This is a genomic window from Shewanella sp. 433, from assembly GCF_059338565.1.
Map to the genome: position 1 here is coordinate 749,727 of NZ_CM181703.1, position 57,671 is coordinate 807,397.

General features: G+C 48.5%; 33 protein-coding genes, 3 tRNA genes and 7 rRNA genes (2 of these 43 cut by a window edge). 32 read left to right on the top strand and 11 right to left on the bottom strand.

From position 1 onward, the window contains the following. The 12 genes from AC5YB1_RS03480 to lpxC all read left to right on the top strand — a co-directional run. Positions 1-976: the 3' portion of a peptidoglycan D,D-transpeptidase FtsI family protein gene (locus AC5YB1_RS03480; RefSeq protein WP_494520738.1), read on the top strand. It extends 761 nt beyond the left edge of the window; only the last 976 of its 1,737 coding nucleotides appear in the window; its start codon lies off the left edge, out of view; its stop codon occupies positions 974-976. Further along, positions 973-2,442, top strand: coding sequence for a UDP-N-acetylmuramoyl-L-alanyl-D-glutamate--2,6-diaminopimelate ligase (gene murE, locus AC5YB1_RS03485; protein WP_494521570.1), 1,470 nt, complete (start codon positions 973-975; stop codon positions 2,440-2,442). The genes AC5YB1_RS03480 and murE overlap by 4 nt, the downstream gene beginning before the upstream one ends. Next, positions 2,439-3,836, top strand: a complete 1,398-nt coding sequence (locus tag AC5YB1_RS03490; RefSeq protein WP_494520739.1) for a UDP-N-acetylmuramoyl-tripeptide--D-alanyl-D-alanine ligase — start codon at positions 2,439-2,441, stop codon at positions 3,834-3,836. Before murE ends, AC5YB1_RS03490 begins: the two co-directional genes overlap by 4 nt. Then, positions 3,836-4,918, top strand: a complete 1,083-nt coding sequence (gene mraY, locus AC5YB1_RS03495) for a phospho-N-acetylmuramoyl-pentapeptide-transferase (RefSeq protein WP_494520740.1) — start codon at positions 3,836-3,838, stop codon at positions 4,916-4,918. The genes AC5YB1_RS03490 and mraY overlap by 1 nt, the downstream gene beginning before the upstream one ends. Before the next feature lie 6 nt (positions 4,919-4,924). After that, positions 4,925-6,256 carry a UDP-N-acetylmuramoyl-L-alanine--D-glutamate ligase gene (murD, locus tag AC5YB1_RS03500; protein WP_494520741.1) on the top strand — a complete coding sequence of 444 codons (1,332 nt, stop codon included), beginning with the start codon at positions 4,925-4,927 and terminating at the stop codon, positions 6,254-6,256. Then, the gene (gene ftsW, locus AC5YB1_RS03505; RefSeq protein ID WP_494520742.1) at positions 6,249-7,463 is read left to right on the top strand and encodes a cell division protein FtsW; all 1,215 of its coding nucleotides are present in this window, start codon (positions 6,249-6,251) and stop codon (positions 7,461-7,463) included. Before murD ends, ftsW begins: the two co-directional genes overlap by 8 nt. Beyond that, positions 7,463-8,554, top strand: a complete 1,092-nt coding sequence (gene murG, locus AC5YB1_RS03510) for an undecaprenyldiphospho-muramoylpentapeptide beta-N-acetylglucosaminyltransferase (protein ID WP_494520743.1) — start codon at positions 7,463-7,465, stop codon at positions 8,552-8,554. The genes ftsW and murG overlap by 1 nt, the downstream gene beginning before the upstream one ends. Next, a complete protein-coding gene (murC, locus tag AC5YB1_RS03515) occupies positions 8,547-10,001 on the top strand; it encodes a UDP-N-acetylmuramate--L-alanine ligase (protein WP_494520744.1) in 1,455 nt (484 codons plus the stop codon). Before murG ends, murC begins: the two co-directional genes overlap by 8 nt. 146 nt (positions 10,002-10,147) lie before the next feature. Next, entirely contained in the window at positions 10,148-10,912 is a 765-nt protein-coding gene (locus AC5YB1_RS03520) for a cell division protein FtsQ/DivIB (RefSeq protein WP_494520745.1), read from the top strand. 3 nt (positions 10,913-10,915) lie between these two features. Further along, positions 10,916-12,151 (top strand): cell division protein FtsA, encoded by a 1,236-nt coding sequence (gene ftsA / locus AC5YB1_RS03525; RefSeq protein WP_110457551.1) that lies wholly within the window; start codon positions 10,916-10,918, stop codon positions 12,149-12,151. A gap of 32 nt (positions 12,152-12,183) precedes the next feature. Next, a complete protein-coding gene (gene ftsZ / locus AC5YB1_RS03530) occupies positions 12,184-13,356 on the top strand; it encodes a cell division protein FtsZ (protein WP_494520746.1) in 1,173 nt (390 codons plus the stop codon). A gap of 179 nt (positions 13,357-13,535) precedes the next feature. After that, positions 13,536-14,456 carry a UDP-3-O-acyl-N-acetylglucosamine deacetylase gene (lpxC, locus tag AC5YB1_RS03535; RefSeq protein ID WP_494520747.1) on the top strand — a complete coding sequence of 307 codons (921 nt, stop codon included), beginning with the start codon at positions 13,536-13,538 and terminating at the stop codon, positions 14,454-14,456. A gap of 7 nt (positions 14,457-14,463) precedes the next feature. On the opposite strand, the gene AC5YB1_RS03540 is transcribed toward lpxC, so the two are convergent. Continuing rightward, positions 14,464-14,916: a DUF721 domain-containing protein gene (locus AC5YB1_RS03540; RefSeq protein ID WP_494520748.1), complete on the bottom strand. Its 453-nt coding sequence runs from the start codon at positions 14,914-14,916 to the stop codon at positions 14,464-14,466. A gap of 32 nt (positions 14,917-14,948) precedes the next feature. Here AC5YB1_RS03540 and AC5YB1_RS03545 point away from each other — a divergent pair, with 32 nt between their 5' ends. The 9 genes from AC5YB1_RS03545 (at position 14,949) to rrf (AC5YB1_RS03585) (ending at position 25,257) form a co-directional block, all read left to right on the top strand. Next, on the top strand, positions 14,949-15,848 hold the full coding sequence (locus tag AC5YB1_RS03545) for a peptidoglycan DD-metalloendopeptidase family protein (protein ID WP_494520749.1): 900 nt from the start codon (positions 14,949-14,951) through the stop codon (positions 15,846-15,848). Positions 15,849-15,907: 59 nt separating this feature from the next. Beyond that, positions 15,908-18,631: a preprotein translocase subunit SecA gene (gene secA, locus AC5YB1_RS03550; protein WP_494520750.1), complete on the top strand. Its 2,724-nt coding sequence runs from the start codon at positions 15,908-15,910 to the stop codon at positions 18,629-18,631. Between the two features lie 902 nt (positions 18,632-19,533). Next, a 16S ribosomal RNA gene (locus AC5YB1_RS03555) occupies positions 19,534-21,078 on the top strand. A 126-nt stretch (positions 21,079-21,204) separates the two neighbouring features. After that, positions 21,205-21,281, top strand: a tRNA-Ile gene (locus AC5YB1_RS03560). Between the two features lie 135 nt (positions 21,282-21,416). Beyond that, positions 21,417-21,492, top strand: a tRNA-Ala gene (locus AC5YB1_RS03565). 329 nt (positions 21,493-21,821) lie between these two features. After that, positions 21,822-24,715 (top strand): 23S ribosomal RNA (locus AC5YB1_RS03570). 104 nt (positions 24,716-24,819) lie between these two features. Then, positions 24,820-24,935, top strand: a 5S ribosomal RNA gene (rrf, locus tag AC5YB1_RS03575). Positions 24,936-25,021: 86 nt separating this feature from the next. Beyond that, positions 25,022-25,097: transfer RNA gene (locus AC5YB1_RS03580), tRNA-Thr, on the top strand. Positions 25,098-25,141: 44 nt separating this feature from the next. Then, a 5S ribosomal RNA gene (rrf, locus tag AC5YB1_RS03585) occupies positions 25,142-25,257 on the top strand. The 16S, 23S and 5S rRNA genes sit together here with 3 tRNA genes alongside, the layout of an rRNA operon. Before the next feature lie 374 nt (positions 25,258-25,631). On the opposite strand, the gene AC5YB1_RS03590 is transcribed toward rrf (AC5YB1_RS03585), so the two are convergent. Continuing rightward, a protein-coding gene (locus AC5YB1_RS03590; protein ID WP_494518896.1) for an IS630 family transposase occupies positions 25,632-26,667 on the bottom strand; the annotation gives its coding sequence in 2 pieces (ribosomal slippage) (positions 25,632-26,207 and positions 26,209-26,667; 1,035 coding nt in all). Positions 26,668-28,184: 1,517 nt separating this feature from the next. On the opposite strand from AC5YB1_RS03590, the gene AC5YB1_RS03595 reads away from it, so the two are divergent. The 3 genes from AC5YB1_RS03595 (at position 28,185) to rrf (AC5YB1_RS03605) (ending at position 33,185) form a co-directional block, all read left to right on the top strand. Next, positions 28,185-29,731: ribosomal RNA gene (locus tag AC5YB1_RS03595) — 16S ribosomal RNA — on the top strand. A gap of 339 nt (positions 29,732-30,070) precedes the next feature. Beyond that, a 23S ribosomal RNA gene (locus AC5YB1_RS03600) occupies positions 30,071-32,964 on the top strand. A 105-nt stretch (positions 32,965-33,069) separates the two neighbouring features. Further along, positions 33,070-33,185, top strand: a 5S ribosomal RNA gene (gene rrf / locus AC5YB1_RS03605). Positions 33,186-33,616: 431 nt separating this feature from the next. Here rrf (AC5YB1_RS03605) and mutT read toward each other — a convergent pair. From mutT to nadC, 9 genes are all read right to left on the bottom strand, one after another. After that, complete coding sequence (gene mutT / locus AC5YB1_RS03610) at positions 33,617-34,006, bottom strand: 8-oxo-dGTP diphosphatase MutT (RefSeq protein ID WP_494520751.1); 390 nt, start codon at positions 34,004-34,006, stop codon at positions 33,617-33,619. Positions 34,007-34,009: 3 nt separating this feature from the next. Next, positions 34,010-34,222, bottom strand: a complete 213-nt coding sequence (gene yacG, locus AC5YB1_RS03615; RefSeq protein ID WP_494520752.1) for a DNA gyrase inhibitor YacG — start codon at positions 34,220-34,222, stop codon at positions 34,010-34,012. Positions 34,223-34,300: 78 nt separating this feature from the next. Next, positions 34,301-35,035: a cell division protein ZapD gene (zapD, locus tag AC5YB1_RS03620; protein ID WP_494520753.1), complete on the bottom strand. Its 735-nt coding sequence runs from the start codon at positions 35,033-35,035 to the stop codon at positions 34,301-34,303. Between the two features lie 7 nt (positions 35,036-35,042). Next, positions 35,043-35,648 (bottom strand): dephospho-CoA kinase, encoded by a 606-nt coding sequence (gene coaE / locus AC5YB1_RS03625; protein WP_494520754.1) that lies wholly within the window; start codon positions 35,646-35,648, stop codon positions 35,043-35,045. Positions 35,649-35,691: 43 nt separating this feature from the next. Continuing rightward, on the bottom strand, positions 35,692-36,603 hold the full coding sequence (locus AC5YB1_RS03630; protein WP_494520755.1) for a prepilin peptidase: 912 nt from the start codon (positions 36,601-36,603) through the stop codon (positions 35,692-35,694). Positions 36,604-36,703: 100 nt separating this feature from the next. Continuing rightward, positions 36,704-37,981 (bottom strand): type II secretion system F family protein, encoded by a 1,278-nt coding sequence (locus tag AC5YB1_RS03635; protein WP_494520756.1) that lies wholly within the window; start codon positions 37,979-37,981, stop codon positions 36,704-36,706. Positions 37,982-38,027: 46 nt separating this feature from the next. Continuing rightward, on the bottom strand, positions 38,028-39,737 hold the full coding sequence (pilB, locus tag AC5YB1_RS03640) for a type IV-A pilus assembly ATPase PilB (RefSeq protein WP_494520757.1): 1,710 nt from the start codon (positions 39,735-39,737) through the stop codon (positions 38,028-38,030). 77 nt (positions 39,738-39,814) lie between these two features. Continuing rightward, positions 39,815-40,231, bottom strand: coding sequence for a prepilin-type N-terminal cleavage/methylation domain-containing protein (locus tag AC5YB1_RS03645; RefSeq protein WP_494521571.1), 417 nt, complete (start codon positions 40,229-40,231; stop codon positions 39,815-39,817). A 759-nt stretch (positions 40,232-40,990) separates the two neighbouring features. Then, positions 40,991-41,872 (bottom strand): carboxylating nicotinate-nucleotide diphosphorylase, encoded by an 882-nt coding sequence (gene nadC / locus AC5YB1_RS03650; RefSeq protein WP_494520758.1) that lies wholly within the window; start codon positions 41,870-41,872, stop codon positions 40,991-40,993. A gap of 607 nt (positions 41,873-42,479) precedes the next feature. Between nadC and ampD the strand changes: the two genes are divergently transcribed. The 8 genes from ampD to AC5YB1_RS03690 form a co-directional block, all read left to right on the top strand. Beyond that, the gene (gene ampD, locus AC5YB1_RS03655) at positions 42,480-43,034 is read left to right on the top strand and encodes a 1,6-anhydro-N-acetylmuramyl-L-alanine amidase AmpD (protein ID WP_494520759.1); all 555 of its coding nucleotides are present in this window, start codon (positions 42,480-42,482) and stop codon (positions 43,032-43,034) included. Positions 43,035-43,191: 157 nt separating this feature from the next. Continuing rightward, positions 43,192-44,043, top strand: coding sequence for a beta-lactamase regulator AmpE (gene ampE, locus AC5YB1_RS03660; RefSeq protein ID WP_494520760.1), 852 nt, complete (start codon positions 43,192-43,194; stop codon positions 44,041-44,043). 202 nt (positions 44,044-44,245) lie between these two features. Continuing rightward, entirely contained in the window at positions 44,246-44,998 is a 753-nt protein-coding gene (pdhR, locus tag AC5YB1_RS03665) for a pyruvate dehydrogenase complex transcriptional repressor PdhR (RefSeq protein ID WP_494520761.1), read from the top strand. 70 nt (positions 44,999-45,068) lie between these two features. Beyond that, positions 45,069-47,735: a pyruvate dehydrogenase (acetyl-transferring), homodimeric type gene (aceE, locus tag AC5YB1_RS03670; RefSeq protein WP_494520762.1), complete on the top strand. Its 2,667-nt coding sequence runs from the start codon at positions 45,069-45,071 to the stop codon at positions 47,733-47,735. An 11-nt stretch (positions 47,736-47,746) separates the two neighbouring features. Beyond that, entirely contained in the window at positions 47,747-49,705 is a 1,959-nt protein-coding gene (gene aceF, locus AC5YB1_RS03675) for a pyruvate dehydrogenase complex dihydrolipoyllysine-residue acetyltransferase (RefSeq protein WP_494520763.1), read from the top strand. A gap of 152 nt (positions 49,706-49,857) precedes the next feature. After that, positions 49,858-51,285: a dihydrolipoyl dehydrogenase gene (gene lpdA, locus AC5YB1_RS03680; protein ID WP_494520764.1), complete on the top strand. Its 1,428-nt coding sequence runs from the start codon at positions 49,858-49,860 to the stop codon at positions 51,283-51,285. A 151-nt stretch (positions 51,286-51,436) separates the two neighbouring features. Continuing rightward, positions 51,437-55,924: an EAL domain-containing protein gene (locus tag AC5YB1_RS03685; RefSeq protein ID WP_494520765.1), complete on the top strand. Its 4,488-nt coding sequence runs from the start codon at positions 51,437-51,439 to the stop codon at positions 55,922-55,924. Positions 55,925-56,014: 90 nt separating this feature from the next. Beyond that, on the top strand, positions 56,015-57,671 hold the 5' portion of the coding sequence (locus AC5YB1_RS03690) for a patatin-like phospholipase family protein (RefSeq protein ID WP_494520766.1). 557 nt of this gene lie beyond the right edge of the window; only the first 1,657 of its 2,214 coding nucleotides appear in the window; its start codon is at positions 56,015-56,017; its stop codon lies off the right edge, out of view.

Below are 57,671 nucleotides of genomic sequence, written 5' to 3' on the forward strand. Positions count from 1 at the left end.
TGCATCGATTGTGGTGCTCGATGTGCATACCGGTGAAGTGCTAGCGATGGCGAATACACCCTCTTACAACCCTAACTCTCGCGAAAATTTGCAGAGTTACCGCATGCGTAATCGTGCCCTTACTGATGCCTATGAACCGGGCTCAACCATTAAGCCGTTTGTGGTCGCGGCGGCATTGGAAGCGGGCACCATTGAAGCCAATCAGATTTTTAAGACTCATCCGGGGCGCATTCGCATCGGCGGCAAAATTGTGCGTGATGGACGTAACTACGGTGACATGAGCCTTGCCGATGTATTGGTGCATTCAAGCAACGTGGGCATGACCCAAATTGCGCTCTCTATGCCGGTGCAAGAGCTATTAGGTTATTACCAAGCGATGGGGCTGGGCAGCTATTCAGGCATTAACCTTCCGGGTGAAAGCGCCGGGCTCATTCATGATCGCCGCCGCTGGTCTGATTTTGAACGTGCGACCCTCTCTTTTGGTTATGCCTTAACAGTAACGCCGCTGCAGATAGCCAGAATGTACGCCATGCTCGGCAGTGGTGGCATCTTGTATCCTTCATCCATTCTTAAATTAAATCAGCCACCTGAAGGGCAGCGCGTGGTATCGACCGAGGTGGCCGAAAACGTAATGCAGATGCTGATCGGGGTGACCGAGCCCGGTGGCACCGCCAAGAAAGCCCATATTGATGGTTACCCGGTTGCGGGTAAAACGGGCACAGCACGTAAGGCGGTAGCTGGTGGCTATGGTGACGACTACGTGGCGTTATTCGCTGGTGTGGCTCCGGTACATAATCCTAAGTTGGCGATTGTCGTTGTGGTCAACGAACCCAAAGGCGATCGTTATTATGGCGGTGATATTGCAGCTCCAGTGTTTGCCAAAGTGATGTCAGGGGCGTTACAGATGTTGAATGTTGAGCCTATTAGTGCTCCAGAAAAAGTGAGATTAGCCGGTAATGTTAGGAGAGGTGAATAATGTTACTGCGTGATGTACTGGCGCCCTGGTTTCATTATGCGGGCCCAGAAGCGATGACACATTTAAGTTTAGATAGCCGCGATATTTCGCCTGGCTGTGTCTTTATTGCCGTGCCTGGCCACCAGGTCGATGGTCGGCAATATATTGCAACCGCCTTTGCAAATGGTGCGAATGCCGCCATTGTGCATACCGACTCGCCAGAGTTGCATGGGCAAGTGAGCCATGAAGGTGGCTTACAGATTTTTTTCTTTCAGCTATCACGTCAGTTGTCAGCCTTATCGGCGCAAGTTTATCACTTGGGCGTCGAGCGTTGTAAAATCATCGGCGTGACTGGCACTAACGGCAAAACGTCGGTTACCCAATTAATTGCCCAGTTGTGTGAGAGCATGGCATGTCGCAGTGCGGTTATGGGCACCCTAGGTAATGGGATTTGGGGGCAGTTAGTCGATAGCGGTAATACCACTGCCGATCCTATTACTGTGATGCGTCAGCTGCATGAGTTTAATCACCAAGGCGCGCAGGTGTGTGCCATGGAAGTATCGAGTCATGGGCTGGTACAGGGGCGTGTCGATGCGGTGCCCTTTGATGTGGCGATATTTACTAATTTAAGCCGTGATCACCTCGATTATCACGGCACGATGGACGCCTATGGCGCTGCAAAGCAGCGGTTATTTCGTTTTGCCTCCTTGTCTCATGGGCTACTTAATATCGACGATCCTGTTGGTGAGCAGTGGCTCGATGATAGCCATGGCCAACCCCTTGTCGGTTACAGCGTTAACGCTCATCCTCGTGCTGCCATTTACACCACAGAGGTAAAGCAACATGCTAATGGCGTCAGTGCCACATTAGTTTGGCCAGAGGGACAAGCCCAAGTGGATAGCCCATTATTGGGCATATTTAACCTGGCCAATTTGGTCGCCGCATTAGGAGCTTTGTATCTGTGTGGTTACTCCATGGCAGAGCTGCTTAAGCATGTGGCAAGGTTACAACCTGTCGCTGGGCGCATGGAGCGTTTTACGACCCAAAATGGCGTGACGTTAGTGGTGGATTATGCCCACACGCCAGATGCACTCGCCCAAGCATTAACGGCGCTTAGAGGCCATTGTCAAGGGCAGCTGTGGTGTTTGTTTGGCTGTGGTGGCGATAGGGATAAAGGCAAACGCCCATTGATGGCACGAGCTGGCGAGGCGCATGCCGATCGTCTAATGGTCACCAGTGATAATGCCCGTAGCGAAATTCCCGAAGCTATTATTGCCGATATTATCGCCGGACTTGCTCAACCTGAGATGGCGCTGACAAGTGTTGACCGTCAGCAAGCGATTGAGCAAGTGGTGGCCAATGCAGCCCCAGGCGATCTAATTTTACTGGCAGGTAAAGGCCATGAGGCTTATCAAGAGATAGCTGGGCGCCGTATCGATTATGATGAACGCGCCTTAGCTGCCGCGATTGCTGGGAGAGCCGTATGATCCCCTTAACCTTAACGCAGTTAGCCACTCAACTCGGTGGCAGATTAGTCGGTGATGACTTAACGGTAAGCAAAGTGGCTAGCGATAGCCGCGCCGTCGATGCGCAGACCTTATTTGTCGCCCTAAAAGGGGAGCGTTTCGACGGCCATGACTTTGCCGCCACAGCGGTTGATAACGGAGCCGTGGCCTTGTTAGTCGAGCGTGTGTTGCCATTACCCGTACCGCAGTTGGTCGTAGGCAATAGTCAGCTGGCGATGGGCCAAATAGGTGCCTTTGTAAAACAACAAGTTGCGCCTAAGTCGCTGGCGCTGACCGGCTCTAATGGCAAGACCAGTGTTAAAGAGATGGTCGCGACGATTTTGTCTCAGCGGCATCAGGTACTTTACACCGCGGGTAACTTCAATAATGAGATTGGCGTGCCCTTAACCCTGCTGCGTGTAGAGCCGCAACATCAATTTGGCGTGTTCGAATTAGGCGCTAATCATATCGGCGAGATTAATTACACTTCATCTTTAGTGCAACCGGATGTGGCTCTGGTTAATAATGTCGCCTCGGCGCACCTAGAGGGTTTTGGTTCACTGGACGGTGTGGCTAAGGCCAAGTCTGAAATTTTCAACCATCTGGCAAAAGCAGGCGTTGCGGTGATCAATGCCGATGACGCTTTTGCCGATGTGATGCATGCTGCGGCCGCAGGCATTGCACAGCTGACCTTTTCGATACAAGAGAGCACTGAAGCTGAGCCAGAGCTTGCTAAGCGGGCCGATGTCGTCGCTTGCGACTTACAGGCCGATGTAGTGGGACGCTATCGCTTTAACCTGCACTATCAGCAGCAGTGCTATCCGGTGAGTTTGCCGTTGTCGGGGCGCCATCAGGTGAGTAATGCCTTAGCAGCCACCGCATGTTGTTTAGCCTTAGGGCTGTCGCTGCACGAGATTGTCGATGGCTTACACAAATTGATGCCGGTAAAAGGCCGTATGTTGCCCACACAGCTGGGACGAATTTTGTTAGTCGATGACAGTTACAACGCCAATCCTGCCTCGGTAGGGGCGGCAATTGACTGGCTTCAAGAAATTAACGGAAATCGCTGTTTAGTGCTGGGCGATTTAGGCGAATTAGGTGACAATGCGTCCCTTTTACATTGGCAGCTCGGTGAAAAGGCCAAGTTGCAAGGGATCGATGCCCTGTTCTCACTCGGAGAGCTTAGCCGAAACAGCAGTGACGCATTTTCGGGGCAACACTTTACCCATTTAGATGAGTTAGTAGTCGATTTAATTAATTATTTTAACCAGTTAGATGGAGATGTGACTGTGTTAGTCAAAGGCTCTCGCAGTGCCAAAATGGAGCGCGTGGTCGAAGCCCTAATTGCCGCCTTCGAGCGCAAGGAGTTGTGTTAATGCTGGTTTATCTGGCTGAGTATTTAACCCAGTATTATTCAGGGTTTAACGTTTTTTCTTATGTGACATTTAGGGCGATCCTTGGTCTGTTAACTGCCATGCTATTTAGCCTGTGGTGGGGGCCTAAGATGATTGAACGTTTGCAGTTATTGCAAATTGGCCAAGTGGTGCGTAACGATGGCCCTGAATCACACTTTAGTAAGCGCGGAACCCCTACCATGGGGGGATTGCTGATCTTAGCCGGCGTGTTTATTAGTGTGCTGCTGTGGGGAGATTTGGGCAGCCGTTATGTGTGGGTGATGTTGTTTGTACTGGCGGCTTTTGGTCTGATTGGTTTTATTGATGACTACCGTAAGGTGGTGCGTAAAGATACCAAGGGCTTGATTGCTCGCTGGAAGTATATCTTGCAATCATTAGCAGCACTGGCCATCGCTTTTTACTTGTACGCTTCGGCGCAAACTGTGGGCGAAACCCAGTTGGTGGTCCCGTTCTTTAAAGATGTGATGCCGCAGTTGGGTGGGCTCTTTATCGTCTTGGCTTACTTCACCATTGTCGGGTCAAGTAACGCGGTTAACTTGACCGACGGTCTCGATGGCTTGGCGATTATGCCAACGGTGATGGTGGCGGCGGCGTTTGCTCTGATTGCCTATCTTTCAGGGCACGTGCAGTTTGCTAGCTATTTACACATTCCCTATCTGCCAGGTTCAGGTGAGTTGGTGATTGTCTGCACCGCAATTGTGGGCGCAGGCTTGGGTTTCTTGTGGTTTAACACTTACCCAGCACAAGTCTTTATGGGCGATGTGGGCTCTTTGTCATTAGGCGCGGCGCTCGGAACCATAGCCGTGCTAGTACGCCAAGAGATTTTACTGGTGATCATGGGCGGCGTATTTGTAATGGAAACCGTGTCGGTCATCTTGCAGGTGGGATCATACAAGCTGCGCGGCCAACGCATTTTTAGAATGGCACCCATCCATCACCACTACGAATTAAAAGGCTGGCCAGAACCACGGGTGATTGTTCGTTTCTGGATTATTTCACTGTTTTTAGTGTTGCTAGGCTTAGCAACCTTAAAGTTAAGGTAAACACTCATGACGAGTAGTTATACGCACATAGTATTAGGACTGGGAGCCACAGGGCTGTCGGTGGTGCGTTATTTAACGAAACAAGGGATCACGCCACTGGTGATGGACAGCCGCGAGCATCCGCCTGGCCGTGAAGCTCTGAGCTGTGATTTCCCGCAGGTCGAGTTGCTTACCGGTGGATTTGATTGCCGCTATTTAGTGCAAGCGAGCCAAATTGTGATTAGTCCAGGCATCCCGCTCGATACCCCGGAAATTAGGGTTGCTATCGATATGGGGATTGATGTGGTCGGTGATGTGGAGCTGTTTGCTCGTGCGATAGCCGATCGCTCAGCCTGCGTGATTGGTATCACTGGCTCAAACGGCAAGTCAACCGTCACGACATTGGTGGGAGAGATGGCCGCGAGTGCCGGGCTTGATTATGCCCTGGGCGGCAATATTGGCGTGCCAGTATTAGATCTGCTTGACCAGCAACCAGACTTGTATGTACTGGAACTGTCTAGTTTCCAATTAGAGACCACGCACAGCCTTAAATGTATTAGTGCAACGTGTCTCAATATCAGTGAAGATCATATGGATCGCTACGCCGATTTAGAGGCGTATCGTCAGGCCAAGTTAAGTCTATATGCTCAGGCTAAGTTGGTGATTGTCAATCGTGATGACGCGCAAACCATGCCTGGCGAGCCGATGAACCTGCAAAGCTTTGGCCTATCGGCCCCTGAAGGCGATGAATGGGGCATTGAGCACGGCATGCTGGTGCATGGCACCACAGAATATGTGGCGGTAAGCGGGCTTGCCATTGTCGGCAGCCACAACCACGCTAACTTGTTAGCCGCGATGGCGCTAGCCGATAGCGCCGATATCCCTAAGGCCGCTATGGTGCAAGTGGCCCAGCAGTTTACCGGGTTAGCTCACCGTTGTGAGTTAGTCGCGAAACGCCATGGCGTGATGTATGTGAATGATTCTAAGGCGACCAATGTGGGCGCTACCCTGGCGGCATTACAAGGATTGGCTAGCCATGCAGGCGAGATAGTCCTTATCGCAGGTGGTGACGGTAAAGGCGCAGACTTTTCGCCGCTTAAAGATGCACTGCAGGGCGTCAGCCAGCTAATCACCTTAGGCAAAGATGGCGATAATATTGCGGCATTGTTTGACGGCGCAATAAAGGTCGACTCTATGGCCGCAGCGGTTGAGCAAGCGGCTCGCTTAGCGAACGATGGCGACATAGTGCTGCTATCACCGGCGTGCGCTAGCCTCGACATGTATCGTAACTTTATGGAACGTGGCGACGATTTTCGTGCGCAAGTCATTGCGCTCGATACCGAGGCTGGGCATGCGTAGCTATGAGCGCCAACTCAACCTATTTGGAAGCAGCCTTCATTGGTCGCTACCTAATCTGTTTAGTCAGCGTGATGCGCCGGGCATGCAGCTATACGATCGCTCGTTACTGTTTGCCATTATCGGTTTAATTTGTTTCGGTTTTATTATGGTGATGTCGGCTTCTATGCCAGAGGCACAGACATTAACCGGTAATCCATTTCATTTTGTGTGGCGTCATGTCGCCTATATCTGCGGGTGTGTGATTATTGCCGCCGCGGTATTGCGAGTTGAGATGTACCGTTGGCAACAGTTTAGTCCGATATTATTGCTGTTGGTTGGCATTATGTTGGTCTTGGTGCCCCTTATCGGTACCACGGTTAATGGTGCCACACGCTGGTTAGCCGTTGGGCCGGTGCGCATTCAGGTGGCTGAGCTCGCTAAGTTTGCCTTTGCGATCTACATGGCGGGGTATTTGGTCAGGCGACATCAAGAGGTGCGTGAGAACGCTAAAGGCTTCTATAAGCCGATCGCAGTATTTGCGCTTTATGCTTTCTTGATCTTATTGCAACCGGACTTAGGTACTGTGGTGGTGCTGTTTGTGGGCACGGTCGGGTTATTGTTTTTAGCCGGGGCGAGATTACTCGACTTCTTTGCGTTGATCTTAACCGGTGCGGTGGCATTTGTTGTCTTGGTGATGTTAGAGCCTTATCGGATGGCACGAGTCACTTCGTTTAGGGATCCTTGGCAGGACCCTTTTGGTAGCGGCTACCAATTGACGCAATCGTTAATGGCTTATGGTCGTGGCGACTGGTTTGGTCAAGGATTGGGTAACAGTATTCAAAAGTTGGAATACCTCCCCGAGGCCCATACCGACTTTATTTTTGCGGTGATTGGGGAAGAGTTGGGTTTTGTTGGCATCATTTTTGTGTTGTCGGTTTTATTATTTGTGGCGCTTCGGGCGATTAAGCTGGGCAATTTATGCTTACTCAGAGACAGGGCTTTTGAAGGCTATTTAGCCTATTCAATTGGCATCTGGTTTTGCTTTCAAACCGTGGTCAATGTGGGGGCTAGCATTGGCATGTTGCCGACAAAAGGGTTAACTCTGCCTTTTATTAGCTATGGCGGCAGTAGCCTTTGGGTGATGACCGCGGCCGCGATGATATTAATTAGAATTGACCATGAACGGCGATTAAGCCTGATACAGGCAGTACAAGGCAAGGTGAAATAATGGTCTTACAAAAACGTATTTTGATCATGGCTGGCGGCACGGGAGGGCATGTATTCCCGGCGTTAGCGGTGGCCAAGCATTTAGCCAAACGAGGCTGGCAGGTGCGTTGGTTGGGCACCGCAGAGCGGATGGAGGCGCGCCTTGTGCCTCAGCATGGATTTGATATCGACTTTATCGATATCAAGGGGGTGCGTGGTAATGGTGTGCTGCGTAAGTTGGCGGCGCCGTTTAAAATTGTGCGCTCAATTATGCAAGCCCGTGAGGTGATTAACGAATTTAAGCCTGATGTGGTATTAGGCATGGGCGGTTTTGCCAGTGGTCCTGGTGGCATAGCCGCAAGGCTTAGCGGTATTCCGCTGGTGTTGCATGAGCAAAATGCAATTCCCGGTATGACCAATAAACTGTTGTCGCGTATCGCCAGCCGTGTGCTGTGTGCTTTCGATAACACCTTTGAGAGTGGCGCCGAAGTGGTGGGTAACCCCATACGCCGCGAGCTGATTAACTTAGGTCAGCGCCGCGCAGTCAGCACCGATGACGCCTTGCGTGTGTTAGTGGTGGGTGGCAGTTTAGGCGCTAAGGTCTTTAACGACTTAATGCCGGCAGTGGTGGCTGAGGTGAGTCAGCATCATTCGATCACTGTGTGGCATCAGGTGGGCAAAGGCAACCTGGCGAGTGTTGAAAACGACTATTTACAACGTGGCCAGTCAGGCATAGTCAAAGTGGCTGAATTTATTGATGATATGGAAGCTGCGTATCGCTGGGCCGATGTGGTGTTGTGCCGCGCTGGCGCGCTGACGGTGTCAGAAGTGGCGGCGGTTGGCTTACCGAGTATGTTGGTGCCTTATCCCCATGCGGTAGATGATCATCAAACCAAAAATGCCCAAGTATTAGTTGAGGCAGGCGGCGCCTTTTTATTGCCGCAAGCCGTATTAGATAGTGACAAATTGATCAGTAAACTGCAGATGCTGGCGAGTGATCGCAACGCCCTGAGAGAGATGGGCGAATTGGCGAGAAGTGTCGCAGTGTTAGATGCAACAGAGCGAGTGGCGGCCGTGTGCACCGCGCTGGCAAATAAGGATTCAGATGAGTAAAACCGAAGAAAAATACGCCCCTTTAAGAAGCATTATCCCTGAGATGCGCCGGGTTAAACAGATCTATTTTGTTGGCATCGGTGGTGCGGGTATGGGGGGTATTGCCGAAGTGTTGCTCAATGAGGGCTACCGTCTAAGTGGATCGGATATCGCCGATAATGCTGTGACCACTCGTTTACGTCGTTTAGGCGCCACTGTATATATCGGCCATAAGGCTGCACAAGTGCAAGGCGCCGATGTGGTAGTGGTGTCCACCGCGATTGATGCCACTAATCCTGAAATTTTGGCGGCTAAAGATCTGCGCATTCCCATTGTTCGCCGGGCAGAAATGCTGGCCGAATTGATGCGCTATCGTCACGGCATTGCCGTTGCCGGTACTCATGGTAAAACCACCACCACCAGTTTAATTGCCAGTATTTATGGTCAGGCTGAGCGCGATCCTACTTTCGTCATTGGCGGTTTGCTTAATAGCGCCGGCACCAATGCACGTTTAGGTAAGAGCCGTTATTTGATAGCCGAAGCGGACGAGAGTGATGCGAGCTTCCTGCACCTGCAACCTATGGTGAGTGTGATCACCAATATTGAAGCCGATCACATGGACACCTATGGCGGTGATTTTGAGAAGCTCAAAGCCACCTTTATCGACTTTTTGCACAATCTGCCTTTTTACGGGGTGGCGGTGGCCTGTATTGACGACCCAGTGGTAAGAGAGTTGTTGCCTCGCATCAGTCGCAAGGTGGTGACTTACGGCTTTAGCGAAGATGCCGATGTGCAGGCGCTCAATTTTGTACAGCAAGGTTATCGTTGTAGCTTTACCGTGCGCCGTGAGGCGATGGCCGATCTGGACTTAAGCGTTAACTTACCTGGGCAACACAATGTGCTTAATGCCTTGGCGGCTATTGCCGTGGCAACCGAAGATGAAATTGAAGATGATGCCATTGTTAAAGCCTTGGCTGAATTTCAGGGTATTGGCCGTCGTTTTCAGCAGTTGGGTGAATTTAACACTCAAGCGGGTAGCGTGATGTTAGTCGATGACTATGGGCATCACCCCAGTGAAGTCGCGGCAACCATTAGGGCGGCTCGCTCTGGCTGGCCGGATAAGCGTCTGGTGATGCTGTATCAGCCCCATCGTTACAGCCGTACTCGCGATTTGTATGATGATTTTGTCGATGTGCTGGCTCAGGTCGACTGCTTGTTGTTACTCGATGTATATAGCGCTGGTGAAGCACCAGTACCGGGCGCCGATAGTCGTGCCTTGTGTCGATCAATTCGTCAACGTGGGCAACTTGACCCTATTTTTGTCGCCGATCCACAGCAATTAGAAACGATTTTACCTGGGGTGTTACAAGAGGGTGACCTATTACTGACTCAAGGTGCTGGCAATATTGGGGCAATTAGCCGCCAATTGGCCGATGCCAATTTGTTATTTGAACCTGTGAAAGTGTGACGGTCTTACCAAGGTTAAGGTAGGCCGAGGATGAAGCTTTTGACGCTATGGTTGAGGTCGTTATAATGCCAGGTTATTTAATAAGTTACACGTGTAGTTGTGTGGTTGTTTTTTATCCTAAATCAAGTGCGTTAGGGCGGTAATTCATGTCCTGGAACGAACGGTTTAAACGTGGGCGAGAGCGACTATTACAGGTCGATTGGTATCTGTGCCTTGGATTGATCTTTCTGTTTCTGGTATTCAGTGCGCTGCTTATGGGAGCGTGGAAGTTAAACCTAGTGCTCAACGATGCCGATGCCTTGCCCATTGAGGCGGTGGCGGTAAAGGGCGATAGACAATTTACCAGTGACGCAGAGATCCAAGCGGCACTGAAAGATCTGATGCAGCGTAGTTTTTTTTCGGCTGACGTGAATCAGGTACAAGAGGCACTAGAAAGTTTGCCTTGGGTGTATCAAGCGTCGGTGCGACGTGAGTGGCCGGCAAAGCTTAAGGTCTATCTGGTAGAGCAAAAAGCTGTTGCCCATTGGAATGAAGTCGATTGGGTTAATGAGCAAGGGCAAGTATTTGAGGCGCCAATGAAACCTGGAATAGATGAATTACCAAGTTTAGTTGGCCCAAACGATCAGGCGATGTCGGTGTTAACCCACTATCGCCAGATCGGTGAGTTACTCACCATAAATGGATTTAAATTAACCCATTTAGAGTTGAGTCCTCGACATGCATGGCTGGGTGTTTTAGACAGCGGCATAGAGTTAAACTTAGGACGAGAAGATAAAATGGCACGGGTTCAACGGTTTATCGATGTGTACTCCACATTGGTTGCACAAGGCAAACCTATCGCCAGAGTGGATTTGCGCTACGATACCGGGTTGGCCGTAGGTTGGGATAATGCACAAGATGAGAGCCATTAAGTAATGACCAAGAATCAAGATAGAAATCTGATCGTTGGATTGGACATAGGGACATCGAAGGTCGCAGTGATCATTGGCGAGGTGTTACCTGATGGAGAGATCAGTGTCGTTGGCTTAGGCAGTCATCCTTCTCGCGGCATGGATAAAGGCGGTGTTAACGATCTCGACTCTGTGGTGCGCAGTGTTCAACGTGCATTGGATCAGGCCGAGTTGATGGCCGACTGCCAAGTGGCCTCGGTCTATTTAGGCATTTCGGGTAAGCATATCCAATGCCAAAACGAAAATGGCATGGTCTCGATTAACGACGAAGAAGTCACTCAAGAAGATGTCGATAACGTTATCCACACTGCTCGTTCGGTTAAGATCCCAACTGAGCGCCGTATTTTGCATGTGTTGCCGCAAGAATATGCGATTGATGTGCAAGATGGTATTAAGAGCCCTATCGGTATGTCGGGCATGCGTATGGAAGCCAAGGTGCATATCGTTACTTGTGCTAACGACATGGCTAAAAATATCACTAAGAGTGTCGAGCGTTGCGGGTTAAAGGTTGATGATCTGGTGTTTTCTGCCATTGCTTCGGCGGATTCGGTATTAACTGACGACGAGAAAGATTTAGGTGTATGTCTGGTCGATATGGGCGGCGGTACAACCGATATCACTATCTATACCAATGGCGCGCTACGTCATTGTGCCGTAGTACCAGTGGCAGGTAATCAGGTGACTAATGATATTGCCAAAATATTCCGTACGCCTTTGTCTCATGCTGAGCAGATAAAGGTGCAGTATGCCAGTGCGCGTAGTTCCATGGTCAGCCGTGAAGACAGTATCGAAGTGCCATCGGTCGGTGGGCGTCCGTCGCGTACTATGTCGCGCCACACCTTGGCTGAAGTGGTCGAGCCTAGATACCAAGAGCTGTTTGAATTAGTCCGTAAAGAATTACGAGACTGCGGCATGGAAGATCAAGTCGCCGCGGGCATTGTATTGACAGGCGGCACGGCATCGATTGAAGGTGCGGTAGATGTGGCTGAAGCCACCTTTGGTATGCCAGTGCGAGTGGCTGAGCCATTAGCGGTAAAAGGCTTATTTGAATATGTAAACCAACCCATCTACTCCACGGGAGTTGGGTTGTTGCATTACGGCGCAAGAAGGGTGATCGAACGTCAGTTTGAGCGCCCAGAGCGTCAAGGGGTAACCAGTCTTTGGAATCGAGTCCAGAGCTGGTTTAAGGGCGAGTTTTAATTTAATAACGCAGACTAAACGGAGATAATACCATGTTTGAGATCATGGATAGTCATTCAGACGAGGCGGTGATTAAAGTCATCGGCGTCGGTGGAGGTGGCGGCAACGCTGTCGAACATATGGTCAAGCACAACATCGAAGGTGTTGAGTTTGTTGCCACAAATACAGATGCTCAGGCGTTACGTAAGTCTGCGGCTGGCACAACGATCCAACTGGGTCGTGACGTTACTAAAGGGCTCGGCGCCGGGGCAAACCCTGAAATCGGTCGTTTAGCGGCAGAAGAAGATAGAGAAAATATCCGCAATGCAATTAAAGGCTCAGATATGATCTTTATTGCAGCAGGTATGGGCGGTGGTACAGGTACTGGCGCTGCGCCAGTGGTTGCCGAGATCGCCCGTGAAGAGGGGATTCTTACCGTTGCAGTGGTGACTAAGCCGTTTCCTTTCGAAGGTAAAAAGCGCATGGCTTATGCCGACCAAGGTATCGAACTGCTCGCGAAGCATGTTGACTCTTTGATCACGATTCCCAACGAGAAGCTGCTTAAAGTATTAGGCCGTGGCACCTCTTTACTCGACGCATTCGCCGCCGCAAATAATGTATTGCTTGGTGCGGTGCAAGGTATTGCCGAGCTTATCACTCGCCCAGGTCTTATCAACGTGGATTTCGCGGATGTAAAAACCGTCATGTCAGAGATGGGTAATGCCATGATGGGGACTGGCGTGGCCAGTGGCGAAGACCGTGCAGAAGAAGCGGCCGAAGCTGCTGTAGCCAGTCCGCTGCTAGAAGATATCGATCTTGCTGGTGCGCGTGGTGTATTGGTTAACATCACCGCCGGTATGGACATGAGCATCGAAGAGTTCGAAACCGTGGGTAACCATGTTAAGGCTTATGCATCTGACAACGCGACTGTGGTAGTGGGCGCGGTTATCGACCCAGAAATGAGCGATGAGCTACGTGTAACGGTTGTTGCAACAGGTATTGGCGCCGAGAAAAAGCCTGACATTCAGTTGGTGTCTAAGCCTGCTCCACGTCAAGAGCAAGTGGCTGCCACCGAGGTTAAGGTTGAGTTACCTGTTGAAGAGGCGATGCAACCTATGGTCGGTGGTAATGTCATGCCGGTGCACAAAGTTGAGCCGACAATTCAGCCTAAAAACGATCTTGATTACTTAGATATTCCGGCGTTTTTGCGCAAGCAAGCTGATTAATCGGCTGTGTATAGCAGGGTGGATTGCGGTTATTATCAAGATAACTGGTGAGTTGATTTAACCAGTATATTTTGGTGAAATGGCAAACATATGCTAGCATGTCCGACCTGCTGCGCTTATGCGCGCTGTTTTGTTGTGCAAAAATACATTGCTTTGGTTGAGATATAACGGGTAACTACATGATTTTTCAAAGAACTGTTAAAGAGATGGTTAAAACCACCGGTGTCGGATTGCATTCCGGTAATAAGGTGACTTTGACGATCAAGCCCGCACCAGTCAATACCGGAATCGTCTTGGTACGTACCGACTTAACCCCGAACGTTGCGATAGCAGCCAAGGCGGATCAAGTGCGTGAAACGACCATGTGTACTGCGCTGGTCAATGATGATGGTGTTCGTATTTCAACGATAGAGCATCTGTTTGCCGCATTAGCGGGACTTGGGATCGACAACGCTATCATTGAAGTCGATGCGCCCGAGATTCCGATCATGGATGGCAGTGCCAGTCCATGGGTTTTCCTGCTGCAATCAGTAGGAATACAAGAACAGACAGCAGCAAAGAAATATTTAAGGATCAAGCGTCCCATACGTGTTGAAGATGGTGATAAGTGGGCCGAGTTACGTCCATATAAAGGTTTTAGAGTCGATTTTGCTATCGATTTTGATCACCCTGAAATCGCCAGAAGTCAGCAACATATGGTGATGGATTTTTCTTCATCAGCTTTCGTTCGTGATATTAGTCGTGCAAGAACCTTTGGGTTTATGCGTGATATTGAATATCTGCGGGCGAACAACCTAGCATTAGGTGGCAGTATGGAGAACGCCGTTGTGCTTGATGAATATCGCGTCCTCAACCCCGATGGTCTGCGTTATGAGGATGAGTTTGTTAAGCACAAGATACTCGATGCGTTTGGCGATCTCTATGTAGCCGGTCATGCGATTGTGGGTGAGTTTTGCGCCTACAAGACAGGCCATGCACTTAACAATCAATTAGTGCGTGCGCTGCTGGCTGAACAAGATGCTTGGGAGCTTGTGAGTTTCGAGAAAGAAGAAGAGGCTCCTGTGAGCTTTGCGGTGCCAAGCGGCGCCACCTTCGCCTAACTCGATATTAAGATTGCCTTGAACGGCTGGCTAAAGCAGCCAGCCGTTTTAGTTTTACGCCTAGTGAACCTTCGGTATGATCAGCTAGGGCCTGTATATGGGCCGCTGCAGTTTCGCTAATCTGGTTGTGAGCTGGCTTTGATTTTGTTTCATACAAGTTCAAGCCTGGGTTGACTTTAACCTCGATAGCGGACAGCATGGGGAGCGTTTCGGCTTGTAACTGCTGTAACATTTTGGGTTTTTGAAAGTTAATTCTAGCGGCCCATGCAGCAGTTGTGGTTTCGATAACAAGAACACCTTGACGGAAATTGGCAACTTTAAGTTGCTCCGTGACAGGACCTGTCATCACCTGTTTCACATAGTGATCCAAGTGAAGTAACAGTTCTGCTTTTTCAGCAAGTGAAGGTAACTGACCTTGTTGATGTAGTAACTGGCTTAGATCCTGCGGGGGCTTTTTCATTTCATCACATAATAAAATGGCTTAATGAGGCTATGAGTGTAACAGTTTTTATTCAAGGTCGAAATGGTGCCACGCGCTGGCAACCAGGCAAACGTTGGCTATTACTCCCTATTTTGCTCATTGCAGCAGGTACCGGGCTATACCAGCATCACGCTAAACAAATTGTGCAGCAACAAAACAACGTTGATAACGAACGTGTTGCTCGAGAAGAACAGCTGCATCAACTCATCGAGTTAAAAGGTGCCACAGAATCGCAGTTGGCGATGCTGGTGACTCATGTCGCCCGCATGCAGGCCAAAGTGACTCGTTTAGAGGCGCTGGGGCAACAAGTTGCCAAAGATTACAAACTCGAAGATCAATTCGATTTCTCTTCAGAAGTCGGTGTCGGCGGCCTGAGTGAACTAGGCAGCAACATCGAACTCGATCAGCTTATCCAAGATATGGATAGGCTAGTCTCTCGCATAGATAACAATAATGTTCAATTAGCACTACTTGAAACAGTGACATCTAATCTCCATATAGATGATGAGCGTTATATCTCGGGACGTCCGATCCAAAAAGGTTGGTTATCATCCCACTACGGTTTACGTAATGACCCTTTTAATGGCAGAAGAACGATGCATAAAGGTATCGACTTTGCTGGTAAAGAGGGGGCCGATGTTGTGGCAACCGCTGGCGGTGTCGTAACCTGGTCAGGCAGTATGTTTGGTTATGGTGAGTTAGTCGAAATTGACCATGGTAATGGTCTGCGTACTCGCTATGGACATAATAAGTCTTTGTCAGTAGCTGTAGGTGATGTGGTCGCCAAAGGCGACAGTATTGCCCAAATGGGCAGTACGGGTCGTTCGACGGGTCCCCATGTGCATTATGAAGTGTTGCGAAATGGGCAGCAGATAGATCCTAAAAAATATGTCTACCGCAAGGCAGGTTAAATTAAAAATAGGCTTTCAGTTTCCATAGAGACTAAGCCAATAACATAAAAGTGGTTCAGATGTTTGGTAAATTACTGACAAAAATATTTGGTAGTCGTAACGATCGCACCCTTAAAGCCCTTAGTAAGGTTGTCATTAAAATTAATGCGCTTGAGGCTGATTTCGAGAAGCTCTCGGATGAAGAATTAAAGGCAAAAACCGCTGAATTTAAGGCGCGCTTAGCTGCAGGAGAGACACTCGATGATGTGTTGCCTGAAGCGTTCGCCGTCGTGCGAGAAGCCTCGAAACGTGTTTTCGATATGCGTCATTTCGATGTGCAATTGCTCGGTGGTATGGTGCTTGACAGTAACCGTATTGCAGAGATGCGCACTGGTGAAGGTAAAACCTTAACAGCCACCCTGCCAGCTTATCTGAACGCACTTACGGGCAAAGGGGTTCACGTGATCACAGTAAACGATTACTTGGCCCGCCGCGATGCCGAAAATAACCGCCCTCTTTTTGAATTCCTTGGCATGACTGTTGGCATTAACGTTGCCGGCTTAGGTCAAGTTGAGAAGAAGATGGCTTACGATGCTGATATTACCTACGGTACCAACAACGAGTTTGGCTTCGATTACTTGCGCGATAATATGGCGTTTTCACCAGCCGAGCGTGTACAGCGTCCGCTGCATTATGCATTGATCGATGAAGTTGACTCGATCCTTATCGACGAAGCGCGTACGCCATTGATCATCTCTGGCGCTGCTGAAGACAGCTCTGAACTGTATAAAAAGATTAACACCCTAATTCCTCATCTTATTCGTCAAGAGAAAGAAGATACCGAAGAGGAAGTGGGCGAGGGCGATTACTCTGTCGATGAAAAAGCCAAGCAGGTTCATTTGACCGAGCGTGGCCAAGAGAAAGTGGAAGTACTGCTTACCGAGCGCGGTATGCTTGCCGAAGGTGATTCACTCTACTCTGCTGCTAATATTTCTTTATTGCACCATGTGAATGCCGCATTGCGTGCACACACATTATTTGAAAAAGATGTCGACTATATCGTGCAAGACAATGAAGTGATCATTGTCGATGAGCATACGGGTCGTACTATGCCGGGGCGTCGTTGGTCTGAAGGTCTGCATCAGGCTGTCGAAGCTAAAGAAGGCGTGCATATTCAAAATGAAAACCAAACGCTGGCATCGATCACCTTCCAGAACTTCTTCCGTCAGTATGAAAAACTGGCTGGTATGACGGGTACTGCCGATACCGAGGCGTTTGAGTTCCAGCATATTTATGGTCTCGATACCGTAGTGATCCCAACCAACCGCCCTATGGTGCGTAAAGATCATCCCGATTTAGTTTACTTAACAGCGGCCGAAAAATATGAAGCGATCATCAAAGACATCATAGATTGCCGTGAGCGCGGTCAGCCTGTATTAGTTGGTACCGTTTCGATTGAGCAATCTGAACTGCTGCATAGCTTGTTAAAGAAAGCCAAGATCCCTCACGAAGTACTTAACGCTAAGTTCCATGAACGTGAAGCTGATATTGTGGCGCAGGCTGGTCGTAAAGGTGCCGTCACGATTGCCACTAACATGGCAGGTCGTGGTACCGATATCGTGTTAGGTGGCAACTGGAATATGGAGATCGAAGCACTCGATAATCCAACACCAGAGCAAAAAGCCAAAATTAAAGCCGATTGGCAAATTAGACACGATGAAGTAGTTGCCGCTGGCGGTTTACATATTCTTGGTACCGAACGCCATGAATCGCGTCGTATCGATAATCAGTTGCGTGGTCGTTCTGGTCGTCAGGGCGACGCCGGTTCTTCACGTTTCTACTTGTCGATGGAAGATAGCTTAATGCGTATCTTCGCTTCAGAGCGTGTTTCTTCAATGATGAAGAAATTGGGTATGGAGAAAGGCGAAGCGATTGAGCATCCATGGGTGTCTCGTGCGATTGAAAATGCGCAGCGTAAAGTAGAAGCGCGTAACTTCGATATCCGTAAACAACTACTCGAGTTCGATGATGTGGCCAACGATCAACGCCAGGTGGTTTACGCACAGCGTAATGAATTGATGGATGCCGACAGTATTCAAGATACTATCGTCAACATCCAAGGCGATGTGGTTAATGCACTTATCGATCAATACATTCCACCTCAGTCGGTAGAAGAGTTATGGGATGTTCCAGGTCTTGAAACCCGTCTTGAGCAAGAGTATGGCTTAAAGATGCCTGTGCAAGAGTGGTTAGATAAAGAAGATGATCTACACGAAGAAACGTTACGCGAGCGTATCGTCGATACGTGGGTAAAAGCTTATCAAGCTAAAGAAGAGATGGTCGGTGCTCAGGTGCTACGTCAATTCGAGAAAGCGGTCATGTTGCAGACACTCGATGGCCTGTGGAAGGAACACCTAGCGGCAATGGATCATCTACGTCAAGGTATCCACTTACGTGGTTATGCGCAGAAGAATCCAAAGCAAGAGTACAAGCGTGAATCGTTTGAGCTGTTTCAGCAGATGCTAGATACCTTAAAGCATGATGTGATCAGTGTGTTGTCAAAGGTACAAGTGCAAGCGCAGTCCGATGTCGAAGAGATGGAAGAGCGTCGTCGTCAAGAAGAAGCTAAGATCCGTCGCGATTATCAACATGCAGAAGCAGAGGCATTAGTTGGTGCCGAAGAGGCCCAAGCACTTGCAGCGACTCAGCCTGTTGTGCGCGAAGGTGAAAAGGTGGGGCGTAACGATCCCTGTCCATGTGGATCAGGTCGTAAATATAAACAGTGCCATGGCAAATTAAGCTAATTTTGCCAGTCTAATTAAAAAGCCATCCCTGAGGATGGCTTTTTTGATCTTACTCCACTTGCGCCGTGGGAATAATGGTATTTTACGTTGATTATGATGCTTTACATTAAGTGGGGCCCAATAGCGCATCACTTAGCATGCATTAATCAATAGTGTGCATTAGCCAAACTCTATAAACGTATAAAACGTCTAAATCGATATTGCTTCCCTATGTAGTCCTATCAATATAAAGAATCGGCAATTAATCACTTTATAAACCTAGTAAGCACAATGAGCCACTAATAAGTTAGTTCTATTAAGTGGCCGAGCCAGCAATAGCTAATCAGTAATAGCTAAAAGAAGTGCAATGTATCGTGTGTTTTTTACTCGCTCAACTTCGCTCTGTGGATAAGGTTGGGGGTAAGGGGTGTGTATTGTGTGGCTATCTAAAAAGATCGCAAAAAGTGCCATTTTTCTTCAAAAACAACTTGCGCCCCCCAGATATCTCCCTATAATGCGCAACCACTGACACGGCGAAGCTCGCAGAGATAAGTCGTAAAGCACTAAGTAACTTGGTTAAACACCTAGCTTACAGCGTGGTCAGGCACTGAAAAGTGCCGCATCAAAAAGTTTTCAAAAACTGCTTGACGCGAACCACGGATTGCGTAGAATACGCAGCCCTAGCCACTTGGAACTACCGAGATGTGCTAACGCTCTTTAACAATTTATCAAGTAATCTGTGTGGACACTCACAGGTGTTGAGTTAATCGAAATTGCCTAACCTTCGAGTTGGCAATCAAAGAATTAAATCAATGTAACGATGAGTGTTCATAGCAATATGTACAAACGTTTTTAAGATTCTTCCGAGTCTTTTAAACGGAATCAGAATTCATTGAGCCGAATCGCAAGATTCAACAAAACTTTAATTGAAGAGTTTGATCATGGCTCAGATTGAACGCTGGCGGCAGGCCTAACACATGCAAGTCGAGCGGTAACAGGAATTAGCTTGCTAATTTGCTGACGAGCGGCGGACGGGTGAGTAATGCCTAGGGAACTGCCCAGTCGAGGGGGATAACAGTTGGAAACGACTGCTAATACCGCATACGCCCTACGGGGGAAAAGAGGGGACCTTCGGGCCTTCTGCGATTGGATGTACCTAGGTGGGATTAGCTAGTTGGTGAGGTAATGGCTCACCAAGGCGACGATCCCTAGCTGTTCTGAGAGGATGATCAGCCACACTGGGACTGAGACACGGCCCAGACTCCTACGGGAGGCAGCAGTGGGGAATATTGCACAATGGGCGCAAGCCTGATGCAGCCATGCCGCGTGTGTGAAGAAGGCCTTCGGGTTGTAAAGCACTTTCAGCGAGGAGGAAAGCTTAAGCGTTAATAGCGTTTAGGTGTGACGTTACTCGCAGAAGAAGGACCGGCTAACTTCGTGCCAGCAGCCGCGGTAATACGAGGGGTCCAAGCGTTAATCGGAATTACTGGGCGTAAAGCGTACGCAGGCGGTTTGTTAAGCGAGATGTGAAAGCCCCGGGCTCAACCTGGGAATTGCATTTCGAACTGGCAGACTAGAGTCTTGTAGAGGGGGGTAGAATTTCAGGTGTAGCGGTGAAATGCGTAGAGATCTGAAGGAATACCGGTGGCGAAGGCGGCCCCCTGGACAAAGACTGACGCTCAGGTACGAAAGCGTGGGGAGCAAACAGGATTAGATACCCTGGTAGTCCACGCCGTAAACGATGTCTACTCGGAATTTGGTGTCTTGAACACTGGGTTCCCAAGCTAACGCATTAAGTAGACCGCCTGGGGAGTACGGCCGCAAGGTTAAAACTCAAATGAATTGACGGGGGCCCGCACAAGCGGTGGAGCATGTGGTTTAATTCGATGCAACGCGAAGAACCTTACCTACTCTTGACATCCAGAGAATTCGCTAGAGATAGCTTAGTGCCTTCGGGAACTCTGAGACAGGTGCTGCATGGCTGTCGTCAGCTCGTGTTGTGAAATGTTGGGTTAAGTCCCGCAACGAGCGCAACCCTTATCCTTATTTGCCAGCACGTAATGGTGGGAACTTTAGGGAGACTGCCGGTGATAAACCGGAGGAAGGTGGGGACGACGTCAAGTCATCATGGCCCTTACGAGTAGGGCTACACACGTGCTACAATGGCAAGTACAGAGGGTTGCAAAGCCGCGAGGTGGAGCTAATCTCACAAAGCTTGTCGTAGTCCGGATTGGAGTCTGCAACTCGACTCCATGAAGTCGGAATCGCTAGTAATCGTGGATCAGAATGCCACGGTGAATACGTTCCCGGGCCTTGTACACACCGCCCGTCACACCATGGGAGTGGGCTGCACCAGAAGTAGATAGCTTAACCTTTCGGGGAGGGCGTTTACCACGGTGTGGTTCATGACTGGGGTGAAGTCGTAACAAGGTAGCCCTAGGGGAACCTGGGGCTGGATCACCTCCTTACCTATACGACTAACTTAATGTTTGTTGAGTGTTCACACAGATTACTTGATAGAAAGAAAGAGCAAAATATCGAAAGATAATTTTTGAGGGATTTGATTCAGTTAGAATTAAATAACCAAAAAGAATGGGTCTGTAGCTCAGCTGGTTAGAGCGCACCCCTGATAAGGGTGAGGTCGGTGGTTCAAGTCCACTCTGACCCACCAAATCTTCGTTTATTCTACGTTAACTTGTTACTCGTTTAGTGAACTAAACGTCGCAACAAGTTACCTTGACTAAACTCGATTTGGCTTCGCCAAAATTATTTGGCATTCGATATATTTGTTTGACTGCATGTAAATGGGGCTATAGCTCAGCTGGGAGAGCGCCTGCCTTGCACGCAGGAGGTCTGCGGTTCGATCCCGCATAGCTCCACCATTTACTTGCACATGGATAGAGATGCCAAAGATAAATGCAAAATTTATCTTTGGCTTTTTTAAGCCCGCTCTTTAAAAATTTGGAAAGCTGATAGTGTTAATGTGAAAGGGATAGTGACGTACTTGTACGTGATTGTTTGTAGCATTGACGCGAAAATTAAAATTGAGTTCTCAAACACTTAAATCAAGTGCCGAGTCATTGTAATGATGATTCATGAGTATTCTTTTGGCGAAAGTAAACACCATTAGTTGCGATACAGCCATCAAGCTTACCCGCTTGATAGGATGTGTTTTGTAAACATTAGTTTGTGAAACTCATTTGGGTTGTATGGTTAAGTGACTAAGCGTATACGGTGGATGCCTTGGCAGTCAGAGGCGATGAAGGACGTAGTAACTTGCGAAAAGCGTTGGCGAGCTAGTAACAAGCATTTGAGCTAACGATGTCCGAATGGGGAAACCCACATGCATAAGCATGTATCACAACATGAATACATAGTGTTGTGAGGCGAACCCGGGGAACTGAAACATCTAAGTACCCGGAGGAAAAGAAATCAACCGAGATTCCCCTAGTAGCGGCGAGCGAACGGGGATTAGCCCTTAAGCGTAGAGGGTGTTAGTGGAATGTGTTGGAAAGCACAGCGGCACAGGGTGATAGCCCCGTACATGAAAACTAACTTTACGTGAAAACGAGTAGGACGGGACACGTGACATCTTGTCTGAACATGGGGGGACCATCCTCCAAGGCTAAATACTCCTGACTGACCGATAGTGAACCAGTACCGTGAGGGAAAGGCGAAAAGAACCCCTGTGAGGGGAGTGAAATAGAACCTGAAACCGTATACGTACAAGCAGTGGGAGCGGTTCTTGAGACCGTGACTGCGTACCTTTTGTATAATGGGTCAGCGACTTACATTTTGTAGCGAGGTTAAGCGAATAGCGGAGCCGTAGGGAAACCGAGTGTTAACTGCGCGTTTAGTTGCAAGGTGTAGACCCGAAACCCGGTGATCTAGCCATGGGCAGGTTGAAGGTTGAGTAACATCAACTGGAGGACCGAACACACGTATGTTGAAAAATGCGGTGATGACTTGTGGCTGGGGGTGAAAGGCCAATCAAACCGGGAGATATCTGGTTCTCCTCGAAAGCTATTTAGGTAGCGCCTCGAGCGAATACCATTGGGGGTAGAGCACTGTTAAGGCTAGGGGGTCATCCCGACTTACCAACCCTTTGCAAACTCCGAATACCAATGAGTACTACTCGGGAGACACACGGCGGGTGCTAACGTCCGTCGTGAAAAGGGAAACAACCCAGACCATCAGCTAAGGTCCCAAAGTTATTGCTAAGTGGGAAACGATGTGGGAAGGCTTAGACAGCTAGGATGTTGGCTTAGAAGCAGCCATCATTTAAAGAAAGCGTAATAGCTCACTAGTCGAGTCGGCCTGCGCGGAAGATTTAACGGGGCTAAGCAATACACCGAAGCTATGGGTACTAGCGCTTGCGCTAGTGCGGTAGAGGAGCGTTCTGTAAGCCGTTGAAGGTGAAGGGGTAACCCACGCTGGAGGTATCAGAAGTGCGAATGCTGACATGAGTAACGATAAAGGGGGTGAAAAACCCCCTCGCCGAAAGACCAAGGGTTCCTGTCCAATGTTAATCAGGGCAGGGTGAGTCGACCCCTAAGGCGAGGCCGAAAGGCGTAGTCGATGGGAAACAGGTTAATATTCCTGTACTTCTGCTAACTGCGATGGAGAGACGGAGAAGGCTAGGCTAGCGCGGCGTTGGTTGTCCGCGTTTAAGGCTGTAGGTGGTGCACTTAGGCAAATCCGGGTGCACATACACTGAGAGTTGATGACGAGGTTCTACGGAACTGAAGTAGTTGATGCCATGCTTCCAGGAAAATCTTCTAAGCTTCAGGTTAGCAGGAATCGTACCCCAAACCGACACAGGTGGTTGGGTAGAGAATACCAAGGCGCTTGAGAGAACTCGGCTGAAGGAACTAGGCAAAATGGTACCGTAACTTCGGGAGAAGGTACGCTCCTGTTGGTGATGAGACTTGCTCTCTAAGCTGACGGGAGTCGCAGATACCAGGTGGCTGCAACTGTTTATCAAAAACACAGCACTGTGCAAACTCGCAAGAGGAAGTATACGGTGTGACGCCTGCCCGGTGCCGGAAGGTTAATTGATTGGGTTATCTTCGGAGAAGCTCATGATCGAAGCCCCGGTAAACGGCGGCCGTAACTATAACGGTCCTAAGGTAGCGAAATTCCTTGTCGGGTAAGTTCCGACCTGCACGAATGGCGTAATGATGGCCACGCTGTCTCCAGCCGAGACTCAGTGAAGTTGAAATTGCGGTGAAGATGCCGTATACCCGCGGCTAGACGGAAAGACCCCGTGAACCTTTACTATAGCTTGGCACTGAACATTGACCCTACATGTGTAGGATAGGTGGGAGACTTTGAAGCAGGAACGCCAGTTCTTGTGGAGTCAACCTTGAAATACCACCCTTGTAGTGTTGATGTTCTAACTCTGGCCCCTGAATCGGGGTTGAGGACAGTGCCTGGTGGGTAGTTTGACTGGGGCGGTCTCCTCCCAAAGAGTAACGGAGGAGCACGAAGGTTGGCTAAGTACGGTCGGACATCGTACGGTTAGTGCAATGGCATAAGCCAGCTTAACTGCGAGACATACACGTCGAGCAGGTGCGAAAGCAGGTCATAGTGATCCGGTGGTTCTGAATGGAAGGGCCATCGCTCAACGGATAAAAGGTACTCCGGGGATAACAGGCTGATACCGCCCAAGAGTTCATATCGACGGCGGTGTTTGGCACCTCGATGTCGGCTCATCACATCCTGGGGCTGAAGTCGGTCCCAAGGGTATGGCTGTTCGCCATTTAAAGTGGTACGCGAGCTGGGTTCAGAACGTCGTGAGACAGTTCGGTCCCTATCTGCCGTGGGCGTTGGATGATTGAAGGGAGCTGCTCCTAGTACGAGAGGACCGGAGTGGACGAACCGCTGGTGTTCGGGTTGTCATGCCAATGGCATTGCCCGGTAGCTACGTTCGGAATCGATAACCGCTGAAAGCATCTAAGCGGGAAGCGAGCCCTAAGATGAGTCATCCCTAGGACTTTAAGTCCTCTAAAGGGCCGTAGGAGACTACTACGTTGATAGGCAAGGTGTGTAAGCGTTGTGAGGCGTTGAGCTAACTTGTACTAATGACCCGTGAGGCTTAACCATACAACCCAAAAGGGTTTCTAACTAAGTGAATACTTAGCGAAAGAATACCGACACTTGATTTAGTGTACTCAAATTTAAAACAGCTTTCTAAATTTCCAATTTTGTCTGGAAACCATAGCATTGTGGTACCACCTGATCCCATCCCGAACTCAGAAGTGAAACGCAATCGCGCCGATGGTAGTGTGGGGTCTCCCCATGTGAGAGTAGGTCATTTCCAGACGCCTAATTTGTTTTCGATATGAAAATGAAATAGTTAAGTGAAAGATGCAATTTTATGTAAGACATCTGATTCACGTAGAGTTTTGTGCTGATATGGCTCAGTCGGTAGAGCGCATCCTTGGTAAGGATGAGGTCCCCAGTTCGATTCTGGGTATCAGCACCATTATTTAGATATTGAGTTTAAATACACAGTATCAACAAAATTTGTCTGGAAACCATAGCATTGTGGTACCACCTGATCCCATCCCGAACTCAGAAGTGAAACGCAATCGCGCCGATGGTAGTGTGGGGTCTCCCCATGTGAGAGTAGGTCATTTCCAGACGCCTAATAAACGATAAATCCTCAGCACTTCGTGTTGGGGATTTTTTCGTTTAACCGTTTTTGAAATGACCACTCGAACATGGGGAAGTAAATAGTCCGAACGTAGTGAGGCTCAAACCCATGTAGAGTAGGGTGAAGCGTCTGCGCTTATCAAGCGCAGCTTGATGCTGGAGCTGAACGCGGAGAGCTAGCTCGAAGCTGACCATGACAGACGCCTATTTTACTCGTAAAGAGTAGTAGAGAAGCCACCTGAATAAGGTGGCTTTTTTGCGTTTGGGGATGTGTAAGATGTTTAACTCTCCGCCTCGAACTAAGCATGAATCACTACCCCTAGGTCGGTCGATAGCAGCTCCTCGGTAATACCAAACTGGAAAACTAACTGGTCATATTTGCCCAGTCCCTAGAACACATTTGTGTCACTCGTTCTGAACTATCGGTAAAGGTATTCCAGGCATCACAAACGCTATCGACAATGTCTTCATAATTTCTAAAAACTCTATTGGCGAGACAATGCTGGCGCATCCAGCTCCATACTTGTTCGATTGAATTTAGCTCTGGTGAATAAGGCGGTAATTTGATGATGCTGACATTTTTGAATTCATCTGCGATACCTTCGGTATGCCAACCGGCTCCATCCATTATCACGACAGCATGTCGATCTATATCAGTGACGTCCGAGATCTGTTTTAAGTGGAGGTGCATCGCTTCCTTGCTCGTCCATGGAACGACTATTGCCTGACCTATGCCCCTATTAGGACATACAGAACCAAATAGGTATGCATATTCGAATTGCTGCTGCCGTACAACCCGTGGTCTGGTACCCGTTCTGGCCCAAATCTTCGTTGTCGTATTTTGTTGGCCAAATCTTGCTTCATCTTGAAACCAAATATCAATGCGATCTAAAGAAAGGTGCCCGGGGATCTTAAGGATCGTTTTAATTTGGAATTTTTTTAAACTCCTCCTGGGCTTCAATTGATTGTTTTGGGTGCTTAGAGCGTGAGGTTATCCACGAAAACCCCATATGATTCAACAAATAATAGATTGAGTCAGGATGATAGCTTTTACCAAACTCAGATAAAATGTAGCTATGAATATGTGCCCCCGTCAATCTACCACCTTGATCGCTATTTGCTCTTTTTTCTATATAGTCAGCGAGTTGGGCTTGTTGTTTCTTGCTAAGAAATGGTGGCCTACCTGTACGTGGCTTCTCTTGCAACCCAGCTAAGCCTTCCTCTAAAAAGACATGTACCCACTTATTAACACTCGTTCTACTCACTTTCAAAAAACGTGCAATTTGTGTTCGGGACTTTCCATCTTGAAAATGAGCAAGTGCAAGTAGCCGCATCTTCATTTGAATAGATGTTTGCTTACGAGCTAGTGAATTAAAGTCGGTATTCTTAAAGTTATCCATAACAACAAATGAAGAGAATATGATAAATACAATTAGATCATATTTTTACTTAGATTGGTATAACAACTGCATGCGTTACGTTACTTCCTATATCCTTATCGTCGTTCAATATCGACACTTCCGCCATCAGTGATGGTCGCCACCTGGCTGAGCTTGATCAGAAACTACATCCATGCGTTTATGACATTGCTCACATCCATGTGAGTCAACGCGAAGAGGTTACTCGTAGCCTGCCATTTCCAGATACCTAATTATTTTCGAAAGAGATTCGAAAAAGCCCTAGCAAATCTCGAATGGAAAGAAGTGGCTAGGGCTTTATTGTTTTTATACTTACCTACATTGCTTAAGACAATTACAGGTGGCTGCTGACTCTATTTCGAACAGAAATATCAGTGTTCTACATCAGATATTTGCTCAAATCTGTTAGCAAAATTTTAGAATACCTTACTAGATAAGGAACTCTGGTTAAGACACTGCCAACACTGTGCAATTAAGGTTTAGTTATGCTGGGTAGGGCGGAAGCTTGAGCAATGAGAAATGATTAAAGGGCTGGAGTCGCCTTATATGCCAGTAAGTACGTCTGTACTGACAAGTGAGTCACGTCCAGTTGGGCGATGCTTGTGAAATCTGCCTAAAGTGAAGTGCTATTAGCGAAGTGTCATTGCTGCATTATTTATAAAGGAATGTTATGGCTTCACTTTATTTTGTACATGTTCGTACAGCACCGATAAGTAACTATATTTAAGCTGCTGCTGTTTTAAATACCTTCGTTAGCCCGTAAAGGTTTAGACCATAGGGGAATTATGTAATTTTGTTGTTCCAAGCGAACCTTATTCGCTGTGATAGTTTCGTCGTGAAGCAGTGATAAGTTTGATTAGTTTATGCGTTAGGTTGTTATTTTGTGGGTAAGTCTGTGCATAACCAGTGTGGTCTATGTGCTTAAGTGAGGTATAAAAACTAATTGCTTTTTTAGTGAAAAAAGCCCTTGCGCCCATCCGAGAACTGCCTATAATGCGCATCCACTGACACGGCACAGCAGGCCAACTACCTAGGTAGTACGGGACTTGCAGCGGTGTTAACGAGTTGAACTCTTCGGAGATTAACTCAGGTGATAAGCGCTTTTAAGGGCTTCGGTTGATGACTTCTGTTCAAGAAAACATCGCTTGGAAAACTTCTTAAAATAAGCACTTGACGCCAACAACGGGAAGTGTAAAATACGCATCCCTAAGCCAACGACCTAGCGTCAACGGCGGCTAAATGAAAGATTGATTCTCTCATGCTAGCAACGCTCTTTAACAAGATGAAACAAGAAATCTGTGTGGACACTCACAGGTGTTGAGTTAATCGAAATTGCCTAACTTTCGGGTTGGCAATCAAAGAATTAAATCAACCTATTCTTTCACTTTCTCTCAGGAGAGGTGATGAGTGTTCATAGCAATATGTACAAAGAATTAATCGCAAGATTAGTTCGAACAGAATTCGTTGAGCCGTTTGACGTAAGTCAAACACCAAAACTTTAATTGAAGAGTTTGATCATGGCTCAGATTGAACGCTGGCGGCAGGCCTAACACATGCAAGTCGAGCGGTAACAGGAAGAAAGCTTGCTTTCTTTGCTGACGAGCGGCGGACGGGTGAGTAATGCCTAGGGAACTGCCCAGTCGAGGGGGATAACAGTTGGAAACGACTGCTAATACCGCATACGCCCTACGGGGGAAAAGAGGGGACCTTCGGGCCTTCTGCGATTGGATGTACCTAGGTGGGATTAGCTAGTTGGTGAGGTAATGGCTCACCAAGGCGACGATCCCTAGCTGTTCTGAGAGGATGATCAGCCACACTGGGACTGAGACACGGCCCAGACTCCTACGGGAGGCAGCAGTGGGGAATATTGCACAATGGGCGCAAGCCTGATGCAGCCATGCCGCGTGTGTGAAGAAGGCCTTCGGGTTGTAAAGCACTTTCAGCGAGGAGGAAAGCTTAAGCGTTAATAGCGTTTAGGTGTGACGTTACTCGCAGAAGAAGGACCGGCTAACTTCGTGCCAGCAGCCGCGGTAATACGAGGGGTCCAAGCGTTAATCGGAATTACTGGGCGTAAAGCGTACGCAGGCGGTTTGTTAAGCGAGATGTGAAAGCCCCGGGCTCAACCTGGGAATTGCATTTCGAACTGGCAGACTAGAGTCTTGTAGAGGGGGGTAGAATTTCAGGTGTAGCGGTGAAATGCGTAGAGATCTGAAGGAATACCGGTGGCGAAGGCGGCCCCCTGGACAAAGACTGACGCTCAGGTACGAAAGCGTGGGGAGCAAACAGGATTAGATACCCTGGTAGTCCACGCCGTAAACGATGTCTACTCGGAATTTGGTGTCTTGAACACTGGGTTCCCAAGCTAACGCATTAAGTAGACCGCCTGGGGAGTACGGCCGCAAGGTTAAAACTCAAATGAATTGACGGGGGCCCGCACAAGCGGTGGAGCATGTGGTTTAATTCGATGCAACGCGAAGAACCTTACCTACTCTTGACATCCAGAGAATTCGCTAGAGATAGCTTAGTGCCTTCGGGAACTCTGAGACAGGTGCTGCATGGCTGTCGTCAGCTCGTGTTGTGAAATGTTGGGTTAAGTCCCGCAACGAGCGCAACCCTTATCCTTATTTGCCAGCACGTAATGGTGGGAACTTTAGGGAGACTGCCGGTGATAAACCGGAGGAAGGTGGGGACGACGTCAAGTCATCATGGCCCTTACGAGTAGGGCTACACACGTGCTACAATGGCAAGTACAGAGGGTTGCAAAGCCGCGAGGTGGAGCTAATCTCACAAAGCTTGTCGTAGTCCGGATTGGAGTCTGCAACTCGACTCCATGAAGTCGGAATCGCTAGTAATCGTGGATCAGAATGCCACGGTGAATACGTTCCCGGGCCTTGTACACACCGCCCGTCACACCATGGGAGTGGGCTGCACCAGAAGTAGATAGCTTAACCTTTCGGGGAGGGCGTTTACCACGGTGTGGTTCATGACTGGGGTGAAGTCGTAACAAGGTAGCCCTAGGGGAACCTGGGGCTGGATCACCTCCTTACCTATACGACTAACTTAATGTTTGTTGAGTGTTCACACAGATAACTTGTTCTTGTTAGAGCAGGTGGCACGTCTTAACGGCGATGCTTGTTCTTTAAAAATTTGGAAAGCTGATAGTGTTAATGTGAAAGGGATAGTGACGTACTTGTACGTGATTATTTGTAGCATTGACGCGAAAATTAAAATTGAGTTCTCAAACACTTAAATCAAGTGCCGAATCATTGTAATGATGATTCATGAGTATTCTTTTGGCGAAAGTAAACACCATTAGTTGCGATACAACATCAAGCTTACCCGCTTGATAAAGTTTGTTTCCTTGTGAAACTCATTTGGGTTGTATGGTTAAGTGACTAAGCGTATACGGTGGATGCCTTGGCAGTCAGAGGCGATGAAGGACGTAGTAACTTGCGAAAAGCGTTGGCGAGCTAGTAACAAGCATTTGAGCTAACGATGTCCGAATGGGGAAACCCACATGCATAAGCATGTATCACAACATGAATACATAGTGTTGTGAGGCGAACCCGGGGAACTGAAACATCTAAGTACCCGGAGGAAAAGAAATCAACCGAGATTCCCCTAGTAGCGGCGAGCGAACGGGGATTAGCCCTTAAGCGTAGAGGGTGTTAGTGGAATGTGTTGGAAAGCACAGCGGCACAGGGTGATAGCCCCGTACATGAAAACTAACTTTACGTGAAAACGAGTAGGACGGGACACGTGACATCTTGTCTGAACATGGGGGGACCATCCTCCAAGGCTAAATACTCCTGACTGACCGATAGTGAACCAGTACCGTGAGGGAAAGGCGAAAAGAACCCCTGTGAGGGGAGTGAAATAGAACCTGAAACCGTATACGTACAAGCAGTGGGAGCGGTTCTTGAGACCGTGACTGCGTACCTTTTGTATAATGGGTCAGCGACTTACATTTTGTAGCGAGGTTAAGCGAATAGCGGAGCCGTAGGGAAACCGAGTGTTAACTGCGCGTTTAGTTGCAAGGTGTAGACCCGAAACCCGGTGATCTAGCCATGGGCAGGTTGAAGGTTGAGTAACATCAACTGGAGGACCGAACACACGTATGTTGAAAAATGCGGTGATGACTTGTGGCTGGGGGTGAAAGGCCAATCAAACCGGGAGATATCTGGTTCTCCTCGAAAGCTATTTAGGTAGCGCCTCGAGCGAATACCATTGGGGGTAGAGCACTGTTAAGGCTAGGGGGTCATCCCGACTTACCAACCCTTTGCAAACTCCGAATACCAATGAGTACTACTCGGGAGACACACGGCGGGTGCTAACGTCCGTCGTGAAAAGGGAAACAACCCAGACCATCAGCTAAGGTCCCAAAGTTATTGCTAAGTGGGAAACGATGTGGGAAGGCTTAGACAGCTAGGATGTTGGCTTAGAAGCAGCCATCATTTAAAGAAAGCGTAATAGCTCACTAGTCGAGTCGGCCTGCGCGGAAGATTTAACGGGGCTAAGCAATACACCGAAGCTATGGGTACTAGCGCTTGCGCTAGTGCGGTAGAGGAGCGTTCTGTAAGCCGTTGAAGGTGAAGGGGTAACCCACGCTGGAGGTATCAGAAGTGCGAATGCTGACATGAGTAACGATAAAGGGGGTGAAAAACCCCCTCGCCGAAAGACCAAGGGTTCCTGTCCAATGTTAATCAGGGCAGGGTGAGTCGACCCCTAAGGCGAGGCCGAAAGGCGTAGTCGATGGGAAACAGGTTAATATTCCTGTACTTCTGTTAACTGCGATGGAGAGACGGAGAAGGCTAGGCTAGCGCGGCGTTGGTTGTCCGCGTTTAAGGCTGTAGGTGGTGCACTTAGGCAAATCCGGGTGCACATACACTGAGAGTTGATGACGAGGTTCTACGGAACTGAAGTAGTTGATGCCATGCTTCCAGGAAAATCTTCTAAGCTTCAGGTTAGCAGGAATCGTACCCCAAACCGACACAGGTGGTTGGGTAGAGAATACCAAGGCGCTTGAGAGAACTCGGCTGAAGGAACTAGGCAAAATGGTACCGTAACTTCGGGAGAAGGTACGCTCCTGTTGGTGATGAGACTTGCTCTCTAAGCTGACGGGAGTCGCAGATACCAGGTGGCTGCAACTGTTTATCAAAAACACAGCACTGTGCAAACTCGCAAGAGGAAGTATACGGTGTGACGCCTGCCCGGTGCCGGAAGGTTAATTGATTGGGTTATCTTCGGAGAAGCTCATGATCGAAGCCCCGGTAAACGGCGGCCGTAACTATAACGGTCCTAAGGTAGCGAAATTCCTTGTCGGGTAAGTTCCGACCTGCACGAATGGCGTAATGATGGCCACGCTGTCTCCAGCCGAGACTCAGTGAAGTTGAAATTGCGGTGAAGATGCCGTATACCCGCGGCTAGACGGAAAGACCCCGTGAACCTTTACTATAGCTTGGCACTGAACATTGACCCTACATGTGTAGGATAGGTGGGAGACTTTGAAGCAGGAACGCCAGTTCTTGTGGAGTCAACCTTGAAATACCACCCTTGTAGTGTTGATGTTCTAACTCTGGCCCCTGAATCGGGGTTGAGGACAGTGCCTGGTGGGTAGTTTGACTGGGGCGGTCTCCTCCCAAAGAGTAACGGAGGAGCACGAAGGTTGGCTAAGTACGGTCGGACATCGTACGGTTAGTGCAATGGCATAAGCCAGCTTAACTGCGAGACATACACGTCGAGCAGGTGCGAAAGCAGGTCATAGTGATCCGGTGGTTCTGAATGGAAGGGCCATCGCTCAACGGATAAAAGGTACTCCGGGGATAACAGGCTGATACCGCCCAAGAGTTCATATCGACGGCGGTGTTTGGCACCTCGATGTCGGCTCATCACATCCTGGGGCTGAAGTCGGTCCCAAGGGTATGGCTGTTCGCCATTTAAAGTGGTACGCGAGCTGGGTTCAGAACGTCGTGAGACAGTTCGGTCCCTATCTGCCGTGGGCGTTGGATGATTGAAGGGAGCTGCTCCTAGTACGAGAGGACCGGAGTGGACGAACCGCTGGTGTTCGGGTTGTCATGCCAATGGCATTGCCCGGTAGCTACGTTCGGAATCGATAACCGCTGAAAGCATCTAAGCGGGAAGCGAGCCCTAAGATGAGTCATCCCTAGGACTTTAAGTCCTCTAAAGGGCCGTAGGAGACTACTACGTTGATAGGCAAGGTGTGTAAGCGTTGTGAGGCGTTGAGCTAACTTGTACTAATGACCCGTGAGGCTTAACCATACAACCCAAAAGGGTTTCTAACTAAGTGAATACTTAGCGAAAGAATACCGACACTTGATTTAGTGTGACTCAAATTTAAAACAGCTTTCTAAATTTCCAAATTTGTCTGGAAACCATAGCATTGTGGTACCACCTGATCCCATCCCGAACTCAGAAGTGAAACGCAATCGCGCCGATGGTAGTGTGGGGTCTCCCCATGTGAGAGTAGGTCATTTCCAGACGCCTAATACGATAAAGCCCGTTGCTAATGCAACGGGCTTTTTTCGTTTTAGCCTGGAGCTAACCACTCGAACATGGGGAAGTAAATAGTCCGAACGTAGTGAGGTGTAACCCATGTGATAGTAGGGCGAATATCGCGTAAGCGATGTGCATATGAGCGCGAAGCTTTAGCGTAGCTGGCCATAACAGACACCACTTTGGTTTTCACTTTGTAGAAAAGTGAAGACAAAACAGTAACGATAAATCCCCAGCATTTTGTGTTGGGGATTTTTTCGTTTAACCGCTATTGAAATGACCACTCGAACATGGGCGTTAAGTAGCGCATGCAAAGCATGCTGCAATTCATGTGATAGGCAGTGAATAGCTGCTGCATTCTCTACATCCACTTAGGGCATAGAAAGTCCAATATCTGTAGATATTGGACTACATGGCACTATAAAGAGAGGAGTTTTTCTATGATAGGGCTGTTAGCGGCGGGGAAGTCATATTCTGTTAATGTATTGAACTCTGCCCATGTGACAGCTTGTCCTTCAAGGCCGCGAGGCTCTCCTGAGAAGGCTTTTACTAGATGAATGTCGAGTAGGACTTGTTTGTCGGGATAATCGTGAGCAATTGTCATTAGAGGCGTTGTATCGCTAACTGTAATGTTAACCTCTTCCTGCAACTCTCTGATTAGTGCTTGTGAGGTGGTTTCGTTATTTTCAACCTTACCACCGGGAAACTCCCATTTTCCGCCCTGATGTAGATGCTCTGGACGTTTAGCCAGCAGTACTTGGTTAGCGGCATTAATGACAACACCTACGGCGACATGTACGCGTTTCATTGGTTAGTTGTCCTTGAAAAAATCTGCTTCATCATACCCGAGTGCATCTAAGGAGTCGGCATCGAATTCTGGTTTAACCGGAATGGCATGTTTCTCTGATGCCCAGTCGCCTAGATCGATTAACTTGCAGCGTTCGCTGCAGAAGGGTTTAAATTTAGATGTGGCAGTCCATTCTACCTCGGTTTTGCAGGTTGGACAGTTTACTACAGTTGGCATAAAGGCTCCCATTGACGCTCGTTGAATATACCAATCGATCCTGTTCAGTCGATTAGCATTAGGCCAATGGTAATCAGTTTAGTGGCAGGTTGCCAACATAAAGTCGATGGTTTGGTCTGAATGTTTTTGTTGCTCAAACCCGACGAAGTGGATGGCGTAACGGTTGCGATTACCGCTAATGGTGGGGTAGCACCCCTGTGCGGCGTCCAGTTTCACTCTAATTAATGATAGGGCTTGGTCGCTACTGCCTTGATAAAATCCTGCGACCGCGGTGGTGGTGGTGTAATGGGTGGTTTTACGGGTTAACTCAAGCAGTAGTTTAATTGGAGTCAGTAAGCAGTCGAAGTGTGCTATCCAGGCTCGATATTCTTGCTGACGGGTTTCGAAGGGTTTTGCTAACCAAAAATGCAGTTGGGGCAGGTCAAAGTTACAACACGCACCCGGCATACCAAATCGTTGCCTCAGTGCGGATAAAAAGCGGTCTTGTTTGAGTGCTTGTCCAGGGCGCTGACAGTGGATTAAACATTTTCTGGCATCTTGTAATCTATCGATATAGTCGGTGAGCTGCTGTTTATCGATATCGCTTTGGGTTTGCCACTGCTGTAAATGTTGCAGTTGTTTATCGATATCTTTGATGATTTCACCGCGATAGTCACAACGCTCGGTGAGTGCACACAAGGAAAACAGTGGGTAAAAACATCGATGTTGATGATCTTGATCTAGATTGCTTTGCAGCTGATTGGCAAGAAATTCGAGTCGCAAATAGCTGCGGGTCTTCTCGTTGAGTGGCTGTTCATAGATCAATTCATTCATGACATTATCAAGTGTGGCCGGCTAGTGTTAGGTATTTATTATGTAATACAGCTACCTTGCCTTTTAATGCTGATATCGTTCCATGATTGTCGATGACATCATCAGCTTTTGACAGTTTTTCGGCTCTACTGGCCTGACTGTTTATTATATTTTGCACTTGCTCTGCACTCACTGCATCGCGCTCGACGGTTCGCTTGGTTTGTAGTTCCGGCGAAATATCAACCACTAAAGTGCAATTGACTAAGCTATCTAAACCGTTCTCAAATAGCAAGGGCACAACTAAAATAGCGTAGGGTGAATTGGCTTTTTTTAATTGGGCTAGCATTTCTGCTCTAATTCGCGGGTGTAACAGTGCGTTAAGCCATTCACGTTCGGCAGCGTTACTAAAAATACGTTGTCTTAATGCTGCTCGGTTAAGTTCGCCATTATCGAGTAAGATGGTTTCGCCAAAATGTTCGACAATTTTAGTTAATCCTTCACTGCCTTTGGCGACCACGTCTCGGCTGACAATATCGGCATCAACCAAGGTGACACCTAGCTCGGCAAACAGGTTAGCCACGGTCGTCTTGCCACTGCCTATTCCACCTGTTAATCCGACAACAAAATTAGCCATGGCTGTAAACCCTCAACGAAGTGTAAAAGACAAAGGTACGTGATTAAAGGGTGGCCAAGTAGGCGCTGACTATTTGTTCGCCCCACAGCATGGCAATCCAACCTGCAATGGCAATATAAGGGCCAAATGGAATGGGATTACCCGAGTTAATTTTTTTATTGACGATCATCGCTATGCCCACTAAAGCACCGACTACCGATGATAACAATATGATCAAGGGCAGCATCTGCCAACCTAACCAGGCACCAAAAACGGCTAGCAGCTTAAAATCGCCGTAGCCCATGCCTTCCTTGCCTGTGAGTAATTTAAAGCCCCAAAAGACGCTCCATAGGCTCATATAACCCGCCGCGGCGCCAATAAGGGCGTCGGTGCTTGTGGCAAAGGTACCGTTGAGGTTAATGAGTAAACCTAACCAGAGTAGCGGTAAGGTGATTTGATCGGGCAGTAGCATTTCGTCGAGATCGATAAAGGTCAATGCCAACAGGGCGAAGGTAAGCAATGTTGCCAAGGCAAATTGCCAAGTGGGACCAAAGTGCAGGGCTAAATACGCCACGGCAAGGCCGGTTATCGCTTCAATTATCGGGTAGCGGGCCGAAATTGGCATGCTGCAGCTGGCGCAGCGACCTTTAAGCATTAACCAACCTACTATGGGAAGATTATGCCAAGGTTTGATGGCGGCATTGCACTTAGGGCAAGATGAGCCAGGGACAATCAAATTGTATTTGGCCGGAAAGGCATCGATAGGTGCATCGAGTTTCTCGGCGATGGGGGCAATTAAGGGCTGATGGTATTCCTTGAGGTAGTGGTTGCATTCCTGCTGCCACTCGCGTTTCATCATCACCGGTAAACGGTGGATCACCACATTGAGAAAGCTGCCAATATTGGCGGCAAACACAAAACTGAGGGCGGCAAACAGCCAAGGGTGCTGCGCCATTAAATCGATAAATTGAGTCATTATTATACTTATCTGCTTGCTATTTCTGCTTGCTATTAAATGGTTACGACCAATGGCATCTATGATGCTCAGTCGCCAGCCTATGATTTAGTCAATGATATCAGCCAACCACGTTACCCATTTCGAAGATGGGCAAATACATGCCGACAATCAAGCCACCCACCACGGTACCTATCACCACCATCATGACGGGTTCGATAAGGCTAGATAGACCATCGACGGCATCATCTACCTGCATCTCGTAAATATTGGCCACCTTATTGAGCATCTCATCGAGGCCGCCAGACTCTTCACCAATCATCACCATCTGGGTCAGCATATCGGGAAACAGCCCGGTGGTGCGCATGGCAACGTTCATCTGCATGCCCGACATCACCTCTTGGCGCACATTCAGCAGGGCCTTGCGATACACATAGTTGCCCGATGCGCCGGCGGCCGATTCTAAACCGTCGATCAATGGCACCCCAGCGGCGAAGGTGGTAGCTAAGGTTCTGGCAAAACGCGCCATGGCACCTTTATGCAAAATGTCGCCGATAGCTGGAATTTTTAATACTGCCTCGTCGACGCGATTACGAAAGGTTTCTGAAGTTAAGTGGGCGCGTTTAAATGCCCATACACCAACAATGATGGCGATAACAAAGATATACCATGAGCCTTGCAACCAGCGGGATATCCCGACAATCATCTGAGTAAAGGCGGGCAGTTCGGCGCCAAAACCTGCAAAAATACTTTCAAATTGTGGCACCACAAACAGTAGCAGTAAGGCGGTCACCAAAATCGCCACTATCACTACGGCGGCGGGGTAAAACATCGCCTTCTTAATTTTAGACTTGAGCGCCTCGGCTTTTTCGCGGTAAGTGGCGATTCTGTCAAATACCGCATCGAGAGAGCCTGAGTGCTCGCCCGCGGCCACTAGGTCGACATACAGGTCGTCGAAATACTTGCGGTGGGGTCTGAGTGAGTCCGACAGCGGGATACCCGATTGTACATCGCCGACTATGGTAGCGAGCAGTTCACGCATCTTAGGTTTTTCATGGCCGCGGCCGAGCATCTCCAAGGTGGTCACAATGGGCACGCCAGCGGCCAACATGGTGGCGATCTGGCGGGTCATCATGGCGATATCCATGGCGGTGATCTTAGGGTCGCGCTTAAATAGCGATTCGGCTTTTTTCTTAACGACTTTGGGGTTGACCCCTTGGGACTTTAGCTGGGCTTTAATTTCGGCAGCCGAGGTGCCGCGCAGCTCGCCACCGGTTTTTTTGCCATCGCGATTGGTGCCTTGCCACTCGAAGGTGACGACCTTGGGCTGCGCCTTAGCCGTTTTGCTCTTTTTGCTTTTTGATGAAGTTTTTGCTTTGGCAAGTGATGGGCTGGCCATGGGTTATCCTTGTTAGATTAAGTTTCTAGGCGCTAGAGAATAGGCACTAGAAGCTGGTCACACGGTTAATTTCGGCAATGCTGGTGACGCCGGCAATCACTTTACGCAGGCCAGAATCGCGCAGGTCACGCATGCCTTGCTCCTTGGCTTGGCTGGCAATTTGCAGCGAATTACCGCCTTCCATGATGGTGCGGGCAATTTCATCTGACATCTTCATCACCTCATAGATACCGACGCGGCCTTTATAGCCACCAGAGCAGTGCTCGCAGCCCACTGGCTTATACACGGTAAAGCCCTCATCGATTTGCATCTGGGTGAAGCCGAGCCTTAACAGTTCATCTTCTGGCACCTCTTCTGGCTCGCGGCACTCGGTGCATAGGCGTCTGGCAAGGCGCTGGGCAATAATCAAGTTGACCGAGCTGGCAATGTTATAGCCGGGCACGCCCATATTGATCAAACGGGTTAAGGTTTCGGCCGCCGAGTTAGTGTGCAGGGTCGAGAGCACTAAGTGGCCGGTTTGCGCCGCCTTGATGGCGATTTCTGCGGTTTCGAGATCGCGAATTTCCCCCACCATCACCACGTCGGGGTCTTGGCGTAAAAATGAGCGCAGCGCCGAGGCGAAGGTGAGGCCTGCTTTTAAGTTAATGTGAACCTGATTAACGCCCTCTAAGTTTATTTCGACCGGATCTTCGGCGGTGGAGATATTGCGCTCTTCGGTGTTGAGAATATTCAGCCCGGTATAGAGGGAGACGGTTTTGCCCGAGCCTGTAGGGCCGGTGACCAAGATCATGCCTTGGGGTTTAGCTAGCATCTGCTCATACAGCTCGCGCTGATCGTCTTCGTAGCCGAGCTTTTCGATGCCGAGCTGCGCCGAGGATGAGTCTAAGATACGCATTACGATTTTTTCGCCCCAGATGGTGGGCAGGGTGCTCACCCGAAAATCGATAGATTTAGTGCGCGACAGCTTCATCTTGATGCGGCCATCTTGTGGCACGCGGCGCTCGGCAATATCCAGCTTTGACATTACCTTTAGCCGCGCGGAGATGCGGCCCGAGAGATTCACCGGCGGCTCGGAGACTTGATGCAATATGCCATCGACGCGAAAGCGGATGCGGTAGCGTTTCTCGTAAGGCTCAAAGTGTAAGTCCGACGCCCCTTTACGGATGGCATCGGTCAAAATTTTATTGATATAGATAACAATCGGCGCATCGTCACTGGAATCCCCCGAAGGTTCATCATGATGCTTGTCGGTATCGGTAATTTCGATACCTGAGAGGGAGTCGGTATCTATGCCGTCTAAATCCAGCGCCGAGATATCCTCTTCGAGCACCTTTTCCAGCGCTTTGGTGAGTTTGTCATCTTCGACTAATATCGCCTCGGCGTGCAGGCCGGCGCTAAATTGAAAATCCTCAAGGGCAGCAATATTGGTGGGATCTGAGGTACCAATATAGAGGCGATTACCGCGCTTAAACAGCGGCAGGCAGCGGTGTTTCTCGATGAGTTTACGATTGAGAAAGTCTTCGGGGATGCTGCTTAGGTCAAATTCATTAAGGTCCAGTAGCGGCGTGCCATATTCTTCATAACAGAGCTCGGCTATTTCACGGGCGGAGAGCAGCTTATCGGCGACTATGGTGGAGACTAAGGATTGTTTCGTTTGTCGCGAGCGAGTGATTGCGGATGCGATCTGGGCTTCGCTCAGGAGTTGCTTGCGAATAAAGAGGGTGGATAATCCTAAGTGAAGACCGGTAGTTGGCATCTAAAATCTTTTCTAAAAGGATTTAATTTACAAAACCGAGAAACAAATCGTTCCTCGGTTTTGTAATTAAAACTTAATTATGAACCTGCAGTAACGTTGTCGCCAGCGCCTTCAACACACTGTTCGGTTGTCGCTCCAGAACCAGTTGATACTGCTGTATATGCTACAGTGCCAGCTTCAACTATTGTTGCTGTTACACTACAGCTGCCTTCATTAAAAGTGATATCTCCACCAACACCTTCGTCAAATGTTCCTACTGTTCCACCTAATTCTGTTACGTTTTCCATATCGCTGTTAATTGAAGCACAGCCGACGCCTGATTGAACGCATGTGACAGCTTTAGATGCATATGCACTTACACCTTTCATTGCTGCGCCACCGTGTGCTGAACCCACATAGTCTCTATAAGCAGGCAGTGCGATGGCGGCTAGAATACCGATGATCGCGACTACGATCATCAATTCGATCAGGGTGAAACCCTTAGCGTTGTTCATTTGTTGGTTCAATTGGATACCTTTCATTGTTACGCTCTCCGTCGGACGATAATTTTATCTTATTGTTTACTATTTATAGCTACTTATAACTTATAACTAACTAGTTGTAGCTAGCGCACCTAATTAACTGCCGTTCACTTGAGGGATCACTGCTGTGTTGCAGCGTTCACCTTGTGAAAGTTAGCATGTTAATAAGTTGTACTGCATGGGTGTATCGTATGTCGTTTCGGCAAACTACACCACTGCCGCTAGCCGTTATCTTAGCCGAATTACGACTTTCGACTGAGTAATTAGTCTAGCTTGGCGGTGAGCTGGCCGAAATGGCCATCTCGCCTGCTGTCAACGTTATTACAAAGTTAATCTAAATGGAACTCCCTATGACAACAAAGTACTAATTTAGCGATAAATTTGTCTAATGGGGAGATGGTTTTGTCAAAATAGTTCTAACATTTTTTTGTCGTTAACTAAAGAAATGACACTTAGGCCAGATACGTCAAAAAAATGGTGTTGCTTAAATGAGCGGGTCTGTTGCGCAGGTGCAAAGGTCAGTCAAATTGTTGTCAGTCGTAAGTCGTACACTGGTGCTAAGGGGAAGACGGTACTAAGGCTAGGGGTTAGGGGTTAGACGGTACTAATGCTAGGGGTTAGGGGTTAGACGGTACTAATGCTAGGGGGTAGGGGCTAGGCTTGAGCTGCTTGCTACTCGATTTTAGCTTTAAGCGCTCCTAGGTTTTTGGCCTAGGAGCGAGGCAAGGAGGACTACTCTTTTAATCTTAAGGAGAGATCCAGTGCTTTGAGGTGTTTGGTGAGCGCCCCGACAGAGATGTAATCGACACCTGTGCTGGCAAAGTCGCCGATGGTGTCTAAGGTGACGTTACCCGATACCTCAAGCTTAGCGCGCAGGGCCTCGGGGTAGCGGTTATTAAGCTCGACCGCCTGTAACATCATGGTGACGTCGAAATTGTCCAGCATCACGATATCGCTTTGGGCGTCTAAGGCTTGGATTAACTCGTCGAGGCTTTCGACCTCAACTTCGACCAGTTTATCGCTGGCCAGTTGGCGGGCGGCGCTGATGGCGTTGGCAATTGAGCCACAGGCCATGATGTGATTTTCTTTGATTAAAAAGGCATCGTATAAGCCGATACGATGATTTTGTCCGCCACCACAGGTGACCGCGTATTTTTGCGCGGTGCGCAGCCCTGGGATGGTTTTGCGGGTATCGAGCAGTTTACAGTGAGTGCCAGCGATCCTATCGACATAATGTTTCGTTAGGGTGGCCACGCCCGATAAGGTTTGGATAAAGTTCATGGCGGTGCGCTCACCGGTTAAGATGGCGCGCGCCGGACCGGAGAGTTCACACAATACTTGATTGGGCACGAGTAGATCGCCGTCATCGACATGCCAATGCAGGGCGACTTCGCTACCGAGCTGATTAAAGACCTGTTCTGCCCACGCCTTACCGCAAAACACCCCCTCTTCACGGGTGATCAGTGTTGCCTGTGCGTAGCGATCGCTGGGGATCAGTTGGGCGGTAATGTCGGCACTTAGCTTCTCTTGGGCGCTCAAATTACTGTCCGCTTGGTAGCCTAAATCTTCTTCGAGGGCGATTTTAACCGCGAGTCTTATATCATTTTCCAACATGTTTCTGTCCTCTGTGAGCAGCAGTCTTGGGTGACGGTTGTCGGCCTAGGCTCATTTGTGCCGTTGATGAATCATTCGGGTGGCGTCAATGCCTAGCGGTGTTATGCCTGTGGCTCGTACTCGTTACTCGTATAGTCGTTGCTAGCACTCTTGTTGTGTATCTCGATGATATCAAATCCGAATCTGAAAAAGCAGTGTAAATTGTAGATTGAATTTTAGTGCTTATGGCCGCTAAAAGAGCGATTTGTCATCAAGAATCATGCTAATAACTGACTCGCTAGCGGCGGGCGCAGGGTAACGGAAGCGTTGGAGGTGATTCATACTGGGTTTACCGCGCACTGCTGACGGCTTAACTAGCGAGGCAAGGCAAATGCAGGTAAAGTGAGTTTCGCGTTTATTTTTGCTATGTTGAGCGCGGTTAATCGGCGCTTATAGCTTTGGCTTAATAGCCCTTAGTGAATAGGCCTAAGTTAATACAGGTCTTGGTTAATAGAGCTGGGTCAATAGATTAGGCGTAAGCTTGGTTTAGCATGCGCCATGGCGACATAAGCCGATAGCCAACTTAGATAAAAGTCGTGAGAGGCAAACTAGCCCCATTCGAGGCAAGATGAGTAAACTAACAATGCAAGGCGATGGCTGGGTTAGCCACGCAAGGCGGTGTGTATCGCCGCACTTTAACCTGCGTCCTTATGGTGAGGTGAGTTTATTGGTGATCCATAACATTAGCTTACCGGCAGGACAATTCGGTTTGCCCTATATTGATCAGCTGTTTCAGGGCTGTATTGATGTGAGCGCCGACGACAGTTTTTGTGAGTTGGCCCAATTAACCGTATCGGCCCACTTTTTAATTCGCCGCGATGGGGAATTAGTGCAGTATGTCAGCTGTGATGACAGAGCTTGGCATGCGGGGGTGTCGTGTTATCAGGGGCGTGAAGGGTGTAATGATTTTGCCATTGGGATTGAGTTAGAAGGTACAGATGATATTGCTTACACCGATGCCCAATATGCAACATTACAACAATTAACCTTAGCCTTGTTTGCGGCCTACCCTATGCTCAATGGCGAGCGAATAGTAGGACACTGTGATATCGCGCCTGGGCGTAAAACCGACCCAGGTGCGAGTTTTGACTGGTCTAGGTATAAGCAGGGGCTACTCGGATAAGCCGATTGATTGGCAAGGTATTGTTATTTAGGTGATATAGCGCCTGGGCGTAAAACCGAACCAGATGCGAGGCGCGAGTTTTGACTGGTCTAGGTATAAAAAGGGTTTACTCGGGTAAGCCGAATAAGACGATTAATGACAGGGTAAGGAGACTGAGATGGCGCTGTTTTCGTTATTGATAGCGATTATGATTGAGCGGTTAAAGCTGTTGCCACAAGCTTGGCAGCTAGAGACGTTATTGGCTTTATATAGCAAAACGTTCTTTGGAGCTAAATCGCTGAAAAGTGAGCCAATGATGCTGCTGGCGCTGTTGTTACCCGCGGTGAGTGTACAGGTGTTGGCTTGGTTTGTCGAAGGGATGTTTTGGGGGCTTATTAGCTTACTGCTATGGGTGGCGGTGGCCATTGTATGCTTTAGTCATCTCAAGCAGCGGCAAGTCTTTAAGCAATATATTCAAGCGGCCTGCCGAGGGGATGCGCAAGCATGTTATCACTTTGCCGAGGCGCTTGATCCCAGTGTTAGCCTCGATGCGATATCGGAAACCGACTTAGGCGCCAAAGTCGGCCAGACTGTGGCTTGGCTTAACTACCGTTTTTATGGCGCTGTGGCGCTGTATTTGATTTTCTTTGGGCCAGCTGGCGCCGTGCTTTATTGTACCGTGCGTTATTTTTATGATGAGGCCGCTAGCCAAAAAATCCACTTACCGCTGGTGGGCTCGGCGTTGACTGTGCTTGATTGGTTACCGAGTCGCCTGATCGCGTTTGGTTATGTTTTGAGCGGTCATTTTTCGGCTGCTTTTAGTCGCTGGCGTCGCTTGGCGTTGCAGTGGCAAATGCCAGCCAAAACCCTACTGACCGAAGTGGCCCTAGCGGCAGAAACTATCGAGCCTTCATCGACCACACCGATATGCGTGCAATCGACTATCTCTTTGCTACAGTTGAGTAAGCGTAATTTTATCCTCTTGGTCACGGGCCTTTCTTTGTTAACGATATTTGGTGTCGTGGCATAGTCGCCGAAAGGTAAAGGGGGATGAAGGTCGGCCTTGTGAGTGGTAAATGGTCTGACCCCTTGCCGTAAAATTTCCGCTATCCTCACAAATTCTGAGGCAGTATGAAGCAGATCACGAACTAGACATCTGAAATGTGATTTGATAAAGTGCGCTCAGTCAATTAAATTGGTAAGACCAATTTACAATAGGAGCTGAGGCCCATATGGCTTATAGCAAAATCAACCAGCCAAAAATCTCTGACGTGATCATGGGTCAGTTGGAGCAGATGATCCTCGAAGGGAGTCTGCAACCGGGACAAAAATTACCGCCAGAGCGTGAATTAGCACTGCAATTTGAAGTCTCTCGACCCTCTCTTCGTGAAGCCATTCAAAAGTTAGAAGCAAAAGGATTGTTGCTCCGTCGTCAAGGCGGTGGCACTTATGTCAAAGAACAACTTTGGCAGAGCCTGGCAGATCCTATTGTGGAGCTGATGCACAGCGATTCTGAGAGTCAATACGACCTACTCGAGTTTCGTCACGCCACTGAAGGCATGATGGCTTATTTTGCGGCGCTTCGGGGTACCGATGCGGATATGCAAAACATCAAACAAAAAATCCAAGCGGTAGAAGCCGCTCCTAATATTGAGGAGCAGGCTGAAGCGATCGTGTGTTTTTATCGCGCGGTTGCCGAGGCATCACATAATGTGGCGATGCTACACTTGGTATTAAGTTTATCTCCCGTGCTGCATAAGAATGTGGCGCAAAACTTAGAGTTGCTTAAGCGCAGAGCTGACGCCTCTAAGATGGCAAATGAGCATCGGCGAGATCTACTCGCCGCTATCGTGCGCCGCGATCCCGACGCAGCAAGAGAAGCCTCGAATGAACATTTAAGTTATATCGAGGAAGTGATGTTGTCTGTGCGGGAAGAAGACAGTCGGTTGCAGCGTAGTCTGCGCCGCTTAAAGAGTGGTGTTTAGGCAAAGGTCCTTAGCAACATTTTTTATCACTTAATTCATATTATTCATGTATATAGGGAAGGACTGCGAAATGTCTGAACATATGCTACAAGATTTAGATCCGTTAGAGACTCAAGAGTGGGTAGATTCACTGCAAGCTGTATTAGAGCAGGAAGGCCCAGAGCGCGCGCACTATCTGTTAGAAAAGCTAATCGATAAGGCGCGTCGTAACGGCACCCATCTACCTTATAAAGCGACGACTGCGTATTTAAATACGATTCCTGCTGGCCAAGAGCCACACATGCCAGGCAACCAAGAGATGGAGCGTCGTATCCGCGCTATCGTACGTTGGAATGCCTTGGCTATGGTACTGCGCGGATCGAAAAAAGATCTTGAGCTAGGTGGTCACATTTCCAGTTTTGCCTCTAGTGCCACGATTTACGATGTGTGTTTTAACCACTTTTTCCGCGCGCCTAATGAAAAAGATGGCGGCGATTTGGTGTATTTCCAAGGTCATATCGCGCCGGGTATCTACTCGCGTTCATTCCTTGAAGGGCGTATTACCGAAGATCAGATGAACAACTTCCGTCAAGAAGTTGATGGTAAAGGTCTCTCTTCATACCCACACCCTAAGTTAATGCCTGACTACTGGCAGTTCCCTACAGTTTCTATGGGTCTTGGTCCTATCCAGGCGATTTACCAAGCCCGTTACCTTAAGTATCTTACCGACCGTGGTCTGAAAGATTGCTCTGAGCAAACCGTATACTGCTTCTTGGGTGATGGTGAGTGTGATGAGCCAGAAACATTAGGTGCTATCGGCCTTGCTGCTCGTGAAGAGTTGGATAACTTGGTGTTTATTGTTAACTGTAACTTACAGCGTCTCGATGGCCCTGTGCGTGGTAACGGTAAGATCATCCAAGAGCTTGAAGGCGAGTTCCGCGGCGCCGGCTGGGAAGCGGTTAAAGTGATTTGGGGTCGTTACTGGGATCCACTATTAGCGCGTGATACTAGCGGTAAGCTACTGCAGTTGATGGAAGAAACCGTTGATGGTGAATACCAAAACTGTAAAGCCAAAGGCGGCGCGTACACGCGTGAGCACTTCTTCGGTAAGTACCCAGAGACTGCCGAGATGGTGGCTAACATGTCTGACGATGACATTTGGCGTCTAAACCGTGGTGGTCATGATCCTGTTAAGATTTTTGCTGCGCTGCAGCATGCTAAAAACACCAAAGGTCGTCCAACGGTTATCCTAGCCAAAACCGTAAAAGGTTATGGTATGGGTGATGCGGGTGAAGGTAAAAACATCGCTCACAACGTGAAGAAGATGGGTGTTGAATCACTTAAATACTTCCGCGATCGTTTCAATATTCCGATTAGCGATGACCAATTAGAAGAGATTCCTTTCTATCATCCCGGTGCTGATTCTGAAGAAGTTAAGTACCTTAAAGCGCGTCGTGAAGAGCTGCATGGGGCAATGCCTGCGCGTCGCTCTAAATTCTCAGAAGATCTAGAAGTGCCATCACTGAAGATTTTTGATTCAGTGCTTAAAGGCTCAAACGGGCGTGAAATTTCAAGCACCATGGCGTTTGTGCGTATTTTGACTGCACTGCTCAAAGACAAGAAGATCGGTAAGCGGATCGTGCCAATTATTCCTGATGAAGCACGTACTTTCGGTATGGAAGGCCTGTTCCGTCAAGTGGGTATTTACGCTCACGAAGGGCAGAAGTATATCCCACAAGACTCTGATCAAGTGGCTTACTACCGCGAAGATAAGTCGGGCCAAGTACTGCAAGAAGGGATTAACGAGCTAGGTGCTATGTCATCTTGGGTCGCGGCGGCAACCAGTTATTCGGTTAACGACATGCCAACGATCCCTTTCTATATCTATTACTCTATGTTTGGTTTCCAACGTATTGGCGATATGGCATGGGCGGCTGGCGATATGCGTGCGCGCGGCTTTATGGTCGGTGGCACCTCAGGGCGTACCACGCTTAACGGCGAAGGTCTGCAGCATCAAGATGGTCACAGCCATGTATTAGCCAACACAATTCCAAACTGTATCTCTTATGACCCCACTTACGGTTATGAGATTGCGGTTGTGGTTCAAGATGGTATCCGTCGTATGTATGGCGAAAACCAAGAAGATATCTTCTACTACTTGACCACAATGAACGAAAACTACGTTCAGCCAGAAATGCCTGAAGGCGCCGAAGAGGGTATCGTTAAAGGTATCTACAAGCTTGAGTCTGTTTCGGGCAGCGGCAAGGGTAAGGTACAGCTTATGGGCTGTGGCACCATCCTTGAGCAAGTGCGTAAAGCGGCGCAAGCGCTGGCAAAAGATTTCGGTATTTCGTCAGATGTCTATAGCGTCACTAGCTTCAACGAGCTAACTCGCGATGGTCAGGCTGCCGAGCGTTACAACATGCTGCACCCAACTGAAACGCCAAAGCAGGCTTACATTAGCCAAGTGCTATCGAGTGATGCTCCTGCGATTGTGGCCACCGACTATATGAAGATATACGGCGAGCAACTGCGCGCGTATGTGCCAACCGATTACAAAGTACTCGGTACTGACGGTTTCGGCCGCAGTGACAGCCGCGAAAACTTACGTCATCACTTTGAAGTGGACGCTAAGTTTATTGTTATCGCTGCACTTAAGTCACTTGTTGACCGCAATGAATTGCCAGTGGATGTGTTGACTAAAGCGATTGCTGAATATGGCATCGACGTTGACAAGATCAACCCACAGTACGCGTAAGGGGACAGATAATGGCTGAATTAAAAGAAGTGTTAGTCCCCGATATTGGTGGGGATGAAGTACAAGTTATCGAGATCTGCGTTGCTGTCGGTGACAGCATCGAAGCAGAAGAGTCGATCATCACGGTAGAAAGCGATAAGGCGACCATGGATATTCCTGCGCCTTTCGCGGGTACCCTTGCTGAGCTGAAAGTGGCCGTGGGCGACACAGTGTCAGAAGGCACCTTGATTGCGATGATGAGTGCCGCGGGGGCAGAGACTGCAGCGCCTGCGCCAGCAGCGGAAACGCCAGCACCAGCCGCGCCGGTTGCTGAGCCTACTCCTGTAGCCGCACCAGCTGCTGCAGCGCCATCGGCGTCACAAATCATTGAAGTGACCGTGCCTGATATCGGTGATGCGTCAGATGTTGATGTGATTGAAGTATTAGTGGCTGTGGGCGACAGTATCGACGTGGATACAGGGCTTATTACCCTTGAAACCGATAAAGCTACCATGGAGGTGCCTGCACCTGCTGCAGGCGTGGTGACTGAACTGAAAGTCGCTGTGGGTGATAAGGTGTCTCAAGGCTCGCTAGTATTGATGCTGCAAGTTGCTGGTGGTGAAGCCGCTGCGCCTGCACCCGTTGCAGAGGCTGCTCCAGCTCCTGCAGCCGCGCAAGCAACAACTACGGTTGAAGTGAAAGAGATTGCCGTGCCAGATATTGGCGATGCATCTGATGTCGATGTGATTGAAGTGTTGGTGGCTGTCGGCGATATGATTGAAGCCGACCAAGGCCTTATCACGCTTGAAACCGATAAAGCGACCATGGAAGTGCCAGCGCCATTTGCCGGTAAACTGGTGTCGTTAACGGTGAAGGTGGGCGATAAAGTGTCTCAAGGTAGTGTGATTGCTACGGTTGAAACTCAGTCTGCTGCGCCAGCTGCAGCACCTACACCAGCCGCAGCGCCCGCGCCAGTTGCTCCTGCTGCGCCTGTACAGGCTCCAGCGGCCAGTAAGCCGCCAGTACCGCATCACCCAAGTGCCGGTAGCACGCCTAAGACAGGCGCAGTTCATGCCTCACCTGCAGTGCGCCGTTTAGCACGCGAATTTGGTGCCGACTTAAACCTAGTTACTGGTACTGGACGTAAAGGACGTATTCTTAAGGAAGACGTTCAGGCGTTTATCAAGTATGAGCTAAGCCGTCCAAAAGCCACTGCGGCGACAGCCGTTGCGGGTGGCGCTGGTGGGCTGAATGTGATTGCCGCACCTAAAGTTGATTTTGCTAAGTTTGGTGAAGTGGAAGAAGTACCACTGAGCCGTATTCAGAAGATCTCGGGTCCAAACCTTCACCGTAACTGGGTCACGATCCCGCATGTGACACAGTTCGATGAGGCCGATATCACTGAGATGGAAGCGTTCCGTAAGCAGCAAAATGAGCTGGCGGCTAAGCAGAAGAGCGGCATCAAGATCACCCCATTGGTGTTTATGATGAAAGCCGTTGCTAAGACACTGCAACAGTTCCCAGTGTTCAACGCTAGCTTGAGCCCTGATGGCGAGTCGCTGATCAAGAAGAAGTACTACCACATCGGTGTGGCGGTCGATACGCCTAACGGTTTGGTCGTGCCGGTTGTTCGTGATGTCGATAAGAAAGGCATTCTTGAATTATCTGCCGAGCTGATGGAGATCTCTATCAAGGCCCGTGACGGTAAGCTAAAAGCGACCGACATGCAGGGCAGCTGTTTCACCATCTCTAGCCTTGGCGGTATTGGTGGCACAGCATTTACACCGATTGTGAATTACCCTGATGTGGCGATTCTTGGTGTGTCTAAGTCAGAGATTAAACCTAAGTGGAATGGTAAAGATTTCGAGCCTAAGTTAATGTTGCCGCTGTCTTTATCTTATGATCACCGCGTTATCGATGGCGCTATGGCCGCACGCTTCAGTGTGACGCTGTCAAGTATGCTGTCCGACATACGCACACTTATTTTGTAATGATTAAGGCTACTCAGGTTGAGTAGCCTTTTGTTTAACTCGTTGAAAGGTTAAAATGCGGCCACCTTACAAGAACATACGTTCAAAAGCTGGCGTCATACAGCGTTGGGCCGGGATTCCTCCCAACGGAATGAAAAAGAATAGAGGAAAACATGAGTAACGAAATCAAAACTCAGGTAGTGGTATTAGGGGCGGGTCCTGCGGGCTATTCAGCGGCATTTCGTGCTGCCGACTTAGGGCTAGAGACTGTGATCGTTGAGCGTTTTAGCACCCTTGGTGGTGTATGTCTAAACGTCGGCTGTATCCCGTCAAAAGCGCTGTTGCATGTATCTAAAGTGATTGAAGAAGCGAAAGCGATTTCTCATCACGGTGTGGTCTTTGGCGAGCCACAGATTGATCTTGATAAACTACGTGAGTTTAAGCAAAGCGTCATTAGCCAGTTGACTGGCGGTCTTGGCGGCATGTCTAAGATGCGTAAAGTCGACGTCGTTAATGGCCTAGGTAAGTTTACTGGTCCTAACACGCTTGAAGTGGCCGGTGAAGATGGTGTTAAAGTGATCCACTTTGAAAAAGCCATTATCGCTGCGGGTTCTCGTCCAATCCAGTTACCGTTTATTCCTCATGAAGATCCACGCATTTGGGACTCAACTGACGCGCTAGAGCTGAAAGAAGTTCCTGGTAAGCTGCTGGTTATGGGCGGCGGTATCATCGGTTTAGAGATGGGTACTGTGTACTCTTCACTGGGTAGTGACATTGACGTGGTTGAGATGTTCGACCAAGTGATCCCTGCTGCCGATAAAGATATCGTGCGCGTGTACACGAAGAAGATTAAGAAGAAGTTTAACCTTATTCTTGAAACTAAAGTGACCGCAGTAGAAGCCAAAGAAGATGGTATCTATGTGTCAATGGAAGGCAAAAAAGCCCCGGCTGAGCCTGTGCGTTATGACGCAGTATTGGTTGCCATTGGTCGTACGCCAAACGGTAAGTTAATCGACGCTGATAAAGCGGGTGTTAACATCGATGAGCGTGGTTTCATCAATGTAGATAAGCAGCTACGCACTAACGTGCCGCACATCTTCGCTATTGGCGATATCGTGGGTCAACCAATGCTGGCTCACAAAGGTGTGCATGAAGGCCATGTTGCCGCTGAAGTGATTGCGGGCATGAAGCACTACTTCGATCCAAAAGTGATCCCATCAATTGCGTACACAGACCCAGAAGTGGCTTGGGTAGGTGTTACCGAGAAAGAAGCTAAAGAGCAAGGCATTGCTTACGAAACGGCAACTTTCCCATGGGCGGCCAGTGGACGTGCAATCGCTTCAGACTGCGCTGACGGCATGACTAAGCTGATTTTCGATAAAGAGACTCATCGCGTTATTGGTGGTGCTATCGTGGGTGTTAACGGTGGCGAACTACTGGGTGAAATTGGTCTTGCAATCGAAATGGGTTGTGACGCAGAAGATTTAGCCTTAACGATCCATGCTCACCCAACCCTACATGAGTCAGTGGGTCTTGCCGCTGAAATCTACGAAGGTTCAATCACTGATTTGCCTAATCCTAAGGCAAAGAAGAAAAAATAACCTCAAGTTATTAAAAAAAGCGCTCATTGAGCGCTTTTTTTTTGTTAATCTAATTCCACCTTTATTTTTATCATTTCTTTTACAAAAGGTTGAGTGCGATAACAACACCTCTATTATGGTTCACCGTTCGTCTGGCTGAGCTGCATTTTTTATGAATATGACGTTACTCTTGCGTCTACTTTTACTGCCTATTCTATGGGTTGGCTTGCTATTGCCTGCTTATGGTGATCAGTTGGTGCAGCGGGTGTTTAGTGCCCGTGATGGTTTACAAAATGCGAAGGTTAATGACATTACTTTCGATAAGCATGGTTACACCTGGCTGTCGACCGAAGAGGGTCTTTATCGAATTAGCGATATCAAGGCACGAAGAATCGATAAGAATATCGATGGTATCCGCCTGTCAGACGAATTTATCACTTTGACAGAGTCGTTGAGTGACACCCACTTGTTGGTCAGTACCTATGCCAACACCTATCTGTACAATATGGTCACCGATGAGTTTAGCCTATTTGGTAGCGACGCATTATTTAGCGATGTACGTCGCAGTGGTTTACGTGGTCTATCTTTATTAAGCGACGGCAATTATCTGCTGCTTAATAACGTTGCAGAGCTGTATCGTTTTGATTATCAAGCCATGACATTGACCTTTGTCAACGCTCTTCCTCACGATCCGGATTCAAGATGGTTAACGTTATCGGCCAGTGCTAACAACCAATTTATTTTTGCCAAGAAAAGAGAACTGCAACTAAGAGACAGCTTAGGCATGCTAAAGGGAGTATTTACCTGGACCGAAGCGATGGGGCAGATAAATACCCTATTTGAAGACAGCCAGCAGCGAGTGTGGTTGGGGTCGACGAACGGGTTATATCGTGTGCATCCTGATTCGTTAACGGTCGAAAAAATGAGTCAGGCTTCATTTCATATCTCAGATATTGACCAAGATAAAAGTGGGTTTTTGTGGCTTGCGGGTCGAGATGAACTGGCAAAATGGCATCCCGATACCGCGCTATTTAAGCTGTTTGATGATCAGATTAAGTTAGTAGCCGATCTCAACTATGTGCATGAAATCGCGGTTGATAGCAACGATCTTGTCTGGGTCGGTGGCTCAGGAAGTGAGCTGGCTATCCTAGCCGATACCGCCGAGTTTGTCATAGAGAGCTATACGCGTAAGCCCCCCTACCAACTTGTCGATGATATGGTGTGGAGTATTTTTGCTCAGCAAGAGTGGTTATGGCTAGGCACAGATCAAGGCTTGATTGAAATCAACCGTGAGCAACGCCGCAGCCAGTTGATCTCCATTGATGCGATGGAGGTCAGTGATAGTGTATATAGCATTAAGCCACTTGATGAGGCGCACCTCTTGCTAGGCACCACCAATGGCTTGTTTGTCTATAACCGCGATGATAACCAGATGTTACGTTTTGCGCAGTGGACTGGAGGTCAATCGTCGCTAGAAAATAAGATTATTTATTTGGTGTACCACGATCCCTTGTTGACCCATCGTTGGTGGTTTGTCACGGCGACAGGATTATTTTACTGGGATCAAGGTAGCCAAGCTCTGTACGCTTTTTCATTACAAGATATAGACGGAAAGCAATATCAAAGCCCCCTGCGTGCTATTTTTCGTGCCAGTGACGGTAAGCTCTGGTTGGGCGGTGGTGATCATTTTGGCTATGTTGATAATCGGGGGATCTACTATTCGCGCAGCGATGTGATTGATGATGGTGAGCGAGCGGTCGATATTAGTTATATCAGTGAAGTGGATTCGGACGTATTGTGGCTGGGAACCTCGCCTAATGGGTTGGTCGAATATCATCCTAAAACAGGGCAGCATTATACGTTAACCCAAGATTGGCAACTTGAATGCGGCTCGGTGTATTTTATTGAGCAACTAGCCGATTATCGGGTGTTGGGCTGCAACACTTCATTGATCCGCCAAGATTTAGCCAGTGGAAAACTCTTGGTTATCGAGCAGCAAGATGGGCTTTTGAGCGAAGAGCTTAACGATGGCGCCTCGTTTTATGAGCCTGAAATTGGCTTGTATATTGGCAGCCCTGATGGGGTTGAACTTATTGATGTCTCCAAATTGAGCAACCGTTTGGCTGCTGATGGCATTATGCTGGAGTCGATGTCGGTATTTTTTGATGAAACCACCGAAAGATCACTTTTACCTGAGCCCAACAGTGTTGTTGCGCCCGGTGCTCACATGATCAGTTTTCAACTCACCAGTTTAAATTATCTTACAGACTTACCCTTGCAGTTGCAGTATCGCCTACGGCGCGATAATGGCCAATCTCCCGCTAACTATGTGTTGTTGCAAGGGCAGTCCCAGGTCAATATTGCGGGCTTACCCGAAGGTCATTACACCCTAGATATTCTCAGTGAGCAAAATGGTATCTGGTCACCAAGGCCATTTTCTTACTCTTTTAGTGTGCAAGACTATTGGTGGACCAGTGACTGGTTTAAAGCCTTGATTATTATGACTGCGATCGCCATTGGATTCTGCTTTTTAATGGTGAGGCAAAAGCAATTATCGGCCTTTAAACGAGTCAATCGCGCGCTGCGAGAAAGTGAAGACCGTCTACGGCAGTCGTTGCGTGGCAGCGACTCTGAATTATGGGAATGGCACAGTGATAATGGTTTATTCAATTTGGAGAATCACGGTGGCAATTTCCCCAGTCATGAACAGCAGCTGTTACTCAGCATCAAGGAGTTTCCTGTTCATGACGATGATCGCGCAAAAGTGGTTAAAGCCTGGCAACGCTTAATTACTCAACAAGATGACCGTTTAGATGTTGACTATCGATATTGGCGTCTCGATGGCACTTGGGGTTGGACCCGTGTCAGTGGCAAGCCGCTTGAATTTGACCCTGTTAGTGGTGCGATTAAGAAAGTGGCTGGAATTTATACTGACATCACCACCCAGCGGCGCTTAGAGGATGACGTTAAGTTGCTGGCTCAGGCCTTTAGTAACACCTCAGAAGGGGTACTGATCCTCGATGCTGATGAACAGGTTAAGGTATCAAATAAGGCGGCACAAACCATATTACAGATGAGCGCAGAGGAGTTGATTGATTGTGCCTTCTCTCAATTGCTGCACCATCATGGCTCAACTGCAAATATGGACGCTGCTAATAATGATATTCGTCTTTTACTTGAGCATGACCACACCTGGACTGGCGAGCATAGTTTCTGTACCCCCGCTGAAAAAATGTGCCCGGTATGGTTAAATTTATCGACGATGACCAATGAAGATGGAGGGATTACCCATTATGTGGCCGTGTTCTCCGACATCTCAGAGCGCAAGCAGACAGAGGCGTCACTGCGACAGTTAGCTAACTATGATGTGTTGACTGGGCTGCCCAATCGCTCGTTATTTTCCACTCGATTGGATAAAAGTATTCAGCGCGCCGAAGCCAATAACCAGACGTTGGCGCTGATCTTTCTCGATCTCGATCGTTTTAAAAGTGTGAATGACTCCTATGGTCATAGCATGGGCGATGCTCTTCTGGTTGAGGCGGCTAAGCGACTGCAATCTTGTGTGTCTGATGAGCATATTTTGTGTCGTTTTGGTGGTGATGAGTTCCTGATTTTATTGCGTAACATTAACGATATAGATGCGATAAACCATCTATGCGAATCGTTAATCCGTCAAATTGAGCTGCCGTTTGAACTCTTTGGTCGTGAGTTTTTTATCTCCACCAGCATCGGCGTGAGTCTCTGGCCCGATGATGCCAAGCAGGCGGAGACCTTGATTAAAAATGCCGATCAGGCGATGTACCATGCTAAAGAGGTGGGGCGGGGCAATTTCCAATATTACTCTGCAAAGCGCAATGCAGAATCCTTATACCATCTTAAGCTTGAGGCGGACCTGCATAAAGCTATTGCTCGAGAGGAGTTTGAGCTGCACTACCAACCGCAAATCGATATGTTAAAAGATGATACAGTGGTTGGCATGGAGGCACTGCTGCGTTGGCGTCATCCGCAGGAGGGGTATATTAGTCCCGATATCTTTATTAAGGTCGCCGAGTCTTGTGGTTTGATCATTGATATCGATCGCTGGGTGCTAAAGCAGGCCTGTATGCAAGGGGCTCAATGGGCCAAACGTTACGGCGATGCATTGCAACTGTCAGTCAATATTTCTGCGGTGCATTTTAGGCAGCCAGACTTCATTCAAGGGATTGAACAGGCATTGCAAACATCTGGGATGCCAGCGCAAATGTTAGGGTTGGAGATCACCGAAGGGGTGTTGATGAAAGAGCTTCATATCGCCAAAGAGCACCTACAAGCCTTGCGTATTTTAGGCATTGATGTGGCCATTGACGACTTTGGTACGGGTTACTCATCGCTGGCTTATTTACGTAGTTTCGATGTTAGCACCTTAAAAATCGACCGCTGTTTCTTAATCGATATCGCCAATAATGAGGCCGATCAGGCCATTGCTAGTAGTATTATTGAGTTGGCGCGCAACCTTAAGTTAACGGTTGTGGCCGAGGGCGTTGAGACTAAGGCGCAGCTTGAGCAGGTCTTCAGTCGAGGTTGTTACATTATTCAAGGCTACTATTTTGCCAAACCCATGGCGGTGCCAGAGTTTGAGGCGTATCTCAATGCGCAACAGCATACCGATGTCGGCCAGTAATGTGATTGAATAAAAAGCAAACTTTTTAGTTTGTTAAGATGTTTGCTAGACTGTATTTCTTTGTATCAATCACTTAAATAAAGACCTCATATGATGCGTTTTTTGCTGCTATCTATAACATTGTTTTATGGCGTTAGTGCCCTTGCTGACGATGTTCGCCCCAAGGTGGGCCTAGTGCTTAGTGGCGGCGGTGCCAAAGGTGCTGCTCACGTGGCGGTGCTTAAAGTGCTGGAAGAGCAGCGGATCCCTGTTGATTTTATCGCCGGTACCAGTATTGGAGCCTATGTCGGCGGTATGTATGCGCTGGGCTACAGTGCTAACGAGATTGAAGCCATCATGATGGGCGAAAATTGGAGTGATGGCTATTCTGATACTATTCCGCGAGAGGCGTTGAGTTACCGTGATAAGCAACACAGAGACAGGTTTAATATTCCTATTAATGTGGGATACAGCGACAAAGAGATAAAAACGCCTAATGGTTTGCTCCGCGGCCAAACCATGTCGATATTACTGCAACGCTCTACCGATTTAGTTCATCAATTTAGTAGTTTTGATCAGCTGGCGATCCCGTATCGTGCGGTTGCAACCGATTTAGAAACTAGCCTGCCCGTGGTGATGGATCACGGTAGCCTGGTTGATGCGATGCAAGCCTCGGCAACGGTGCCCGGTGCACTGCAAGCGGCGCAATACAATGGCAAGATGGTGGTTGATGGCGGTATCGCCAACAATATGCCTGTCGATGTGGTTAAGGCGATGGGGGCCGATATTGTGATTGCGGTTGATATTGGCTCTTCTTTGGTTAAGCGCGATCAGTTGGCCAGCACGGTCGCGGTATTGAATCAGCTATCGACCATGTTGACCAACGCCAGCACCGAACGTCAAAAGCAGCTGCTGACTGAGCAAGATATTTTGATACGCCCAGATGTGGGTGAGTTGAGTACCACAGATTTCACTATCATGCCTGAAGCTTATAGCTTAGGTGATGCGGCAGTATTGGCGCAACTCGATAGACTCAAAGCCTTATCTGTCAGTCAAGCATCCTACCTTGATTATCAAGCAAAAAAAGATGTCCAGCGATTAAGTTGGAACAATAATATGCTGCAACCTGTAGTTGAATTGCGCTTTGAAAATAACTCTAAAGTCAGTGCCAAACTATTGCGGGAAACCTTAGGGGTTGAGATAGGGGATGTTGTTGATAAAAATACCCTAGAACAAGGAATTAAAAATATTTATGCATTAGATAAATTTGAGCGAGTCAATGCCGAATTTATTGATACTGATGCTGGTAGGATACTCGTGCTCAACACTCAAGCTAAATCTTGGGGACCCAATTATTTTCAGCTCGGTTTCAGTTGGGAAGATGATTTCAGTCTCGATTCAGTGGTGTCATTGGATGTGGCTTACACCATAACCGATCTTACTCAATATGGCGGTGAGTGGCGTAACGAATTACGTCTCGGGTTTGAGAAGCTACTCTCCACCGAATTTTATTTGCCGCTCGATTCTGATCAACGTTTTTTTGCCCGCACCGAACTCTCTTATCAGCGCAAAGATTGGGATTTTTACGAAGAAAACAATCGAGTGTTGCGTTTAGGGCAAACAAATTATGCTGCCGATCTAGGGCTTGGTTTTAATTATGTCAATCATGGAGCGGTAGAGTTAGGCTTGACTGCGCAGAATGGCTATTTGGAAAATGGATTCTTACCGGGGGATTTAGATTATCAGTCCTATGGGGCTTACCTTAAGT

What these genes read in the sequence shown, in the direction of transcription:
- AC5YB1_RS03540 (WP_494520748.1), bottom strand. Translation starts at nt 14,916, where the DNA reads ATGAAAAAGCCCCCGCAGGATCTAAGCCAGTTACTACATCAACAAGGT.
- ftsW (WP_494520742.1), top strand. Translation starts at nt 6,249, where the DNA reads ATGCGTAGCTATGAGCGCCAACTCAACCTATTTGGAAGCAGCCTTCAT.
- secA (WP_494520750.1), top strand. Translation starts at nt 15,908, where the DNA reads ATGTTTGGTAAATTACTGACAAAAATATTTGGTAGTCGTAACGATCGC.
- murG (WP_494520743.1), top strand. Translation starts at nt 7,463, where the DNA reads ATGGTCTTACAAAAACGTATTTTGATCATGGCTGGCGGCACGGGAGGG.
- AC5YB1_RS03635 (WP_494520756.1), bottom strand. Translation starts at nt 37,981, where the DNA reads ATGGCCAGCCCATCACTTGCCAAAGCAAAAACTTCATCAAAAAGCAAA.
- AC5YB1_RS03490 (WP_494520739.1), top strand. Translation starts at nt 2,439, where the DNA reads ATGATCCCCTTAACCTTAACGCAGTTAGCCACTCAACTCGGTGGCAGA.
- nadC (WP_494520758.1), bottom strand. Translation starts at nt 41,872, where the DNA reads ATGTTGGAAAATGATATAAGACTCGCGGTTAAAATCGCCCTCGAAGAA.
- AC5YB1_RS03545 (WP_494520749.1), top strand. Translation starts at nt 14,949, where the DNA reads ATGAGTGTAACAGTTTTTATTCAAGGTCGAAATGGTGCCACGCGCTGG.
- ftsA (WP_110457551.1), top strand. Translation starts at nt 10,916, where the DNA reads ATGACCAAGAATCAAGATAGAAATCTGATCGTTGGATTGGACATAGGG.
- ftsZ (WP_494520746.1), top strand. Translation starts at nt 12,184, where the DNA reads ATGTTTGAGATCATGGATAGTCATTCAGACGAGGCGGTGATTAAAGTC.
- ampD (WP_494520759.1), top strand. Translation starts at nt 42,480, where the DNA reads ATGAGTAAACTAACAATGCAAGGCGATGGCTGGGTTAGCCACGCAAGG.
- aceE (WP_494520762.1), top strand. Translation starts at nt 45,069, where the DNA reads ATGTCTGAACATATGCTACAAGATTTAGATCCGTTAGAGACTCAAGAG.
- murD (WP_494520741.1), top strand. Translation starts at nt 4,925, where the DNA reads ATGACGAGTAGTTATACGCACATAGTATTAGGACTGGGAGCCACAGGG.
- AC5YB1_RS03520 (WP_494520745.1), top strand. Translation starts at nt 10,148, where the DNA reads ATGTCCTGGAACGAACGGTTTAAACGTGGGCGAGAGCGACTATTACAG.
- lpxC (WP_494520747.1), top strand. Translation starts at nt 13,536, where the DNA reads ATGATTTTTCAAAGAACTGTTAAAGAGATGGTTAAAACCACCGGTGTC.
- lpdA (WP_494520764.1), top strand. Translation starts at nt 49,858, where the DNA reads ATGAGTAACGAAATCAAAACTCAGGTAGTGGTATTAGGGGCGGGTCCT.
- zapD (WP_494520753.1), bottom strand. Translation starts at nt 35,035, where the DNA reads ATGAATGAATTGATCTATGAACAGCCACTCAACGAGAAGACCCGCAGC.
- ampE (WP_494520760.1), top strand. Translation starts at nt 43,192, where the DNA reads ATGGCGCTGTTTTCGTTATTGATAGCGATTATGATTGAGCGGTTAAAG.
- AC5YB1_RS03645 (WP_494521571.1), bottom strand. Translation starts at nt 40,231, where the DNA reads ATGAACAACGCTAAGGGTTTCACCCTGATCGAATTGATGATCGTAGTC.
- aceF (WP_494520763.1), top strand. Translation starts at nt 47,747, where the DNA reads ATGGCTGAATTAAAAGAAGTGTTAGTCCCCGATATTGGTGGGGATGAA.
- AC5YB1_RS03630 (WP_494520755.1), bottom strand. Translation starts at nt 36,603, where the DNA reads ATGACTCAATTTATCGATTTAATGGCGCAGCACCCTTGGCTGTTTGCC.
- mutT (WP_494520751.1), bottom strand. Translation starts at nt 34,006, where the DNA reads ATGAAACGCGTACATGTCGCCGTAGGTGTTGTCATTAATGCCGCTAAC.
- pilB (WP_494520757.1), bottom strand. Translation starts at nt 39,737, where the DNA reads ATGCCAACTACCGGTCTTCACTTAGGATTATCCACCCTCTTTATTCGC.
- pdhR (WP_494520761.1), top strand. Translation starts at nt 44,246, where the DNA reads ATGGCTTATAGCAAAATCAACCAGCCAAAAATCTCTGACGTGATCATG.
- coaE (WP_494520754.1), bottom strand. Translation starts at nt 35,648, where the DNA reads ATGGCTAATTTTGTTGTCGGATTAACAGGTGGAATAGGCAGTGGCAAG.
- yacG (WP_494520752.1), bottom strand. Translation starts at nt 34,222, where the DNA reads ATGCCAACTGTAGTAAACTGTCCAACCTGCAAAACCGAGGTAGAATGG.
- mraY (WP_494520740.1), top strand. Translation starts at nt 3,836, where the DNA reads ATGCTGGTTTATCTGGCTGAGTATTTAACCCAGTATTATTCAGGGTTT.
- AC5YB1_RS03685 (WP_494520765.1), top strand. Translation starts at nt 51,437, where the DNA reads ATGAATATGACGTTACTCTTGCGTCTACTTTTACTGCCTATTCTATGG.
- murC (WP_494520744.1), top strand. Translation starts at nt 8,547, where the DNA reads ATGAGTAAAACCGAAGAAAAATACGCCCCTTTAAGAAGCATTATCCCT.